Consider the following 57,671-nt stretch of genomic DNA (forward strand, 5'->3'; position numbering starts at 1 on the left):
TCGCCGACATCATCGCCATCGATGAGGATCGGGCGACCGGCATAGCGGTTGGCCTCCGCCACCAGGTCTCGCAGCGCGATCGATCGATACTCGACCCAGCCGCTCGGCCAGTCTTTCCGGTCGATGCTGCTATCGGAGACGGTTTCCGGGCCATAGTCCGTGGCGGAATATCGAACCGGCGCGCCGGTCAGAAGTGGTTTCGTCGTGACCGTGAAGACGGCCGGTTGCAGATTGGACCGGATATCGGCGGTTCCCGACAACAGCCGCACCTGGATCACCCGTTGCGGGGAGGAACTGACGTCGAAGACGGCCTGATTGGCGCGGATCGCGCCGGCACCGGCCTCGACGACGAATGGCCTGGGATCGGTCGCCACCGCGAAGCGGGCATTGCCCTTGCGCAGTTTTACCCGGCGCTCGACCTCGGACATTGCCACCTCGACGCGACTGTCCGAATCCAGCGTGACATCGGAACCGTCCGACAGGCGGTATGTATGGATCTCCCCATGACGGGTTGCCAAAGGCGTGCCCGCCATGACTTTCGTGCCGGGTGGTCCAATACCGACCAAATCTGGTCGCAGCGCGACCCCGGCTATTGCGGCTGCCGCGGCAACGGCAGCGGCGAGTGCCCACCTGTTTGGCGCCGCGCGCCGCCAGCGCGGCATGTGGCGAGAATTCCTGACAATCCCGGCGTTGGCGAAATTCCGCTCGACCCGCCGATACGCTTCGGCATGGGCCGGAGACGCGGCAATCCATGCGTCGAACTCATGTTTAAGCGACGCATCATCCTGGCGGCGCAATCGGATGAACCACGAGATCGCCTGTTCCTCGATCGCATCGCGAGCGCCGAAATCACCATATTCATTGTCGTTCATCGGGAGCTGTCCACCGCGCGCGCGATGTGGGCGAGTGCCTTCATCATATGATATTCCACGGTCGCGACACTGATCCCCAGTTGCTCATGGATCTCGCGATAGCTCAATTCGTCGATGCGGTGCATCAGGAACACGCGCCGTGTCTTCTCGGGCAGCGTGTCGACCGCCTTCTCATAAACCCCGTGCAGATCCTCGGCCTCCAATCCCCATTCCTGCTGTGGTGCGGTCGGAATGTCGCGATGCTGATCGATCGGGAACAGCATGACATTGTTCTTCTCGCGCCAGCGCGCGCGGTCGATCAGCAAGTTACGCGCGATCCGACGCAGAAAGCCCGCGGGATTGGCGAGGCTCGCCACCTGTGGGCTTCCGGCCGCTCGTGCGAACACTTCCTGCACCAGGTCCTGCGCCTGATCGTGCCCGGCGCGCCGGCCGAGATAGGCCATCAGGTCGCGCCGTTCGGTCCGATAGGCATCTTCGAGCGTCGGCGCCGGGAGCGGATCTGCCTCGAGCAGAATGACCGGCGAGGGGCTATTGTGACAGCCGGACGAGACCGACAGCGGTGGTCGGCCAAGCGGGAAAGGCGGGTTCGAAGAGGACGACACGCATCAACCTCGCGCGGCATCGCAATCGCACTGGCAAGCCAGCCCGACGCGTTTTCCAGCGCTACGCCGCCGTCAGGCTGCCTGACGGCTTGCCCTTGTCCGGTACGGCCGCCTGTCCCTCATGGACCGGCGCTCATAATGCCTGGCGGATCATTCCGATCGCGCGGCTGCCAGATAATCACCGCGCAGGTCGAATCATGGCCGTAACGGCAAGCGATGACAAGGGGAGGGCGGATCCTGAGGTGCTGATTTGAAGCATTCGACCGCCAGCGGCGCTACTCGACGGTGACGGTCGGCAGTCGACCCACTTCCCGACGATTATGAACCAATGCGCGATGCTCAGAAGCGGACACTCGCAAAAAAGACACCTGATGGGTGTGCCGCCCTCCGTTGCGTTCGATTGGAGGAACAAGATTTTAACTCCGCCATTTTACGCCGCTAGTCATGATGCGCCTTCTCGCCATAGTCGAAGGTCTCTTCCTGTTCGCAGCGGCGGCCACATACGGCTCGGGTTCGCTCGGGATAGGGTTTATTCTTATGCTCGGTGCATATCATTGGACAACTTTTGCACTCATCGGCGTCTTCGCCGCTGCCGCCGTGGCTTGCATTGTGATTGCAGTTCAACTCCTGATTAAACCGCATCAAAACTTGATGATCGCCGGTCTGCTTTTTCTGATGCCAGCTGTTATAATCAGTTCGAAATTGGTGAAAATCTGATAGATTTCAGGTTCCCATCGATCTCAAATTAGCATCTTTCCAACAGGATTTTTCTACGCGGTGAAGTGATCGCTATCGCCTAGGCGGTCCTGTGAGGATCCGGCCCCTTTCCCACCAGATTTCACTATCCATGCGAGCTTTTGTATTTCTCGAAAATCAACATTCGTTCTTGGATCGGCACGAGATCTATCAAGATCGCCGCTGCTCCGACACTATTTCACCGGAGACCCGGCGGCCCCATCCTGGTTATTCTGATCCTTGTTCACGCTGGCGAGCCAGCCAGCGAGGGTATTCTTCTGTCCTTCGAAGTCGCGATAGCTTCTGCTATCCAGGCTTTTCGTGCAGGTTTCTCCCTTTGGGAAATACTGGCAGGCGAACGGCATCCCCAGCACGAGACCGAGTGGTCGAACGTCGAACTTCGCCGCGATCGCGCGAGGATTGTCGAGTTCAGAGGCATGGATGCACATCAAACTGAAAAGCGTAGCCGCCGCCAACAGTACGCCGTTGCGCGTCAGTCCCGTGAAGTTCTCTCGCGCCTGAGCTTGCACGCGGGAGATCGCCCGTGTCGGCGGCAACCGGCGCAGCAACGCCGCGGCCTCCGCTTGTTCCAGCGTTGCAGAACGCGCCACGCGACCGAATCCCCGCGAGGCGGATGGAGCATTGAACACCATCGATCCCGTCGTGCGCGCAAGTGCTGTGACGCGCTGGACGACCGTCGGGTGGGTCGCATTGCTTCCCTCGGTATCACCGGCGATCATCATCGCATCGTCTTCAGTCCGGGCACCCTCGACGTGATAGTCATGCTCGACCTTGACCAATGCCGCCGCGAGCGCGGCCGGATTCTTGGTGAGCTGGACAGCCTCCGCATCGGCGATGAATTCGCGCGATGACGCGATGAGTAATCGCGAGACCTGCCCTACTCGCAGCGCCAGATGGCCGACGAACGTCGCGGCGAGAGCGAGTGGCAGGATCGCCGGCACGGCGATCGCCATGAGCGCATGGACGACGGTGAGCTTGAGCGGGTTGTTTTGATGAAGCCGCGTCAGCGCCGACATGAAGATGTTGGCCGCCGCCATCAGTCGGATATCGCCGTTCTTGATATGGCTGAGCTCGTGCGCGAGGACGGCGGAAAGCTCGTCGTCGTCGAGGCTGTCGATCAGGCCTCGCGTCACCACGACTACGGCTTTCTTGCGCCCGATGCCGCAAGCGAAGGCATTCAGAGCCGGAGACGCGATCACCCCTACATAGGGGATGGGCAATCCCAGCATCATGATCAGCGGCTCGATCAGCCGGCATAAGCGCGGCTCCTCGCTGTCGTCGATAAATTCGAAGCCAATGGCGCGCTTTACGGTCTCGATATGCCAGAACATCTGGCAAGCGAACCAGATGACCGACGCCAGCGCGACCAGGAGCATGTAGCGCGTCGCATAGCCAGTCCAGTCGAGGAATGGCGCATGTTCCGGGTCGACGAGAGCCAAAGGCAGGAACAGCGCGAGTGCCGCGATCGGCTGGATCGCGAGAAGGAAGCCGACGAACAATGTCGTCGACCGACCATCGTTGCTCCGGATCCAGCCATAAAGCCCTGTCGGCTCGCTCACGCGAATTGCCCTGGCATCAGATCAGAAAGCGATCGCGACGGGCTTGTCGACCGTAGTTCGTTCGACGCCCAGGCCAAAGGCTTGGCGGCCGCTCATGCTGCGCCTCTGCGCGACAAAACTGCCGGGGAACTGGCGCATCACGGTATTATATTCCTCGATCGCCAGATTGTAGAACCGCCGAGCCGCCGTAATCCGGTTTTCGCAGTCCACAAGCTGCTGACGGAGCTGCGTGAATTCCGGGAGCGCGCGCAGGTCTGGATACTTCTCGACTGCGGACAAGAGCGTGCTGATCTGCGCGGTGAGATTGCCTTCTGCTTCCAGGCGCACGGCCGGCGCTACCATGCCGAGCGCCTGGGCCCGTGCGGTCGTGATGCCGAGGATGATCTCCTGCTCGTGCTTGGCGACGCCCTTCGTTACCTCCACCAGACCGGGGATCAAATTATGGCGATGCTTCAGATGGACGTCGACGTCCGCCAGAGCGGTGTCACACCGCTGATCCAGAGCGATCAGCGTGTTGCCCGTCCTCGTATACACCCGGAAGATGATATAGGCCGCGAGACCGATCACGACGAATGTGCCGCCTAGCACCCACCAAAGCATATCCATATTTGGTTTCCTCCCTTTGATATGGGAGGACCGATAAGGCGCGTTGCTTTATAAAACTTTGACGGGAAGACGCTTAACGGTTTTACGTCATTTTAAGTCTCGCCGACGAAACCGATCCCAAGTCGATTTGTGCAAGCATCGTGTTCGAACCGGTTTTCCAGCGGATGCGGCACCGCGATCCGACAGGGAGAGTGCCAATGATCCGCAAGCCGACAGAGAAAGACTTCCGCGAGGGAGCTGCCGTCACCGCCCTTCGCGAGACCAGAAAGGTTGCCATCGAGGGCAGCAAGGGGATCGGTCAGGGCGCAAGGAAGGTCCTCCACACCTACCTGATGATCATCTTCGGGTTTGGTCTTCTGATGTCACTGCTCCCCTATCTCGCGGGCAACCGTTGGATGTGGGTCCTGGGACTGATCGCCTTGGTCGCTGTCGGATGGAACCGGCGGGCTCGTGGTCCCGAGAAGCGAGAAAGCCTGCTTCACGACCGCAAACCCCAACCAGCCCAGCCATTGCGGGGTGTGGGCTTGCAATCAGGCACCTATGAATGCTCCATCGAGGCTCTTGGGCGGCATGCAGCGACGCTCGCGATCCCGGCATTGCTCATGTTCGTGTTCGCAAACGCCTTCGGCGGTCTCCACGTCCCCGTGACGGTCATCGGCATCATCCTCTTCGCGCAAGCCGTGCTGCTTGTCGCGCGGATCTTCGGCGACCGGACCGTGGTTCGTTTCGATGCGGAGGCGGTCGTCGTTCAAGGCCTCCTAGGCGAAAGCCGGATGCTCTGGAACGATGCCGACGACATTTACGTCCACACGAGTTCGATGTTCGATCTCAAGGTGCGCTTCGCGGCGGGGACGCGGCAAAACGTCGTGATTGAGGCGACGCGGAACAGCATGGGTGGTCCGACGCGTCTGCTCGTCCCCATCGGACTGCTCGGACTCGACGAGGAAGAACTCACGGCGCTCATCACCAAGCTGGTCAGTTGTCGAGCCGCCGGCGGGGTCACCGTGCCTTCATGGCGGCAACAGGCGGCGCCTGCCCCATCGCCAATTCTGCCCAAGGTCACGCCGGGGGGAGATCCACGCGACGGATTCGATCCGGACGCGATAATCGCCCGTCACCTGGCCGAACGAGAACAGATCGTTGCAGTGACCCGTCCCGACTTGCAGTCCGACCAATCGCCGCGCAAAGGGTTCGGACGCAAGGTCTCACGATAGGGGAACTTGCTACCGGGAATCACGTCCCGTGAAATTTTTGGAATCGCGCTAACGCCCATCGGATGCCGAGCGTTTCAGGACGAGGCGCAGTACGGCCCAGACCCCCGCGCGCCTTGCGGATCTGGCAGCTATTGTCATCGATCTCCCGAAACCTGCCCGACCGCACCCCACCAGCTATCGCCATTTGCTCCGTTGGTTGTCCCCCAGTACGTGGAGGGTCAGGATCGTTAAATCGTCGCGAGGATGAGTCGTCACCTTGTTGAAAACCACCTCAATTTGAAGGCGCATTCAAACGGGATCGGGCTGTTTCCGCATCCCAGCCGAAGCCTACGGTCCCTTCTCCGCGACCGCCTGCTCGAGCGCGGCAAGGCGCTCGGTGCAGATCGCAAGGACGATCCCGCCCAGCATTTCCACGCGGCTGGTGAGCCACTCGAGTTGCTCGGTCGTGATTTGATAGTGCCGGAAATAGCGGGCTTTCACATAGGCTTCCTGCAACTTTCCGAACAGCAGCTCGTCCGCCTTTGTTTCCCTCGGCCACGCCTCTACGAGACGCCGATCAAGGGTCTCGGCCCGGCCGCGTAGCGCCTCAATGTTGTGAACGTGCGGCGTATAGAAGGTCACCGTCAGCAAGACGCAGTGATACAGGCGTTCGGCAGTCTGGTGCAGGTCGAAGGCGGCGTCTCGCAGATATTCTTTATCGAGATAAAATTTTGCGCCTTCGAAGCGCTTCATTGCCGAAGGAAACCACACGTCGAAATACTCCCGTGCCATGTCGAACGCCTGCTGGGGCGTCTTGGGCTTGGGGGTATGCAGTTCGCTATCGTCAATCTGATAAAGCGCGATCCCGTCCTGCCGCACGTCCATGAAGAAATAGCGGCCATGCGCGAGGCCGTCATTCACCTCCTGGAGTGTGTGAACGATGAAATTGACCGGCGTGCGCAGGCTGTGTGTGATCGTCAGCTCGCGGATCAGCCGGTCCTGCAGCTTCAGCCAGTAATCGACGCGGGACGTGAGCCTCTTGTCGTTTACGATGATCAGGATGTCGAAATCGGATTGATAGCCTTGGCGGCTCGTCGGCTCGTCGCGGAACTCGCCCCGCGCATAGCTCCCGTACAGGATGATCTTCTCAATCCGCCCACGCTTCTTCCACTGGTGCTTGGCCAGCGCCAGCGCGTCCTCGAACTCCTCGAAGATCATCCGAACGACGCGTTCGAGCTCGCGCTGTTTGTCAGCCGACAGATGGTCAAGGTCAGTTCGCATCGGGAACAGCCTAGCAACCCTTGTCGGTCGATGCATCCGCCAATGAGGACCCGCATCACTTTCCAACGAAGCGCTTGAACCGTTCTTTCGCGTCCGCTTCCTGGACGGCAATGCTCGCATTGCCGCACTCGTCACCACCTGCCGAGCCACTTCTGCACGCGGCGTCCACCCGCCGCGCCTCATCGATATGAGCCTCGAAAAATTGCGTGCTGCGCGAAGCCGGCTTGGCGCATCCAGCAAGACCTGCGGCGCAGATAAGCCCGATCCACAGAACGGATTTCATTTCTTCTCTCCCAAATGCGGGTCCACCGCAGCCGATGCCGGTCGACCCGGCGTCAAATGATCTGGCCGCCACGTGACGCCGCGATAAGCTGATCGACTGCCGATCGGCGGCGATCATGATGATAATCGATGGCCGCGCGCAAGCCGGGACTATCCGCCTCATCCATCATTCGCTCGATTGCACCGACATCCTTGTCCGCCTCGGCAAGCACCGCCGCCTCGTGGTGGCGAAAACGCCCCAGCCTCGCGGCGGCATTCTCGATCGCCCAGTCAAGCTCCTCGTCCCTCGCCCGGGCAACCAGCGAGGCGAACAGGTGGGCACTGCGCTCCGGCAGATCACCGCCTGTGAGCTGAAATTCGTCCGGACGCCCGGCCCGTTCACGGCCGAGCGCCATCGTCACGATCGCATGGTGCCAGTCGAGCAATCCGCGCAGGCCGGCTTCGTCCAGCCTCGGCACATGGAAGCCATCACCCGGCTGGGAGACGATCAGCCGTTCCCCGGTCAGGCGGTTAAGGCTGTCGCGAACGGGTGTGATGCTCACGCCCAGATCAGCCGCCAGGCGCGCGGCTTCGAGCCGCTGCCCGGCGGGCCATGCCCCCATCAGGAGACGGCGGCGCAGCGTGTCATAGGTGGGCTCCAGCACATGGGCGGGGCTCATCCGGATTGCTCCGCGACGACATCGGCGTAGTCCGCCAGCATTGCTTCCTGATCCGGGCGCAACGCATCGACGGCACCGATATGCTGGGGGACGTCGTCCCGGAGCAGCAGCGACGGGCACTGGCCTTCATAATTGCCGAGATTGGGGCGATGCTGTCGATACCCCGCCAGCCCCGCGATCTCCGGCGGGAACGATCGTGCGATGTCGGGCGGATAGGCCAGCCATTGATTCTCATAGGGTTTGAGCCATCCGAGACAATAGCCGACGACGATGCCACGTCGTGCGAGCGGCGTTTCATTGGCGCCGGCACCATGCGCTGTGGACCCGAGGAAGCAGATGGCCGACCCCGGCCCGCATTCGGCCGCGACCGGCGCCCCCAGATCGTCCTTCGCCATCCCGTCTCGACCATGGCTGCCGGGGTAGATCTGCGTCGCGCCATTCTCGCGCGAGAATGGTGTGAGCGGCCAGATGACATTGATCAGATACTCGTGGTCGCCCTTTGCGCCCTGCCACATATCATGATCGCGATGAGGAAATTGCCGGACCTCGCCGGGATGGATCTCGATTGCCTGGGCGACATTGAGCTGAAGGCAGTCGCACGCGTCTCCGAGCAATTGCTCGGCCAGCGCGATGATCGTCGGGTTCGCGATCAAGGCCGCCGCATGGGGCGACCGGCGCAGCAGGCTCGCAAAGCGCTTCGTTCGCGCGCCGTAAAAGCGGCCCTGGCAGAAGGGCGTTGCGGCGAAATCCGGCTCCAGATCCCGTTCAAGTTCCCGGATCGTATCGCCGGGTACCAGATCCGGGATGATGCAATATCCTTCCTCCCTCAATGCTTCAGCCCACGACCGCGTCGCGCTAGCGCCAGTCTCTCGGCCGGTCATTGCATCGCGCCTTCGGTGGCGAAGAGCGTGAGGGTCGCCGGCTCATAGATGCCGGTTTGGCGAAGCCGATCCGGCGTATCGTCACCGATCACGATGTGCAGGGCAATCAGCCACTGGCCGCCATGCAATAGAGGCTTTCCGAGTGGTTCGCAGTCCCATCCGAACTGTTGGATCTGCTCGAACCAGCCAATATCGGCGACGCCGGTATAGTCCGTGATGTCATTGCGGAGCGCGTGGTCGGTGAGTGCGGAGACCAGCTGATTGCGAGCGATGCGTCGCTCCCCGGCACGCTGATGCCGGTCGAGGCAGAAACGCGTGATCTCTCGAATGGTTGGGCCACTCGGCACCGCATTGGCGCAGAGATAGGGATAGATGCCGCCCAGGAGGTGCTCGCGATCGGTGTGCAATAGCCGGGCCGATGCGCGATGCGCCCCATCGGGCGACGTCAGGATAAGATAATCGGCCCAAGGGTCGTCGAACTGATCAACTTCGAACTCGCCGGCCAGTACCGGCAGGTCCCAGCCTAGCAGATCGACGAACACCTCCTTCCGGGCCTTGAACATGGCGCGGATCGCCGTCGCCTCGCTCAGCGCATCATGCTCGCGGGTCGCTAAGAGCATCTGATTTCTCCCGTTGGAAACGACGGGAGAAAATCACGAACACGCGAGCTGTACCCCTACCAAGAAATGGGGAGGGGGTGACGCCTTCAGCCGCCGCCCTGAGTGTACCACCATCGGAAAATGTCGGAGAAACTGATCAACCCGTCAAAAAGCGCGCACACGACCAGCGAAGCGCGCTTACGCGTATTATAGCGCTCGCGCGCCTCCTTGAGGTGCTGGATCACCGTGCCGTGGCTGATGCCCAGGATCCGCGATATCTCCCAATCGGTCTTGCCGCGTGCGGCCCACAGGATGCAATCACGCTGGCGGTCGGTTGGTCGTCGCCAGCGTGGGACGAAACCGTGACGAGCGAGGCGCCAGGTTGCCGCCAGAGCCGCCGCACCCACCAATTCCGCGACATCCAGCATGGCAACGGGCAGCCGGCCATCGGGACCGAGCGCGAACGTGCAGGTGCCGGAGGCCTGACCCGGCAAATGTCTGGGGATCGTGTAGCCGTCGACCAGGCCATGATGTTGGCCGGTCCTGAATGTCCTGACTTCGCTGCTCGTCAGGGGGATGATGTCGGACACGTTCGACCAGGGGAAGCCATGCATCCGCTGATCGCCGGCACGGCGGATCGGATCCGTTTTACCAAGGTCGAATGCGACATAGGTTTCGGCCCAGGCGGATGGATAGTCGTGGAAAAGGAGGCTCGTACCCTCCTCGGGCCCGTGGGCGAAGTCCAGGTTCAAGGCGAAATGGTCGAAGCCAAGCTCGCGCGCGCCCCGCGCCAGCATCTCTCGAATATCGTCTACCGCCCGTGAATCGGCCAGCGCGCGGATGATAGGTTCAGCTACAGCAAGACGCATACTCCATCGTTCGGCGGCGAGGGCCGTCCCAATCCGCTGGTCTCGCCAGCCGCCTTCCGTATCGAGGGCTACCGGCGGCGATTCTCACGGCGCTCCGGTAGCCAGCTTGTCGCCGGCTCGATACTGCATCTGAACGCCGCAGCCTGCCGACGGTCGACACAGTGTCGACGCTTATGGGGAAGCATGCCTCCCTGATTTGCTTTTTCCGTTCAACGCTCTCTGAGGGTGCAGCACTTTCCCCGGAACGGTTCTTTCGCATCTCAAGCGTGCGCCCGGGGCGGCGGGGCGGCGGGGCGAGCCTGGCTGAAGCCGGTTGAGCAAATGAGGTGGGCTTGAGCATCATGATATGTGTCATGGGGTCCATGGCTGGTTCAGGGCTTGCCGGTCGCAGGATCAGCCGACGCCCGCGGCAAAGACCGCGAAAGCCTGGGCGTGTCCCTCGCTCCACTTGAGATCGGCGCGATGCGTGGCGTTCGACCGGTGGTCGGCGGCTGTTTGCGCAAACGTACCTTGGCCGATGGCTTTCCGGCTCTGTCCAGGCCCGCGAGTAGCGCCTCCCAGGGCACGCTGTTTCGGTTCTCCACGCGCCGCAGATTCTTCGCCGGATCGTGCAGCTGCACACCGCTCATGATGGCGCGGATCTCGAGCATCCCGGCCTCGCGCAAAACGGTGGCCTGGGCGATGTAGCGGTCACGGTCGGACGCCAGCAGCGACACCTGCGCGTCGCGAAGTTGCTGTTGTGCATAGAGGACGTCGAAGGTCGAACGGTCGCCGATCCGATATTCGTTCACCATTCCGTCGAGCTGGGTTTCCGCGAAGCGGAGCTGTTCCTCCTGGAGACTGGAGACGCGGTCGGCCGTCACCATCTGATTCCAGGCGTTTGCGACGGCGCGGTCCACCTCGCGGCGAGTTGCTTCGATCCTGACGCGTGCCGAGCCGTTGCGGGCCTGGGCTTCGCGGACACGCGAGGCAACGAGTCCCCCCGCGCTCAGCGGTATCGAAAGGACGAGGCTGCCCGTATAGCTTTGGTCCTGGTCACGCAGCCTATAGGGCACCGCGTCCCCATTTAGGGCGGCACTGCCGCGCAGGGTGACGGTCGGGCTCCCTTGTGCCCTGGCCGCAGCGATATCGGCGCGTGATTGCTCCTCGGTGAAGACCGCCCGGCCAAGCTCCGGGTTCTGGCGTTCGGCCAGCGCAAAGGCATCTTCGACACGGCGCGGCAGATTGGGCAGGGCAGGCACCTCGGCCAATTCGCCCGGTTCACGGCCGACCAAGACTGCATAGTCCGTTCGTGCAGCCTCCAGTGCCTGCTCGGCCGTGACAATCTGCTGTTTGGCAATCGCCAGCTGCGCCCGGGCTTGCGACACGTCGGTCAAGGTGAGATCGCCGACATCGTAGCGATCCTGGATCTCCTGGGTGATCTTCGTCAGCTCATCCGTGCTCGCACGCCAGATACGCAACGATTGTTCGTACCGGCGGACATCCACATAGGCGGTGATCACGGCGAGCACGAGGTCGCCTTCCGCGCCGCGCAATTGTTCGCGGCTCGATCTGATCGCGGCAATCGCGGAGTCGCGGGCGGCTGTTGCTCGCCCGCCGGTATAGAGCGGCTGCGATACCGTGAACTCGGCCCGGTTCGTATCCCGGTTCGACGATTCCGGACTAAACGGATTCGAACGCCGTGATGCGCGACCTTCTATCGAGCGCTCAGAGGTGCCGGTGACGTCGATCTCTGCGCTTGGCCGCAGTTGCGACTTCGCCTGGGGCAAGCCTTCGTCGGCAGCATCCAGGTCGTATCGGCTGCCCTCGATCGTCGGATTCGTGCGATAGGCTTCGGCGATCGCCTCGGCGAGCGTTTGACTATGAGCTGGCGCCGCGACCGCGAGCGCAATGGCCGAAGCGAGGAATGCCGTAGATCCGATCCGCATCGGTTATAACCGGAAGATATCGTTGGAGCTGCATCCAAGACGGGTTGCTGCCTCGCGCATGGCGGCAAATCCTCTCAGATGGAAATGCCGGGTGCGCGCCCTGTCGCCGGGACGGATAGCCACGAGGCTTGCGCGTTGAACCTCGTCGACCGGGATCCATATCCAGCCGCCCGTCACGTCATCGAGGTCAGGGCTGTCGATCTTCACGCCTGCGGCGATCAGTGCGGCGCTGCGATCCTGCCAACGAACCGGCGCCCCGCCGTCTACACGATACCATGCGGCCAGCGTGTCGTGACGATGACCGACGAAGAAGCCAACAGCGCCGGGCTGGTAGCGCATATGATGATTGGTCGAGGAGAGCCGGCAAGCGATCTGGCCCGTGAAACGGTCATCCCTAATTACAAGCCGCCACCCATCCTGGCTGAACGCACGCTTGGCGAACGCCGGCGACGGCGCAAGCGTTGCCGCCGCAACCAGGATGAAGCCGAACGGGATCCCTGCAATCTTCACCTCGTGCCTTTCCTCCGATGTTCCTGACGCTTGCCGATCCGTCGTCAGCGTTCCCGCCCTGCCTCATCCAGTGCCTGGGTCACTGGCGAGAGCAGATATTTGATGATCCGGCGTTCGCCTGTCTTGATCTCGGCCTGGACGGCGAGGCCCGGTCCGATCGGTTGATCGCGGCCAGCGATGCGCAGCGTCTTCTGGTCGAGCCGGATCCGTGCCGCATAGACCAGCGACGGCTGCGGGGCTCGTTGCGGCGGCTGGCCTGGCGCGGGTTGCTGCGAGTTTTGCTCGATCGCATCCCTGCTCACGCTCTCGACCCGACCCTGGATCAAGCCGAAGTCGGTGAAAGGGAACGCCTCAAGCTTGATCCGGACCGGCTCGCCCTCATGGACAAAGCCGATATCCTTGTTCGCGATCATCACGTCGACCGCGACTTCGCTGTCGTCGGGTACGATCACCATCAGCGGTTGGGCCGGCTGCACGACGCCGCCGACTGTTGCGATCGCAAGCTGCTGCACGGTGCCGTCGACGGGCGCACGCAACTGCTGAAAGATTCGGCGCTGTCCTGCCTTACGGAGATCCTGTGCGGCCAGCGCGGATTTGTCGCTCGCGTCGCTGAGTGCGGTGACCGCGTCCTTGCCGAAGGTTTCGCGCAGCTTCTGTATCTGCGCATCGATATTGGCGATCGCCGCGCGCGCTTTGGCGGCATTGGCCTGCTGGACGTCGATATCCTTGACGTGTTCGATGCGCGACTGCTGATATTCCGCGAGCTTCAGCCTGGAATAATAGCCCTTGGCGAGAAGTTGCTCCCGGGCATGGATCTGCTCGTCGATGAGCGGCAAGGTTTCCTGGAGCTTCGAAACCTCGGCGAGCGCGCCGGCCAGGTTTGCGGCTTCCTCGGCGCGGTTCTGCACGAGGCCTGCGCGCTCCGCTTCATATTGAGCGATCGCGGTTCGCACGAAACGGTCCTGGGTTCGCACCACGTCCGCCGGCGTGCCGGGCGGGGCCCGGAACGTGTCGGACCCGTCGGTGAGATGGGCCAGCAGCGCATCGTTGCGCGCAGCGATGATGTCGGCCGACAGCCTGGCGCGACTTGCCTGCGCCTCATCGGCGCGAACCAGCGTCGGGTCGAGCTCGACCAGCAACTGGCCCTTGCGGACGTGCTGCCCATTGCGGACATAGATCGCACGGACCGAGCCGATCTCGAGTGGCTGGATGACCTTGACGTTGCTCGCCGGCACGACCTTGCCGCTTGCCACCGCGACGACATCGACCTTGCCGATACAGGCCCACACGATCGCGATCGTGAACAGGCTGCACAGCATCCAGAGCAGCACGCGCATGCCCGGGCTTGCGGGCTTCTCGATGATCTCGAGCGCGGCCGGCAGGAATTCATGATCGGATCGCGGCCTGACCTGCTTGTCCGCCTCGTTCTGCCGGGACCAGGATTCCCTCAGGATCGACCAATGGCGTGCGAGCGTCGGGAAGCGCCGGCCGATGGCCTCGCCGATCATGCGGCGATTCCCATCTGCTTGGCGTACAGCTGGGCATAGCGACCGCCTGTCCGGAGCAGTTCGTCATGATTGCCCTGTTCGGTGATCTCGCCGGCCTCGACGGTCACGATGCGGTTGCACTGGCGAACCGCGGACAAGCGGTGGGCGATGATGATCACCGTGCGGCCGGTGGCGATCTTGCGCAGATTCTCCTGGATGATCTCCTCGCTCTCGGCATCGAGCGCGGAGGTCGCTTCGTCGAGGATCAGGATGCGCGGATCGCCGACCAGCGCGCGGGCGATTGCCATGCGTTGGCGCTGACCGCCCGACAGGTTGTTGCCGCGCTCGTCGATGATCGTGTCATAGCCATGAGGAAGGGCGAGAATGAAATCATGCGCACCCGCGAGCGTGGCGGCGGCCATGACCCGTTCCATCGGCAGCGTGGGGTCGCTGAGCGCGATATTCTCCCGCACCGATCGGTTGAAGAGTATGTTCTCCTGGAGCACCACGCCGATCTGGCGCCGGAGCCAGGCCGGATCGACAAGCGAGAGGTCGACGCCGTCGACCAGCACTCGTCCTTGTTCGGGGATGTAGAGGCGCTGGACCAGCTTGGTGAGGGTCGATTTGCCGGAGCCGGACGGCCCGACGATCCCCAGCATCTCGCCGGCGGCGATGTCGAGGCTGATCCCGCGCAGCGCCTCGGGCGCGTCGGGACGATAGCGGAAGCGGACCTTGTCGAACTGGACGCGGCCCTTGATCGGTGGAAGCGCCGCGCGGTTCGGGTTGTGTTCGGGTTCGGTCGGCGTGTTGAGCACGTCGCCCAGCCGATCGACCGAGATCCGGACCTGCTGGAAATCCTGCCACAGCTGGGAAAGGCGAAGGATCGGGGCGGAGACGCGGCCCGACAGCATGTTGAAGGCAACCAGCGAACCGACGCTCAAATCTCCGGCGATCACCGCCTTTGCCCCGAAATATAGGATCGCGACCGTGGTCAGCTTCGAGACCATCTGAATAAGGTGGTTGCCCCATGTCGCGAGCGTCGCGACCTGGAAGCCGGTACCGGTATAGCCCGCGAACTGGCGTTCCCATTTGTCGCGCATCTGTGGCTCGACCGCCATCGCCTTCAGGGTACCGATGCCGGTAACCGTCTCGACCAGGAACGCCTGGTTCTCCGCGCCGCGCTTGAACTTTTCGTCGAGCCGCCGGCGCAGGATGGGGGTGATCACGACCGAGATGACGACATAGACCGGAATGGATAGCACCACGATCAGCGTCAGCAGCGGGCTATAGAGGAGCATCACGGCGAAGAACACGATCGTGAAGAACAGGTCGAGCACCACCGTGACCGAGTTCGAGGTCAGGAATTCGCGGATGCGGTCAAGCTCGCGCACGCGTGCGACGCTGTCGCCCACGCGACGTGCCTCGAAATAACTGAGCGGCAGGTTGAGCAGATGACGGAACATCTGCGCGGAGAGTTCAGCGTCGACCCGGTTGGTTGTGTGGGCGAACAGCCAGTTGCGCAGGCCCGAGAGCATCGTCTCCCAGGTCAGCACGACGGCGAGACCGATTGCCAGCACGTCGAGCGTCGTCATTGACTGGTGGACCAGCACCTTGTCGATGACCAGCTGGAAGAAGATCGGGCTGACGAGCCCCATGACCTGAAGAAAGAACGAGGCCACCAAAACGTCGCGCAAGGGGCGGCGATACCTGACGAGCGCCGGGATGAACCAGCTGATGTCGAAGGCGCGAGAGACGCCGGCGATCTTCTCGCGCGAGGTGAGCAGCAGGACTTCCCCGCTCAGCCGGTCGCGGGCCTCAGCCTGGCTCCAGATGTCCGGCCGCTCGGCGCCTGGCCGTTGGACAAGGAACCGTGGTTCATCGCCTTCGGTATCTGCCTTGAGCAGGATGATCGAGCTGCCGTCCGCGCAGGCGGCGATCGCCGGCAAGGGGAGCTTGACCAGGTCGCCTGTCGTTGCGAGCCGGGTCTTGGCTACGAGGCCGAGTTTCCTGGCCGTGCGTGTGAGGTCGGCATAGGTATAGGGCGCATCACCCTTGCCACGGTCGTGTGCGATCTGCTGCGGCTCGGCGGAGACACCGAGGAACTTCGCCAGCAGGATGAAGCAGACGAGCGCGGTATCGAACGACGGCTGAACCGGGACGGGATCGCCCTTATCCTGTTCAGCTTCAATGGTGATCGTCATGGAGCGCCAGCACGGAAAGCGATGAGGAGAACCGGGAGCGCCGGCATTCGGATCGAACGGCCGGCGCCCGGGGAGGGGGTAGGGCGCCGGCCGGCCGGGCGGCGCGCTAGCCTGCGCGAGACAAGGCTAGCGCGCCGTCGGCTTAGTTGACCGTCTCTTCCTCGCGCCTTGCTTCCGCGACCTTTTTGGGCGCCATGCGGGCGAGCGTCTCGGAGTCGACCAGTCTGGTGATGATCGGATGGAGCCTCAAATCGCCATCCTTCACGACCTGCCGGAAATTGGCGATCACACTTGTCGTTGCCTTGGGGTTGGGTGCGATCACATCAAGGAGCCAGTTGATGCTCCCCGAATTCCATTCCTCAGCCTTCAGGCGGATCGGGAAGACGCCGGCCTTGATCTGGTCGCGGATCGTCGCATCGACCGACTCCGATACGCTGGCCCAGATCGCGACGCCGGCGACATCGGCAAGCACATTTTGCGCCGCATCGGATGGATAAGCGATCGCGATGCGATCGGCGATCAGCGGCTCGAGCACCAGATGCTGGAGATCGTCGAGCGACTGCCGCCGGTAGCGCGGCAGCATCATCATCGCCATCACGACCTTGCCGAAACTCTCGCGGACATGGGAGCGCATCGTCGCGATCTTCTTCGCAACCTCGGGATCGAGCTGGGGATTGGCGGGCGACTCGACGCCATTGGCGCCGCCGTTGAGCATCGGCGATTCCTCCGATTTGGATGAAGTTACTTTCGCACTCGTTTCTTTCGACACCACACTACCCCCTAAATCATAACAATAACAGCAGACAAATCTGAAATTGCCATCAGACCGCCCGTGGGACCGCAGGATAAATAGCAATTTAACTTAAGTGTCACAGCTCGCCGAGCACTCTGTGCGTCATTCGATTCTCCCTAGAGTGTTGCTGGTTTCAAAGGGAAATCAAGCGCAATCTCAATATAAAGCCAAATTGGCATCAATATACTGGCTTGCGGCAGTCGGCGCTCGTGATAGCGTGTGCGATTGAGGGGGCTCGGAATGACGGCACTAAGAGATCGCTGCGGCACGCTTTTCACGCAACAACGTTTGCAACACCGAGGGTCGGCTCGTAGCCATGCGTCATCTAATCGTGGACTCATCCCTTTGCGGCGCAAAGTCTCCCGTGGGTTCACGGCTTGATGTCACGGCGCAGACTGTTAGGCGCGGCGACCCGAGGAAGTACTGCGCTGCTGGTGAGCGGCGGCGTCGCTGCCGTGCTCGGCGGATGTTCACTTTTACCCGCCTCGTATCGTTTCCGTATGAGGGTCGACGCAAATGCGTCCACGGGCTCTGTGTCAGGATCCACTGTATGTGAGGTCACTGCATTCAAGGTCGCGCGTGTCCTTTCAGAAGAGCGGGCAGGCGGCGGAGGCCTGCGCGGCGAGGCATTGGTGCTGGATTTGCCAGGGCGCCGAGTGTTCGTCCTGTTAACTATTAGTGGCGAAGGCTTCGACCTAGAACCCGCTGTAACCAGAGCACTGTCTGGCGGGAAGCGGCCGGCCAACGTGGACGAATATGTCGCGGCAGTGCGCTCGTTAGGCAGTTGGTTTGGCAGCGCCAAAGCTGACCTACCGCGTGTCGATTGGCCACTTATGGTCGCTTTTCGAGATGCCCGCGACGCGAGAAGCATGGAGCGAGTCAATCCTGCAGAGATTGGCGTACGGCGGATTTCGCTCGAAACGACCAACGATGCGATCACGACCGGCATCGACGAAAAACTGCCGTGGCTCCAGGCGGCTGAGAAGTTTCGGTACAACGGAACACCCGCCGGAGAGCTTTATCCGCTTCCGGCGTGGGACTTCAGGAGTGGCACGAAATGAGCAACGACAATCAGAACGCGGAAGCGGCGATGACATGATGGCGCGTCGGGAAGCGTTTTGGGCCTTGGTCGGTGGGTTGACGATGCTCACCGGCTGCGGCCCGCTGTCCCCGCCGCAGTATCGCTTTCGCATGACGGTAGAGGTCGCGACGCCGCAGGGGATGAAAACGGGTTCATCAGTATATCAGGTTTGGGCTTACACCAATACCGCCAAGGTGCTGCCCGAGGAACATGCGCGCGACTGGGGCGTCAAGGGCGAGGCGGTGGTGATCGATTTGCCGACGGGCCCTGTGTTCGCGCTGATGAAGACCGGGGATCCGCTCCGGAGTGATCTGGCGCAGATGTCCATGGCGGCGCTCGATCCGCAGTTCAAGAATGACATCGTTGAAAGCGCGGGCCGGATTGCAGGGCGCTGGACTAAGGCGCGGGCCGACGTGCGCCGTGAGGATTGGCCGGTAATGGTACGTTTTCGGGACATTAACGATCCAAGGAGCGTCGAAAGAATCGATCCTGTGGCAATTGGGGTGAAACGCGTTGTGGTCGAGACCACGAGCGACCCGGTGACCATCGGGATCGAGAAGCGGCTTGATTGGCTCAAGGGTATTGATGGCTCGCTTACGCGCCGATTGTCGGCGCCAGATCCAACTAATCCTCCTTTTAGTGCTCAAATAAACACTCAATTTTTTTCTACGGAGATCAGTCATGCCCAACGATCCAAAGACTGACTTGATCTATGCCATTATGGCGATGGACGCCTATAATCGCGGCTATGGGGCAGGCATCAAAGGTCTTGGGGAAATTGGGTCGCTCGGAAACTGGGATATCTTAACGACTTCAACGGATGAGTTCGGCCAAAGGGCGCTCAACGCCGGTTTCTATGCGGTCGCTTACCGGAACGCGGTCACGGGTGAGACAATAATCTCGTATCGTGGGACAGATGCGAACATCGTTAATCCGCTTGGCGATGAAGGTAGTGATATCCTTAACGGCTACGGACTTGCGGTCGGCGACATCAATGCGCCGCAGGCGATACTGGCCGCACAATTTTACGATTCGGTCGTACAGGCTGCGGGAGGCGGAACAGTCACGACGACTGGGCACTCGCTTGGTGGTGGGTTAGCCGGTTACGTAGCTGCTGTCGCCGGCGGTCGCTCCGTGCTCTTCGATAATATGCCGTTCGGTATTGCCGCAATGCTGAAGGCTCAGCAATTGGGTATTACCGCACAGATCGGCAAGGCTAGCAGCTATTCTGTAGAGGGCGAATTTCTCTCCGATGCGCGGTCGGGGGATCTTCAAAAAGCGATTGGAAGCGATCTCAGTCTTTTGCCATTCAATGATGCTTGGCAACAACTCGGTAACGATATCGGCGACCTGACACGACAGTTTGAGCAGCCAATTAGCAAATATCCGGCATTTGACCCGGGGGACGATGCGCTTGGCATGTTTCAACGTCACTCCATGGATCTTCTCGTCGCACTGCTGTGGGCAAAAGCCGAGAACGAAACCGATTGGCAAGGTGCCTCGGAGGGGCTGTGGACCGCATTCTTTGATGCGCACATCTCCAACACACTTTCGAGTGCACAGGATATTAGCGGTCGTAGCGATGCGAACGCAGTTCTGCGCGATGCTATTGCGTATTCGGCGATTGGCCCATCATCGCAGTCAGATGCCAAACCCTTCGGCGACACCGCAATTTGGTCGATGTTCAACGACGCTGGCGAGTTGGGTAGGATTTTATCCGATCCCCATTCCAGTTTTTTCGAGAATACGGTTACGTTTCGGAGCAACGGGTTCTTCTCGGATCCGACGAAGATTGATGTCAAGCAATGGCTTGCCGACATCTCTGTCCAATATGCCGGCGCGCTGGCCCTCAATGATGTGGAGCAGGTGGAAGGAGGGAGGGTTTCGACTCCGTCCGGTGCCGTCGACGTGCGCCAGGGGGTACTTGCTCTCAGTGAGAACGACAGCATCCTTTCAATCGATCTGTCGAGCGTGCTCTGGAAGGATGCGCTGAAGGGAAAGGATCCACTGGAGGCAAGTGCGGTTGATCCCATCGACGCTGGCAAGTTTCGGGAGTTGTACTTCAAGCAGGGGGTGGGTGACACTCTCGATGGAATTCTCAACCGCCTCGGAGTGTCGACTCCTGACGAATTAGCAAAGAAATTCTGGAAGGCCACCGATGGTCATGTGATTGATCGGTTCACGGTTTTGACCACGGACCAGCAGGGTGGCGATTTCACGATCGCGCCTCGCAGCTATGACGCGCCCGTAGTCTTGGGCGACCAGGCGCACGTCGACATGTTCGTGGCCTCGACGGGCGATGATCACATTACCGGAACATCCGGACACGATATCATCATCGGCAATGGCGGATCGGACGACATCGACGCCGGCGCGGGCAATGACATCATCCTCGCGAGTGGCGGCATTGGATCCTCGGTTCGTGGTGGCATTGGTCGCGATTTCATCGTCAACACTTCAATCCGCGGCGAAATCTGGGGTGACACTGAAAGCGGCTACTATGAAAAACTGCTATTCGATGCTGACGGGAATCCGTTGCTCAATGCCGACGGGAGCCAACAAACCGCGCTCGCCAAGGTTGAAGATAGCGAGGCGAATTCGGATCTCTTCTGGTTTGCACCCGACGTTACGATCAAGGATGCCCAGGTTCACGATCGCCTCGTCTTTCAGGGTATTGCCCTGACGGGCGGTGATCGCAACCCCGCTTATAGCTTTGCTTTGGGTGGTGCTATCTCGTCCGTGGCAAGTGGGTCGCTCAATGCGTTCGGCTTTGGAAATGCTTTGGCAGGGGCTATTGGCGGTGCCGCAGCGGCGGCGGGAATATTCTTCGATAAGCTGTTACCCTTTATCGTCTACCAGTTCACACCCACCGGGGTCGACGAAGACGGAAATCAGGTTGGTACGCTCAAGATCGGGAACATCTTCACCGGTCTCGACAGATTGATCAACGGAACCCCTTCCGGAGGCGCATCGAACCCTGATCTACAAGGGGTTATGGTCGTCGAAAACTTCAAGATGGAGAAGAGCTTCTGGGGTTATGAGCAGGCCGCACTTGCCGAGAATGGCACACTTGGGATGTCGTTCAAGGAAGTAAACCCGCTGGACCTTGCTCTGGCGGTAACGGGGCCGCTTCTTCGTGCGAGCCTATTGACCGCTGGCCAAGCTATTGTTCTGCAATCTCTGCTTCAAATTGACTATATAGTTGGTTTCACAAGTGCCCTCGCCAGCAGAGCCAAAACCGCTCGCTGGTTTGAAGATGGCGATCCGCTCATCATCGATCTTGACGGCGATGGCATCGAGACGACGAGCCTGGATGGATCGAAGGTCTACTTTGACGTCGACGGAGATGGGTTCGCCGAGCGCACTGGTTGGCTGAAGAGCGATGATGGCTTCCTGGTTCTCGACGCGAATGGCAACGGTCGGATCGACAGCATCGCAGAAATGTTCGGCGGTGTCGGCGCATCTGGATTTGCCGAGCTCGCATCCTACGACACCGATGGCGACGGTCGGATCACTGTCGCCGACGCTGTTTGGGGAAGCTTGCAAGTTTGGCGGGATCTGAATGGTGATGGCATCACCGAAGATGGCGAACTCAAGTCACTGAATGATCTCGGCATCGTTTCCCTTGGCGTTACGAGTAATTCCCTTGATCTTACCACGCCGCAAGGCACCCGGCTGACCGGCTATGGCGACGTCACATTGTCAAACGGCAGCGTTCGGCGAATGTTCGACGCGGCCTTTGCCTCGAGCGATGTAGATACACGCTATGCTGGTGAGAGCGGCCAGGCCGCTTGGCAGTCGGACCAGACGATCGATGCCAAAGGTTTCGGCACGATCACCAACCTCTCAGTCGCGACGGCCAACGATATCAGCCTAGCCAAGCTGGTGGCAGATACGGCCGCGGGCATGACCAGCACCAATCTGAAGGACTTGGTCGGCCAGGCCGGTGCAGTGCTCGGCGCGTGGGGCCAGGCGCTCGAACAGACGCGTGAGTTGATGCCCGTGCTAGTGGCCGTCGATGCGCAGGGGAAGGCGACTCTCGTGGACCGCGGTGTCTACGTCGAGGACGCTCAAGGTGGCTATTGGACGCTCGCCTCGGGTGCGCCGGTGCTCGATGCACAGGGGCACGCGATCACGCGGGCAACGTTGCAGGACGTGTTGGCCCAAGGTGCTGGCTGGCACCTCGAACAGACCTGGTCGCCCTCCGATCGCGCCTCCGCGCTTCAGTTCCGGGACGATGCGCCCTATCTGGTCAAGATCGTGGACGGCCGTGCGGTCGTGCTCGATTATGGCATCAAGCAATCCGACGGCAGCTGGAAGCTCGCCTCCGATCCGAACACCAGCTACGCCTCCAAGAACGATATCCTCGCGCTCGGCCACCCCACCGGCACGGAGTGGCGCAGCGAGGAGATCGGCTTCAACCCCTATGCGAACCTGCCTGTCGACCGGATCGGCGTCCGCATCACCGACGGCGTGGTGGTGGATTATACCGTCCAAGTCACCGACCAGGATGGCACCTTCTATGTCTGGGCACGCAATCTCGACCGCGCGCTCCAGCTCGAATGGAAGACCGGCGACAGCCGCGAGTTCAACCTGCGCAACTACGCGGTCGATTTCGACCACCTGGATGAAGTCGGATCGACCGACGATTCCGCCTATCGCGTCGAGATCATGACCCCTGGCGAATTCCAGTTCGCGACGTCGCTCGGGGGCATCGACTTCCGGCCGGAGATCCTCTCGGCGACGCTCGATAACACGACTGGTCATATCGACTATGCCGTCAATCAGACGGGCAGCGCCAATCTCTCTACCGATCCTAACAATTATATTTCGGGCATCAGTGCGGTCATCGACCTGCTCCAGCCGGTCATGCAGCAATATATCACGGCAAGTAGGCGCTTCGCGGTACGCCTAGCGCTTCAGGGTGGCCTAAAGGGCTTCGCGCAGGGCATCACCTATGACGTCGCGTCCGACAGCTATCGCCCGACGACCAATCGCGAACTCGCACCGCTCTTCGAAGCCATCTTCGCCAGCGCGCCGACATCGAACACCAACGATGCGGTCCTCGACTATCTGACTAACTGGAACGAAATTCTCTCGCAGATCTACCCTGATTACCATCCCTCGGGCGACGGCAATGTGCTTGGCGGCGCGCTTACCGTCGACCAAGCCTTCATCTTCCAGATGCTGTTGCCGGCGTTCGAGAATATCGGCGTCGACCTCGACATCCAGGGCGTAGCCCATGCGCTCTCGATCGACGAGACCAGGATCATCACCCACGGCGCCGGTGATACCACCGTCAACGGTACAGGTGGCACAGACTTCTTCTACATGACGGGCGGCGACCAGACGCTTCAGGGTGGGTTCGGGGCGGACTATTATTTCGTCGGCAAGAATTCCGGCAACGATGTCATCTACGACCAGGACGCCGGCGATGCGGATGAGCTACGCTTTACCGACGTGATGTCGACCGATGTTACGGCCCGGCGCGATGGCCAGGACCTGATCCTGACGTTCGGCAATCGCACTATCCGCGTGCGTGACCAGTTCCTGGGCGAACTCAACGATTATCTCACCAACGGCACACAGCTGGATAGCGGAGTCAACGCGATCGTCTTCGCTGATGGCGTGGTCTGGGATCGCACGCGTCTCGCTGTTGAGGTTGTCGACAAAGCTAGAGCCGCGGGAGCCTACGACGATCCCATCATCGGTTCAGGCACGGGGGACGTGCTCTGGGGTGGTAAGGGTAATGATTATCTGTCCGGCGGCGCTGGCGGCGACTTCTACATCTACGAACGCGGCGATGGCCAGGATGTCATTGATGATGAGGGCACGTTCTCGTTCGGACCGGTCAAGGCGGGCATCGATTTCCTGCAATTCAAGGGCGATATCACGGCAGACGACCTCCGCCTGATCCGCGATGGCGCAAGCGAAAATCTCAAGATCGTTATCCTCGACAAGGACGGCAATCCGACCTCGGACACGATCGAGATCGTCGGCCAGTTCGGCGGCGTGCGGCTCAATCTCGGGATTTTCTCGGATGCGCTGGGCGGCAATGCCGGGCTCGATTATGTCGCGCCCAATCTCATCGAACGCTTTGTATTCGATGATGGCACGAGCCTCGACTTCACCCAGATCGTCGAGCAGGTGCTCGCCAATGCCAAGACCGATGGCAACGACGCCATCTATGGCATGCTCAACGACAACACCCTCGATGGCGGCAAGGGCGACGACTACCTGACCGGTCTCCAGGGCTTCGACACCTACATCTATGGCAAGGATTACGGCCAGGATGTGATCGAGGATAACGATCTCTCCTCGTCACTTTTCGGTCCCAAGGACGACCTGCTCAAATTCACTGACGACCTGCGCTGGACCGATTTCGACTTCCTGCGCGCCGGCGCGTCCGACACGCTGACCCTGCAGGTGAAGGGCACCACCGACCAGGTGATTCTCAAGGATTTCCTCGAGGAAATCTTCCTCGTCGGCTATGTGAACCTCATTGAGAACATTCAGTTCGCCGACGGCACGCAATGGTCGTACCTGCAACTGCTCCAGCACTATGTCGACATCGCCAAGACCGCCGGCGACGATCATATCTATGGCTTCGAGGGCATCCGCGATGCGATCGACGGCGGTGCCGGCAACGACATCCTCGAAGGCCTGAGCGGCGACGATCGCTACGTCTTCTCGCGCGGCTATGGCCATGACACGATCATCGACACGTCCGGCGACGAAAGCGTCCAGATGCTGGGCCTGTCGTCGAGCGACGTCACCTTCACCCGCACCGCGCTAGACCTTATCATCACGATCAAGGATACCGGCGAGCAGCTGGTGCTGCAGAACCAGTATGTGCGCGACGACGGCCAGCATGACGCCGTCGAATATTTCGAGTTCACCGACCGCACGATCAGCTTCACCGACGTCAACCCGGAGGACCTCGACCTTGTCGGGACCAATGGCGACGACACGATCACCGGGTCCGACTTCGGCGAGCTGCTCGATGGCCGCGGCGGCAACGATACGCTGATCGGCGGCGATGGCGGCGATCGCTACAAGTTCGACATCGGCTATGGCGACGATGTCATCGTCGACCATCGCAAGCGCGCTTATTGGCCGGATCGGCCTGGCGCCAACGTGCCCGTCGATGATGTCGTCGAGTTCGGTCCCGGCATCACCCGCGACAACATCGTCTTCACCAAGAGCGGCAACGATCTCGTCATCACGGTGTTGAGTGAGCAGGGCATCGCCTTCCCGGATAGCTTGCGGATCCGCAACCAGTTCCTGAGCGTCGAGGATGCGGTCGAGAAGTTCAAATTCTACGACGGCAGCGTCATTACGCTGCGCGATATCGAACAGCTCCTCCAGATCGAGGGCGGGAACAGCGCCGATAACATCATCACCGGCATTCTCGACCAACCCAATGTCCTGGATGGCCGCCAGGGCGACGACACGCTGATCGGCGGCAACAAGGCCGACACCTATGCCTTCAGCGCGGGCTACGATCTCGACCGGATCGAGGAGCGTCCCGATCAGGCCGGCGTCATCGACAAGGTCGTGTTCGGATCGTCGGTCGAGCGCGAGGATGTCCGCTTCCGCCGCAACGGCAACGATCTGATCGTCGATCTCGGCAACGGCACCGATGCGCTCACCATCGTGGGCGGTCTCGCCAACACGCGCATCGAGGAATTCCTTTTCGCCGACGGCTCGACGCTCAAGCTCGACGAAGCGACCAGCTTCACTGGCGACGATGGTGTCACCGTTTCGCTCGCCTCGGTCTATGATCGGCTGCTGACCGGCACGGCCGGCGACGATGATCTGGTCGGCTTCGATAATCGCGACGATACGATCGCCGGCGGCGCCGGTTCCGACGCGATGGCGGGCGGTCTCGGCAACGACACCTACAAGTTCGGGCTCGGCGACGGCAGCGACAGCGTCTACGACACCGGCGGCATCGACCAGATCGTCTTTGGTGACAATGTGACGCAGGATCGCGTCACCTTCGCGAACGTCGATGGCGACCTCATCATCACGCTCGCGACGGGAACCGACAAGCTCGTGATTCTCGGCGGCTACAAGAATACGCCGGTCGAAAATTTCGTGTTCGCCGACGGCATCAGTCTGTCGATCACCGACATCCGCACCAATCTTGCGACCTCAAGCGAGAATGGCGGTCAGGATATCCTCGACCTGCGCGATCTTGCCGCCAATATCGAGATCGGCGCCGGGCGCGGCAACGACCGTATGATCATGGCGAATGGGAGCACGCTGCTCATCAATCCCGGTGACGGCTTGGACCAGGTCGAAATGCCGGCTGGTGTCACCGATGCGATCGTCAGCTTTACCGGCGCCGGGGCGTCCGGCGCGAAAGTCCGCCTGTCGACGCTCAATAGCAACGACCTTATCATCACCTTCCCGGCCACCGGCGACCAACTGACCGTTGTCGGTGCTTTGGGGTCTGGGGCGACGCCGCGCTTCCAGTTCGCCGACGGCAGTATCTGGGACAAGGCCGCGCTCGTGCAGCATGCGGTGGACGACCAGGCGAGCGACAATGGCGATATCATCCTCGGCAGTTCGCTGGCCGACATCATCACCGGCGGCCGCGGCGACGACCAGCTGCGCGGTGGCGCGGGTGACGACACCTATGTGTTCACGATCGGCGACGGCCGTGACGTCATCGATGACGCGAGCGGCAACGACACGCTCAGGGTCGTCGGCTACCGCCCGGACGAGATCAAGGTCGCGCGCACCGCGCCCGATCGCCAGGAACTGGTCCTCCTGCTCGGTGACGAGGGCGATCAGGTCGTGCTGCGCTACGATAATGGTTCGGGCGTGGACTCCGTCCTTTTCGGTGACGGCACGCGCCTGTCGCGCGATGCGCTGTTCGCGCTTGCCGATGCGTCTGGCCACGATGGCGACGATCGCGTGGTCGGAACTGGCAGCGGCGAGACGCTTGGCGGAGGACGCGGCGACGATGTGCTGATCGGCAATGGTGGTGCGGACGTCTTCCTGTTCAATCGCGGCGACGGAATCGATCGCATTGAGCCCGGCAGCAATGTCGACGGACTTGCCACCTTGCGCTTCGGCGATGGGATCGCCCTTGAGGACGTGGTCGCGAAGCGCGATGCGGACGGCAATCTCGTTCTCTCGATTGCAGGCACGCTCGACCGCGTGGTGCTGGTCGACCCGGCAGGTGACCTTGATCCCATCGTCGGGACCATCCAGTTCGCCGATGGACGCACGAAGACCTTCTCGGCCTATGCGCTGGAGGCGCTCGCGACCGATGGCGACGATCACATCGTCGTTCCCTCCTCCAAGGCAGCGAACGGCAGTTGGGTCGGTGCCGAGATTTATGGCGGGCTTGGGAACGATCATATCGAGGGCGGCCGCGGTGCGGATGTCATCACCGGTGGCAAAGGCGACGATCTCCTCGAAGGCGGGGAAGGTGTCGACACCTATTGGTTCGAGCGTGGCGATGGACAGGATGTTGTGTCCGATCGCGGAGCCGGTAGTGACGGCGCCGACCGGTTGCGGTTTGGCGCGGGGATCACGTCTGCCGAGATCCATGTAGCGGCCTCGGGCGCCGATCTTGTCCTGACGCTTGGCTCGACGGGCGACCGTGTGACGCTGAAGGATATGCTGGCGTCCAATCCCGGCGGGCAGGATCTGGGCATCGAGCAGGTTGTTTTCGCCGATGGTACGACCTGGTCACTCGCTGATCTTCTCGCACGTGCCGGCGTGGGCAGCGACGGCGATGACCGTCTCGACCTGAGCGCGGTCGGCGACACGCCGCTGACCATCATCGGCGGGCGCGGCGATGATTATCTCGCCGGGAGTTCGGGCGACGATGTCTACCGCTTCAACGCGGGCGATGGCCGCGACACGATCGCAGAGGTCAACAACGGAGCCTCCAACGACACGATCGAGCTCGGCGCGGGCCTTGGCCGTAGCGATCTGGTTGTCGTTCAGTCGGGGAACGATCTGATCCTGCGTTTCTTCGGTCGCGATGATCGGATCACCATCCTCGACGGCGCGCGCGCCGATCGTTCGCCGATCGAGCAGATCCGGTTCGCCGACACGACGCTGCTGAGCGCGGCCGACCTGCGGGCGGCAATGGTGAGCGCGACCGCTGCGGAAGCGTTGCTCAGCCCGTCGACCGGCACCGATCCCTTTGCAGCGCCGATCTTCACCGGCGGGGATTTCGGGGATAGCGGCGGCTCCACCGGAACGGGCGGAGGCACTGGAGGGTCCGGTGGGACCGGGGGCGGCGGCGGCACTGGTGGGGAGACCGGCGGCGGCACGTCGACCAATCCGCCGTTCCCGATCACCGGTATCGATTGGACCGGCACCGAAGGCGAAGACGTCGAATATGGCACCGACGGTAATGACCGCCTCGATGGCGGTGCGAGCAATGATACCTTGTATGGCGGGCTCGGTGACGATGTTCTGATCGGCGGCACCGGCGACGACATTCTTGACGGTCAATGGGGGAAAGCCGTTGTCGACGGGGGCGACGGCAACGACCAGATCATCATCGGCAATATCGCCTATTACAGTTCGATCCTCTTTGAAGGCGTTACGGCAACCGGAGGCAGCGGGCAGGACACCTACGTCATTCGGCCGCCCTATGATGTGGGCGCCAACCCGTTCGGGCTGCCCACGCAATATGACGCGGCGGCAACCAGCGTTGTCACCGACTTCCAGGCCGGCGCCGGCGGCGACCTCATCCAGTTCCAGAATATCGACGAGTGGCTGAACGAGACCCAGCGGGTCCAGATCGACTTTCCGATCGATCAGGTGTTCGCGATCCAGGATGGCGCTGACGTGGTCATCCGCTTCTATTATGACGATGGGCGCACGCTCGATCTGCTCCGCCTGACCAACGTCGACGGAGCGGACCTCACCACCGGCAATCTGCCGCAATTCGCCGGGCGCGAAGAGCTGGTCTCGGTCGTCTATAATCTGACGGGCACCAGCGGTGACGATATCCTGACCGGCGGCGGGCTTGCCGACCGCCTCGATGGCGGCGCCGGCAACGACCAGCTGTCAGGCGGTTCGGGCGGACGCGACGTGCTGATCGGTGGCGACGGGAACGACATCCTCACGCCTAGCCAGACGGGTTCGAACACGCTCGACGGTGGCGCAGGCGATGACGAGTTCATCCTGTCGAACACCACCGGCGATAACGTCGTCACCGGCGGTGCCGGAAGCGATACGATCCGCGTCGCGGTTGGAAGCGGCAGCTATCCCTTCAACAGCGTGACGGACTTCCAGGCTGGTGCCGGCGGCGACCGCATCGCGGTCGACCTCGCGCCCGGTGTCTCGGGCGCGCTTCAGCTGGTCCAGCAAGGCGCCGATACGCTCATTGTCTTCGCCGGCAATGAAGGGCTCTTCGAGCTGTTGCGGCTCGACGGAGTCGATGCGACCAGCCTCACGGCCGACAATTTCTCGGGCGTCGATTTCGGGCCGGCCGTTCCGCTGAACCTGACCGGCACCGACAGCGCCGACACGCTCACCGGCGGCTATGGCGATGACACGCTGATCGGCGGTTGGGGCGCGGACGTCCTCGATGGCGGCTTCGGAAATGATCACCTGGTGGGCGACGCGGCAACCGGGGAGCCGCCGTCCGCAGACGGTCCGAACCCGCTGATCGCGTATTTCGGTTCGGTCTCCAACGCCCTCGTGAATGGGCTGGGCGGCGATGCCGGCTTTGGCGAATTGGCCCAGGATGTTGCGGACGATCTCAACACCGATTTTGACATTCCTGCCGATTTCATGGGCGGGCAGATCGTCATCGACGGCGTGGCGGTCAGTTCGCTCACGGTCAATTCCAACGGCGTGCTCACGCTGGGCTCGCTGCAACTGGGCGTCTGGCCTCACGATGTCGACGAAAATGGCGGGCCGCTGACGCCGAGCGACGGCGGCAACAGCACGGGTGCCAACCGCGTCTGGCTGGACTTTGATGCCGCGACGGGCACGATCACCGTTACGTGGGACGACGTCGGCGCATACCCGCAGGGAACCGACCCCAACGCCTTCCAGATCCAGCTCAAGGCGCTGGGCGATGGCGATTTCGACGTGCTCTATCGCTATGAGCAGATCGACTGGAGTAATCCGTATGTGGCGAACGGCCCGTTCATTTCGACGGGCTTGGGCCAAATCTACCTGCCTTTCCCGACAGGCGGGGATACCGAGTTTGACACCGCCGACGGCAATCTCGGCGTCGCCGGCGTCTGGGGCGCGCAAATCCGCGGAGGCGTCGTCAATACCGGTGTACCAAGCGAGGACGATGTCCTGCTCGGCGGCGATGGCGACGATCTGCTCGAAGGCGGGCTTGGCGCGGATATTCTTTCCGGCGGCGCGGGCAACGATGTCCTGCGAGGCGGCGACGGTAACGACACCCTGTTCGATTCGGAAGGAGCGAACGATTTCGACGGCGGTGCCGGGGATGACCTGCTCTCGGGATTCTCGGTCAATGGCGCGGTTGATCAGCTGACGGGCGGTGAAGGCCGGGACACGTTCAGCCTGGTCGCCGACCAAGGCGGGGCGGTCCCTTCCGCGTTCAATGCGGCGATCGACGTCATCACCGATTTCACCGCAGGCGATGATGGCGACATCATCGACGCACCGTTCAACAGCGGCAACGGCAACCCCTTCCCGGGCAACACGGCTTTCCTCGTCTATGTCGAGCAGGACGGCGCGGATACGCTCGTCTCGATCGACCAGAATGACGGCAACGGCCGTTTTGCCGTTCTTCGCCTGACCGGCGTGGATGCCACGACGCTCACCCAAGCCAATTTCGGTGGTGCGAGTTTCGAGCTCATCGCGCCGCGCAATATCGCCGGCACGGACGGCATGGACCTTCTGACGGGCGGCGTCGCCGGCGATACGATCAATGGCGGCTACGGTGCCGACACGATCCGGGGCGGCGATGGCAGTGACCTGCTGATCGGCGATGACGGGGTCGCCAACCCGTCACCCATCGATCTCGCATCCTATTTCGGGTCCGTTACGAGCGCCCTCATTTCCGGCCTCGGCGGCACCGCGGGTTTTGGCGAGGCGGCGCTTGTGCCGTCGAGCCCCTATCAGAACGTCTATGTCGGCATCCCATCGGACTTCAACGGTGGTTCCTTCAAGGTCGGCAATAACTTCGTCGGCGGCCTGAACATCGACAGCTATGGCACCGTAACCATCGGCGACATGCGCCTTGAGGTCTGGCCGAACTATGCCGTCGATACCAGCGGCGGCGCGTTGACGCCGACGCCCGGAGGCAACAGCCAGGGCAGCAACCGCGTCTGGTACGATTTCGACCCCGCGACCAACACGATCACCGTGACCTGGGACGATGTCGGCAATGCGTCATCCAGGTCGACGCCGAGTGCCTTCCAGCTTCAGATCAAGCTGGTCGGCGAGAATGAGTTCGATGTCCTCTACCGCTATGAAGACCTGAACTGGTCCTCTTCTTACAGCGTTCCGCGGGTCTCGTTCGGGAACGATCTCGCCGCCGCCCTACCGATCGCTGACGGCACGCTTTCCCAGATCGATACGCTTGACGGCAATACCGGCACTGCCGGCGTCTGGGGCGCGCTCATTCGCAACGGATCGATCATCGGCGTCTCGACGAGCGAAGACGACACGATCTATGGCGATGCCGGCAACGACGAGCTGCGCGGCGGTCTCGGCAATGACATGCTGGATGGCGGGGCCGGCGATGACCTGCTCCTTGGCGGTGATGGCGATGACAATCTCCGCGACGACCAGGGCGCCAACATCCTCGACGGCGGAGCCGGCAACGATACCTTCTCGGGCTTCACCCTCAACGGCGAGAAGGATCAGCTCACCGGTGGCAGCGGCCAGGACAGCTACGTGCTGGTCGACAATGGCGGAGGCGGCGGACCGGTCGGCGTCGCAAGCATCGAGGGCGTGGCAGCCTTCTCGGCAAGCTTCACCGCGCAGGATCTCGCCGATGTTGACGTGATCACGGATTTCGAAGCCGGTGCAGATGGCGATGTTCTCGACGTGCCATATTCGGGCGGCGAGGTCGGGATCAGCTACCCGGTCTATGTCCAGCGTGATGGGGCGGACACGATCGTCTTCATCGATCGCGAGGATGGCAACGGCATCGTACCCGCTGTGCGCCTTGTGGGCATCGACCCCGCAGACCTGACGCGAGCCAATTTCAACGGCGCGCCATTCCAGTCGCTCGATCCGCTCAATCTCACCGGAACCGAGGGCGTGGACGTTCTCTACGGCGGAGGCGGCGACGACGTCATCAATGGCGGCTATGGCGCGGACACGCTCTACGGCCAGAATGGTGACGACACGCTGATTGGCGACAACGGCACACCCAATCCCTCGCCAATCGATCTCGCGGCCTATTTCGGTCCGCTGTCGAACGCGCTGGTCTCGGGGCTTGGCGGCGACGCCGGCTTCGGCGAAGCAGCGTTCCCGGCCTCGGCGCCCTATCAAAGCGTCGACGTCGACATTCCGTCCGATTTCAACGGCGGCAGCCTGATGATCGGGGGAGAGGCCGTCAGCCAGATCCATATCGACAGCTATGGCCCCTTGAGCATCGGTTCGCTCGGGCTGCAGATCTGGCCCTATTATGCGGTCGATACGAGCGGCGGTCCTCTGACCCCGACGCCGGGCGGCAACAGCCAGGGCAGCAACCGCATCTGGTACGATTTCGACGCGACGACTAACACGATCACCGTCACCTGGGACGACGTCGGCAGCTATTACGGGCATTCGACGCCAAGCGCCTTCCAGGCGCAGATCAAGGTTCTCGGCGACGATGATTTCGACGTCATCTATCGCTACGAGGACCTGAACTGGCCGGGCGGAATCTATTCTCCGCCAGCCCTTTCGATCAACGGGCTGTCGGTCAGCCTACCCATCGATCCGTCGCTCGCGACACAACTCGACAACCTGAACGGCAACGCCGGCGCTCCGGGTGTCTGGGCAGCGCAAATACGCAACGGTTCGATCATCGGGGTTTCGCAGTCCGAAGCCGACATCCTCTGGGGTGGTGCAGGCGACGACATTCTTCAGGGCGGACTTGGCAATGACACGCTCGATGGCGGCGACGGCGACGATACGCTGGTCGGCGGTGTCGGGGACGACGTCCTGCGCGACAGCGTGGGTGCCAACAGCTTTGACGGTGGTGCCGGCAACGACACGCTGAGCGGCTTCTCCGGAAATGGCTATGTCGATCGCCTGAAGGGCGGCGATGGCCAAGACACCTTCATCGTCAATGACAATTATTACGCGCCCGATGGCTCTGGCGGGCGCGCTGTCGACGTCATCGAGGACTTCACCGCAGGCGCGGGCGGCGACAAGCTCCAGATCAACTACGCCTTCGGGGGCCTGGCTTATGCCAGGGACGGGGCCGACACGCTCATCTACGCAGACTATAACGACGGAAAGGGCAAGGTGCCCATCCTGCGCCTCCAGGGCGTCGATCCCGACACGCTGGTCGCCGCCAATTTCAGTGGCCAGACCCTCTATCGCCTCGATCCGATGATCGTCAGCGGCACGGCCGGCGACGACATCATCCAGGGCGGTTACGCGAACGATGAGCTGAGCGGCGGGCCGGGCGCAGATACCATTCATGGCTATAAGGGCGACGATCATCTGGTCGGCGATGACGGCAGCGCTGGAGAAGCGTCACCCGACCTTGCTGCTTATTTCGGCCCGATCGACCGGAGCCTCATCAACACGCTCGGCGGTGCGCGCGGCTTCGGCGACGTGGCGCTTGGGCGTGCCGACGATACCGGGACGTCGATCGCGCTGCCCTCGACTTTCCACGGCGGATCGGTTGTGGTTGGCGGCGCGGCCGTCACAAGCGTCGGCATCGACAATAACGGTTATGTCGAGATCGGCGGGCTGCACCTTGGCATTTACCGCCACGACGCAGATACGCGCGCGGGCGAGCTGAATCCGAGCCCAGGCGGAAACAGCGCCGGGTCGAATGAGGTCTGGTACGACTTTGACGACGCCACCAACACGATCACGATCACTTGGGACGATATCGGCCGCTTCAGCAGCGGCACGGCGCCGAACGCTTTCCAGCTCCAGGTCCATATCCTCGGCGACGATCAGTTCGACATCGTCTATCGCTACGAGCAGTTGGTCTGGAGCGGGGCCTATCCTGATCAGTTGCCGAGCATCGTTATCGGCGGTCAGCGTTTCGATATTCCGGCGCCGAACAACGACCCCACGCTGCTCGACAGCGAGGCGGGCAATATCGGCTCTTCGGGTGTCTGGGTCGCCCAGGTTCGCGGTGGCGCCATCACTGGCGGGCCGCTCGCCATCGACGACCGCCTCTACGGCGAAGAAGGCAATGACCTGCTGGACGGCGGATCGGGCAATGACATTCTCGATGGTGGTGTCGGCAACGACACGCTTCGGGGTGGGGCCGGCCACGATCAGCTGACCGGTGGCGCCGGTGCCGACATTCTCGATGGCGGAGCGGGCAACGACCGCTTCTTCGGCGTGGCCGACGATGCCAGCGTGGATCAGTTCACCGGCGGCTTGGGCCGCGACGAATATAGCGGCATCAACCTTGCCACGATCGGCACCATCGCGGTCGAGGATGTCATCACCGACTTCGAAGCCGGGGCGTCCGGCGACATCATCCACATCGCGGGTGTCGCGGCTGGCAGCAATCCGTTTACCGACAATGTGCTGTTCGTCCGCCGGTCCGGCAACGATACTGTCCTTGTCTATCGTGGCGCGGATGGCCATGAGCAGTCCATTGTCCGGCTTCAGGGCGTGGATCCGGCCAGCCTCGTTCCCGCTAATTTCGACGGCTATATCTTCCCGCAGGTATTCCCCGTCGTCATCGACGACGGGGATGGCGACTCGGTCCTGACAGGATCGGGCCAGAACGACCTCATCGACGGCAACGGCGGCAACGACACGATATTCGGCTATGCCGGTAATGATCGTCTCGCGGGCGGTACCGGCGCGGACATCCTGGACGGCGGCGAGGGTAATGACTGGCTGTCGGGTGAGCAGGGCGACGACCGGCTGACCGGGGGACTGGGCGACGACGTGATCGCCGGCGGCTCGGGCAGCGACCGCATCTTCGGCGGCGCCGAGGGCGTGGATCTTGTCGGCAACGATGTGATTTCGGGTGGCCAGGGCGATGACGAGATTCATGGCGGCCTTGGCAACGATACCTATTATTTCGACCGGGGCGATGGCCGCGATACGCTCGTCGACGCGGGCGGCACTGACCGGATCGTGTTCGGCGCGGGGATCGCTGCGACCGACGTGTCGGTGGTGCAGGTCGGTGGCGACATCGAGCTGCGCATCGCTGGCGACGGTGACCGGATTCGTCTGGTCGGCGCGCTTGGTGGCGACGACACCAGCATCGAGACCATCGAGTTTGCCGACGGGACGACCTGGGACTGGCAAGCCACGGTTGCGCGATCGATGGCAGCTACGGACGGCGACGACGCCCTGCGCGTCGCCGACAGCGTCGCGGGCCTGTCGGCCAACCTGATCGTCAATGGCAGTTTCGAGCAATTCGATCCGGCATCCGGCTCGGACCAGGGCGGCTGGTGGAACGTTGCGTCCATTCCGGGCTGGCGCGAAACCCAGGGGGCGCTCTTCGAGATCGTCTATTCGAACGATCAGGTCCAGCCGTCTGAAGGCAGCAACTGGCTCGACCTCGACGGACAAGGCTATAACAAACACATCGCCCAGACGATCGGCGGTCTGACGGCCGGTGAGCAGCTGTTGCTGCGCTTTGACTATGCCAACCGGACGACGCCGGAGTCCGGCTCGTTCGATGTGATCTGGAACGGTGCGGTCATCGCCTCGATCAACGACGGCACCCTGGCCATGCGCACGGCGGGGCTTCTGGTCACGGCGATTGCCGGGGACAATGTCCTCCAGTTCGTCTCGACCGGCATCACCGACACGACCGGTGCGTCGCTTGATAACGTCCGCCTGCAGGCGGTCCAGCCGGGCGGTGCTGGCGGTGCACTCTCCGGTGGTGCCGGCAATGATCGCCTGACCGGCAATTACGCCGACGACACGCTGACCGGCGGTACCGGTGACGATCTGCTGGCCGGTGGTCTTGGTAACGACATTTACGTTTTCGCCCCGGGCGACGGTCAGGACAGCATCGATGACCGGGACGGGCTCAACCGGATCCAGTTCGCGAGCGGCATCGCCGCTGACGACGTCCATCTGATCCGCAGTGGCGACCATGTCGCGCTCGAGATTATCGGCACCGGCGACCGGGTCGACCTCGGCCAGTTGCAGGCCGCTGGCGTGCCCTTCGAAGTATCGTTCGCCGATGGCACGCTGTGGAGCGCGGCGACGTTGACCAGTCTCGCGCTCGCGCCCACGAATGGCGACGACCTGATCTATGGCACTGCGGGCAACGATACGCTGCAAGGCGGGGCAGGCGACGATCATCTGATAGGCCGCGGCGGCAATGACATCCTCGACGGGGGCGCCGGTGTCGATCGTCTCGAGGGTGGCGCAGGCAATACGACCTATCGTTTCGCGGCGGGCAGCGGCCAGGACGTGATCGCCGACGCCGGTGGCGCCAGCGATGTGCTGGAGCTCGGCGATGGTCTCACGCCTGATACGGTTCAGGTTCGCCAGAGCACTGACGGAACCCGGTTCACCCTGATCGCCGGCGACGATCGCATTGCGATCGAGGATGCTTTCGGAGCCGGGCGGATCGAGCAGATCCGGTTCGCCGACGGCACTGTCTGGACGACGGCCGATCTGCTCGCGCGCGCCGCGAGCTTCGACAATGACGTGCTGCACGGCGACGATAGCGCCAATATCCTGGCCGGCGGTCTCGGCGACGACACGCTGGTCGGTGGCGGGGGTAACGACATCTATCGCTTCGCGCGGGGTGATGGCCGCGACACGATCCGGGACGGCTCGAATAGCAATGGCGACCGGCTCGAGATCGCCGGCTATGCTGCGGCCGACCTCAGCTTCCGGCGCCGGGGCGTCGGCAGCAACGATATCGTGATCCGTTTTGCCGGCAGCGATGACGAGATCGTCGTCATCGACGCGCTGTCCGGCGATCCGGGCGTAGAATCCATCGTGCTGACTGACAGCGGCACGACGCTCGGGGTCGCCGACATCACCGCGTGGCTGCTCGCCAATGCCGCGACCGATGGCGACGACAATATCGACGGAACGCCGGGCTCGGATACGCTCGGCGGCGGCAAGGGCGACGATCTGGTTGCCGGTGAAGGCGCCAACGACGTCTATCTGTACGCCCGCGGCGATGGTGACGATCGTATCGATGCCCTGACTGGCGGCCAGGACCTGGTCCGCCTGGTCGATCTTAACGTCAGCGATATCGCGACGGCCGTGCGAGCCGGTGCCGAAAGCAATGACCTCGTCGTGACCTTCAAGTCGAGCGGTGATCGCCTGTTGCTCCGCGATGCGCTCAGTGCCGCGAACAGCGGGGGCACGACGCTTGCCCTCCAGTTCGCCGACGGCACGCTCTGGGACCGCGATGCCATGCGCGCCCGCGCGCTCCAGGACATCGTGACGTCGGGCAACGATGCCATCTACGGGTTCGAGGGCGCCGACAGCCTGCACTCGGGCGCAGGTGACGATCTGATGTCGGGCGGTGCCGGCAACGACAGCTACAGTTTCGCGCGCGGCGATGGCCACGACACCGTCCTCGACGCGGCGACCGGTACCAATACCGACGTCGTGACCTTTACCGGTCTCAATTCGTCCGATGTTGTGGTGGAGCGCTTGTTCCGCGGCAGCGACACGATCGTGTTCCGCTTCGCCTCGTCGCCCGATGACAGCCTGACAGTGGTCGATGCGCTGGCGACCGACGGCCGTGGCGCGGAGCAGTTCGTGTTCGCCGATGGCGTGACCTGGACGCGCGATTCGATCCTGACGGTGCTCGACAACCGGGCGCCCGTCGCCAATCCCGATGGCTATTATTCGGTGACTACCGGGCAGCCGCTCGTCATCCGCAAGTCCGACCTGCTGCGCAACGACCTCGACGCGGACGGTGATCCCATCTCGATCGTCGCGGTCGACGGCGGCGAACACGGCACCGCCTCCCTCGACGCCAATGGCGATGTCGTCTTCACCGCGACGGGCGGTTACGCCGGCCCGGCAACGTTGCGCTACACGCTTTCGGACGGTCGCAACGGCTTCGCTTCGACCGATGTCGAGATTCGCGTGCGCCCGGTCGCCACCGCGATCGACGATACCGGCTTCACCGTCGCGGAAGACGACGCGCTGACGATCCGCGTCGAACGCCTGCTGTCCAACGATCTCGATGGCGATCGCATGATCGTGGGCCAAGTCTATGGCGCGGTCGGGGGCGTAGCGGCGCTTTCGTCCGACGGCAGCATCAGCTTCACGCCAACCGCCAATTTCAATGGCCGGGCGTCTTTTACCTATGTCGCCAACACGCCGGAGGGCGGCCGCGCCGAGGCGAAGGTTTATATCGACGTCACGCCCGTCAATGACGCGCCGGTCGCCGCAAACGATGCTGGCTTCGTGACCGCGGAAGGTTCGGTCCTCACGATCGATCCGGCCGCCTTGCTCGCGAACGACACCGACATCGACGGCGACCGGCTGAGTATCCAGTCGCTGATCTCAAGCGCCAACACGAGCGTTTCCTTCGACTCCGACGGGCAGATTCAGGTCCGTCCGCAGGACTATTTCTTCGGCGACGCCTGGTTCGATTATGTCGTTGCCGACCCGTCCGGAGCGACCTCGACGGCGCGCGTCCATATCACCGTCACGCCGGTCAATGATCCGCCCGAGGCGCATGACGACCGCTTCGAGACCAATGCAGCCGGCGACCCGATCCTCGAAGACAATCCGATCGTCATCTCGGCCGAGCAGCTGCTGGCCAACGATATCGAGCGCGATGGCGATCCGATGCGCCTGGTGGGGGTCGGCCAGAGCTTTGGCGGCAGCGCACGCCTGCTGGAGAACGGCACGGTCCTGTTCGAGCCGGCGGCCGACTTCAACGGCGACGCCTGGTTCGACTATCAGATCACCGATGACCAGGGCGGGTTCAGCTGGGCGCGGGCGACCATCGCCTACACGCCGGTCAATGACCGCCCGGTCGCCAATGACGATAGCTATACCAGCGACCAGCTCTACGTCTTGCGTGGGCAGGAGGATACGCCGCTCACGATCCCGATCTCCGAGCTGCTCAAGAACGACTATGACCCGGAAGGCTATGCAGTCCATTTCGAACAGGCAGGCGAGGCCGTCCATGGCAGCCTGACGATCGAGAACGGCAATATCGTCTTCACGCCGGACGCCGATTTCTGGGGCGACACGACCTTCGCCTATACGGTGACCGATCCCGACGGTGCAGTCGATGGCGCGATCGTCACACTCCACTTCGACAATGTTGCGGACGGTCCGCCCGTTGCGACCGACGACACCGTCTATGTCGACGAGGACGTGCCAACGGTCATTCCGATCTCAGCCCTGCTCGGCAACGATTATGACATCGATCGCAATCCGCTGACCTTCCTCGACTGGGCAACCCAACACGGCTTCAACGGCACGCTTGAGCTGAACGAGAATGGTGACCTGCTGTTCACGCCCAATCGAGACGCGACGGCATCGAGCGGTTTTGACTATCGCATCACCGATGGCGTCGATGGCGAGGCGAGTGCGCACGTCAACATCGTCATCCGGCCGTCCAACGACGATCCGACCGTGGTCGATGACAGCGGTTTCACCACGCCGTTCGACATTCCGATGGTCATCCGGATCGGCGACCTTCTCCGGAACGACTTCGACATCGAGCAGATCGACCATGACGGCGACGGTTTGCCCGACGTCGATCTCGATCAGCCCGACCGCCCACGTCCGACCTTTGTCGGGGTCGATGGTGTCTGGGATCCTGTCGCCCTTGCCCAGGGACAGCGCGTATCGATCGGCACAGCGCGCTTCGTCACCGTGAACGGTGAACAGTTCCTCGTGGTCGACTATGCGCCGGGCTTCACCGGGGACGTGACGATCGAATACCGTATCGCCGACACGGATGGCGCGCAGGATACCGGATTCGCCACCGCTCATGTCGACAGCAGCTATTCGGGCACGATCAACGGCAGCATCCTCACCGATTATGTGGAGGGTGGCGCACTTGCCGATATCATCCGTACCGGCGCCGGCATCGACCGTATCGTGGCGCTGGGCGGCAACGACCGCGTCGAAGCGGGCGCGGGCGATGACCTGATCGACGCCGGGGATGGCGACGATGTCATCGACGGCGGCGACGGGGCCGATAGCATCAATGGCGGAGCAGGTTTCGATACCGTCATCTTCACTGGCGCGACCGTCGGGATCCGCGCCGACCTCGAATCGCGCGTCGGTCAGGCCGGCCCCGCCCAGGGCGATGTCTACACCTCGATCGAAGCGCTGGTCGGTACGGAGTTTGGCGATATCCTCGCCGGCAATGCCGTCGCCAACCGTCTTGAAGGCGGCGACGGCAGCGACCAGCTGACCGGTCGCGCGGGCGACGACACGCTGATCGGCGGCGCCGGCAATGACACGCTCGACGGCGGCGCGGGAGCGGATATCCTTGATGGCGGCGACGGGATCGATACCGTCACCTATTTCTCGGTCGACGGGACGAGTCCGTCCGGCGTCAATGTCTCGCTCGCTGCCGGTACTGCCTCAGGCGGCGATGCAGCAGGCGATGTGCTGACCGGCATCGAGAACCTTATCGGCACCGACTTCGCCGACACCCTGACGGGAGATGCAGGCGCCAACGTCCTCAACGGTGGGCGTGGCGACGATATCATCGATGGCGGCGCGGGCGATGACACGCTGATCGGCGGTCGCGGGGCTGATACGCTGATCGGTGGAGATGGCATCGATATCGCCGATTACAGCCTGTCAGACACGGGCGTCACCATTGACCTCGCCGATGGCTCGGCCGGAAGCGGCGATGCCCAGGGCGACGTGCTCGCCGGCATCGAGATCGTCCAGGGCTCTTTCCATGACGATGTGATCCGCGGCGACGAGGCCGACAACCGCCTGCGCGGTGGGCTGGGCGCTGACGTCATCGACGGGCGCGGCGGCTTCGACATCGCCGATTATTCGACTGCCGACGAGGCGGTAACGGTCAATCTCGGTACGGGCCTCGGCTCGGCCGGCGAGGCGGCCGGCGACCAGCTCATATCGATCGAGCAAGTCACCGGATCGATCTTTGCCGACACGCTGATCGGCGGCGCTGGCGACGATTGGTTCGATGGCGGCCGAGGTAACGACGCGCTGCAGGGCGGGGCGGGATCGGACACCTACCTGTTCGGTTTCGACCGTGACGACGATACCATCACCGAGAATGGCGACGCGGCGGATACCGATCGTGTCGTCATGCTGTCGGGCACGCTGCCCAAGGACGTCTCGCTGATCCGGCAAGGCGACGATCTCGTCATCGAGCTCGAGAATGATGGCGGCTTCATCACCGACCGGACAACGGTCACGAACCATTTCCTCGGCACTGCAACCGGCATCGAGGAGATCGTGTTCGGCAATGGCGTGACTTGGGACCGCACGCGCATCGAGCAGCTGGTCCAGGCCGGCCGCCTCAATGCGGCGGACGACATCTACTTGTTCGGCCAGGAAGACGTGCCTGCGGTCATCGATCCGGCGACGCTGATCGCCAACGATTATTCGGAAGGCTATACGGGGACGCTCACCCTCGTCTCGGTTGGGAACGCCCAGCACGGCACGGTGTCGCTCGGCCAGGATGGCAAGATCACGTTCCTCGGTGCGCCCAACTTCAACGGCGATGCCTTCTTCGACTATACGGTTCGCGATGATTTCGGCCGGGAGTCGACGGCGCGCGTCGAGGTCGACTTGGCAGCCGTCAACGACGCGCCGACAGCAGTCGACGATGCGCTGATCACCGGCACCGAGGACACGATCCTCAGGATCCGGCTCGATACCCTGCTGGCGAACGACTTCGACGTCGATGGTGAGCTTGAGGGGCTGCACATCATCGGCGCTCAACCCCTCCAGGACGAGAACGGTAACGATCTCTATCCCTATTTCGACCGTCAGAACTATCAGGGCGCTGCCACCAACGTGACCTGGAAGGTTGACGGCGAGTATCTCGAATTGAAGCCCGCGCCGGACTATTTCGGCTTCGCGGGCTTCGAATATATCCTGGCCGATGCCTCGGGCGCGACCTCGACCGCCAAGGTCGAGCTTTACATCAACCCGGTGAACGACGCGCCGCGCCTCGCCGACCAGAAGCAGACCGTCCGCCTGGAGACGACCACCACCGTCAGCGTCGCCGACCTGATGGCGCACGTCTACGATATCGAGGGCGATGGTTTCTCCTTTGTCGGCTTGCATTACGCCGCCAACGGCAAGGCGACCGACAATGGCAATGCGATCTGGGATGCCGCGACCCAGACGGTCGCCTATACACCCGACGCGCTCGGCAACGCCACGATCAGCTTCGACGTGATCGATGCGCGGGGCGCTGCCGCCACGCTCAGCTATCAGATCCGCGTCCGGCCGCTCAACGATCCGCCGGTGGCCAACAACGACTATGGCCTGCGCACTCTTGAGGACACCGTGATCGTCATCGATCCGGCGACCTTGCTTGCCAATGACAGCGACGAGAATGGCGATACGCTGACGCTGACCGGCGTCGCTCGCTTCGCCGATAACGGCAAGGTCCGCATCCGCGAGGATGGGATGATCGAATTCTCCCCGCGTGCCGACTATAACGGCAATGCGGGCTTCAGCTACACGATCAGTGACGGGCATGGCGGCACCGCGACCGCCTATGTCTCGATCACCGTCATGCCGCGCAACGACGGGCCCGTGTTGCGTGACGACCTGGTCTCGGGGACCGAGGATCAGCCGCTGTTCGTGATCCCGGCCGAGGCGTTCGGCAACGATTACGATCTTCAGGGCGATGTCCTGTTCTTCCACGACGCGACCGTGCTCGGCGTCCTCGACAAGCGCTATCTGTCGAGCGGCTATACGGTCGAAGCCAAGGCGGCGGACAACGAGCCGCTGCCCGACTGGCTGACCTTCGACCCTGAGACGATGCGCTTCAGCGGCACGCCGCCGGTCGGTACGACGTCGATCGAGGTCGCGCTGTTCCTGCACGATCCGTCCAATGGCGCGACCTATGCGCACCATCTGACGCTGAGCGGCGGTCAGATCGCCTCCGGCGTCTCCGTCTCGAACGATGTGTTGTCGGGTTATATTGTTCGCCAGCCGATCGACGTGTCCTACGAGTTCGGCGACAAGCCCTTCGCGGAGGGCACCAGCGTCACCGCGACACTCGGCGATGGCTCGGCGCTTCCTGCGTGGTTGGCCTTCGACGAGGCCTCCCGGCGTTTCGTCGGTACGCCTCCCGCCGGAACGACTGCGCCGGTCGATGTCGCGCTGTCCTTCAGCTGGGTGAATCCCTCCAATCCGGCGGCGGGTGCCGTCACCTGGACCGATCATGCCGTGGTCGAACCCGCCCAATTGGCTGCGACTGGACACCAAGCCTATGACAGCGACGTCGCGCTCTTCGACATCGCGCACGGAGCCTTCTCGGCAAGCGTTCAGGGCGGGCGGCCATTGCCGGACTGGCTCCGGTTTGACGCGGCGACCCGCAGCTTCTCGTTGACCGGCTTCGAGCCCGATGCCGACGCGCAGCCCTTCCGCCTGCAGGTTACCTTCACGCCGGATGCCGAGAGCCTGCCGGCGGACGACGTTGACGTGGCCAAGAGGGGCTTCACGCTCGAATTCCTGATCGACCCCTCGAAGCCGCTTGATCCGGCGATCAACGCTCTGCTCGCCGGGGATTCCTATTTCGCCGCCCAGGGCCTCTTCGCGCTCGATCTCGGCGCGGCCGGTGGAATCAACGCAGCGCGCGAAAGCCAGGCGCCGCTCCCATCCTGGCTGCATTTCGATCCCGAGACGCTAAGCTTCACGGGCACGCCGCCGGCATCCTTTGTGGGCGTTGTGCCGGTGAGGCTCGACGTTACCGGCAATGGTTCGTCGCTTCCCACCATGTCGGTCATCACCGAAGTGGCGGTCGACTCGACCTATCACCTGACGAGCGGTGCCGGCGTGTCGGTTTCGACCGGGGCCGAACGGCTCGATGTCAGCGTGCCCGTCGACTTCAACGGTGCGGTCGCCATCCAGTACAACGCCAATGACGAGAAGGGCGGGATCTCGAGCGATCCCGCGACGATCGTCTACAATGTCGGTGCCGCTGCCGACCGGCCGGTTGCCGGTGCAGACGCCTTCGAACTGCGCGAATCGGAGACGGTCAGCTTCCGCGTCATCGATCTCCTTGCCAACGACCGCGACAGCGATGGCGACCGGATGCGGATCACCGCGCTCGGGTCGACACTCAACGGCAGCCTGTCGATCGCGCTGGCGACCGTCACGATTGATGCCCCTGCAGGGCTTGCCGCTGAGGGTGCCACCTGGTCGGCGACTCTCGCCAATGGCGATCCGCTTCCCGAATGGATGACGATCGACAGCGCGACTGGCCGGGTTACCGCGACCGTGCCGCTGGCCATTCGGCAGGCTCTCGACATCGTCTGGACCCGCACCCTGGGCGGGGCCAGCCAGGCCGCGTCGGCCAGCCAATATTTCGACGGCAACCAGGCCGTGGTCACCTATGACCCGAACACAGCCTTCTCGGGCGCCGACGGCTTCACCTATACGGTGACCGATGACGCGCAGGGCGACACGACCGGAGCGGTGACGCTGAACGTCAAGTCCCGCTTCGACGCGCCCAACGCCGCCACCGATCATTTCACCACGCTCGAAGCCACGCCACTCGTCATCAGGCCTGAAGACCTACTGGCCAATGACAGCGACGTGGACGGCGATCCGATCCGCTTCCTGGGGGTGCTCAATCCCGTCAACGGTACGGTCACGTTCGACGGCACCAACATAATCTTCACGCCTAACGCGGATTGGGACGGCGTCGCTGGGTTCGACTATAGCGTCACCGACGATGCGGACGGCACCAGCGTCGGCCATGCCGAGATCGCGGTCCAGTCGACCAATCAGGCGCCGATCGCGGTTGCCGACGTCTTCTCCGCGACCGAGGATACGCCGTTCGAGTTCACCGCTGCCGATCTCCTCGCCAATGACAGCGATCCGGAAGGGCGGGCGCTCCATTTCGTGTCGCTGTCGCCCACCGCGAATGGCGGCAAGATCATCACGCTGCCGAACGGCCGCTACCAGTTCGTACCCAACGAGAACATCAACGGACCGGTGTCGTTCAACTATGCGGTCTCGGACGGCCGCAAGACGAGCACGGGCACCTTCACCTTCGACATCGCCCCGGTTAACGATGCTCCGATCGCCAATCCGGATGGCATTTTCCTGGGCGACCAGGACCAGCCGCTGGTCATCGACTTCGCGACATTGCTTGCCAACGATCGCGACGTCGAAGGCGACGCCTTCCAGATCGTCGATGTCTTCGACGGCGATAACGGCACGGTGACGCGCGTCGGCGATACCGCCGTGTTCCAGGGCTATGCCGGCTATTATGGCGACGCCGGCTTCTATTACCGAACGACCGACGAGCATGGCGCGACCAGCACCGGTTATGTCTCGCTCATCATCAAGCCCGAGTTCGACCTGCCCATCGCGGTCTCCGACCAGGGCTTCGAGATGCTCGAGGACGGCTATATCGACATCGATCCCGCCGTTCTCATGGCGAACGACTATATCCCTGAGGGCACGACGCCCATCTTCCTGGGCCTGACCGGCGGAGGGGTGACCGACCTCGGCAACGGCCTGTGGCGCTTCACGCCCGACAAGGACTTCTTCGGCACCGCGACGCTGAGCTACGCGATCACCAACGAGAGCGGCTTTGCGATCCCGACCACGGTCACGATCAACGTGCTCCCGGTCGAGGACAACCCGGTGGCGGTCGGCGACGCGCTCTCGACGGTCGAGGATACGCCCCTCACCATCTTCATTTCCTCGCTGCTCGCCAATGATTACGACGTCGATCGCCAGGCGATCACGCTCAGCCGCATCGTCGGCACGAACCTGGTCTCGGTGGTCGACAACGGGATCGGCCAGCTCGTCATCACGCCGGACACCGATGCCAACGGGGATGGCTGGTTCGACTATGAGATCACCGACTCGACCGGACGGACGTCGGTCGCGCGGGTTGCTGTCTCGATCTCGCCGGTCAATGATGCGCCCACGATCGCGGTGGTGCCGGTGCTCCAGGGCATCGAAGACCAGCCGTTCAGCGCGACGCTCAACCCCAATCTCATCGCCGATGTGGATGGCGATGCGCTGTCGATCGAGTTGCGCGTTGTCGGCGGCAGCGCGCTGCCCGACTGGCTGCATTTCGACCGCCAGACCCGTAATGTGTCGGGTCAGCCGCCGGCGAATTTCAACGGCAGCGTGACGCTCGAACTGGTGGCGGCCGATCAGGCGACCGAGACTGTCCGCCAGGTCGTCGTCTCGATCGCGCCCGTCAACGACGCGCCCGCGCTTGTCCAGCCACTCGCCGACTTCGCGGCGCAAGAGGACGCGCCGTTCAGCTTCGCCCTGCCCACCAGCGCCTTCGCCGATGTGGATGGCGATGCGCTGAGCTACAGCGTCACGCTGGATGACGGCAGCCCGTTGCCGACCTGGGTCCAGTTCGACGGCGCGATGTTCTCGGGTCAGGCGCCTGCGGATTATAATGGTACGCTGACCCTCAAGGTGACGGCGTCGGACGGTGCGCTCAGCGCCAGCGATCTCGTCAATCTCGTGATCGCCCCGGTCAACGATGCCCCGGTTGTCGCGGCGCCGATCGCGGACAGGACTGCGCAGGAGGACACCCTTTTCCAGTTCACCGTGCCCGCCGACACCTTCTCCGACGTGGATACGGGCGATGTGCTCACCCTCTCGGCGCGTCTCGCCAATGGTGATTCGCTGCCGGCCTGGCTCACCTTTGACGCCCAGAGCGGCTCCTTCTCGGGAACACCGGCCAATGGCGATGTCGGCGCGCTTGCGCTGGTCGTCATCGCCACGGATCAGGCAGGCGCGAGCGCGACCGCCGCGTTCACGCTCAATGTCGACAATGTGAACGATGCGCCGACAGTCGCGGGCTCGGTTTCCGATCAGATGACGCTGGAGGATGCGGCGTTCAGCCTGCAGCTCCCCGCCGGCCTGTTCAACGACATGGATGCAGGCGACGTGCTCGCCATTGCGGTGACGCTTGAAACGGGCGCTGCGCTCCCGGCCTGGCTCCATTATGATGCGGCGACCCGGACCTTGTCTGGTACGCCGGCCAATGGGGATGTCGGCGCCCTTGCGCTCAAGGTCATCGCGACCGACCTCGTAGGCGCCAGCGTATCGACCGGCTTCACCCTGACCGTCAAGAATGTGAACGACGCACCGACCGTCGATCTCGGCATGACCTCGGTGACTGTGCCGGAAGATACGGCGATCGACTTCGCCTTGCCCGCGACGGTGTTCAGCGATCCCGATGGTGATGCGCTGGTGTTGACCGCCAAGCTAGCCGATGGTTCGGACCTGCCGGCCTGGCTGGCGTTCGATGGCAACCGCTTCACCGGCACCACGCCCGCGAACTTCAACGGCAGCCTGGCGATCAACCTGACCGCCAGTGACGGTCTGGCCAGCGTGTCGACTGGCTTCGCGCTGGTCATCGCGCCGGTCAATGACGCGCCGGTCGTGGCCGCGCCGCTGGGTGACGCGACCGCCACGATCGGCTCGCCGATTGCGATCGCGGTGCCGCAGGGGACCTTCGCCGATGTCGATGGCGATCCGCTATCGCTTAGTGCCACCCTCGACGATGGCACGGCGCTTCCGGCCTGGTTGAGCTTTGCGAATGGTGTGCTCACCGGCACCGCGCCGGCCGGCAGTGCTGGAAGCTACGCTATCCGCATCACCGCCAATGACGGGCAGGCCACGGTGTCCGACAGCTTCCAGCTCACTGTCGGCGGCGGCGGCGGGTCTAACCCGCCCGTCGTGTCGACGCCGCTGGCCGATGTCTCGGTCTACCGCAATGCGGCGATCGACATCGCCATTCCCGCCGGCACCTTCACCGACGCCGATGGCGACGCACTCAGCCTGAGTGCGACCCTTGCCGACGGCTCGGCGTTGCCGTCCTGGCTGGCACTGGTCGATGGCCATCTGGTGGGGAATGTGCCGCCTGCTGCGCTGGGCATCCTCGATATCCGGATCCTGGCAAGCGATGGCACGGCGGTTGCCAGTGATATTTTCAAGCTCTCTATCGGCATCCAGACGGGGCCGATGCTGACGGCGGCTGATTGGGATCAGATCGGTGACGGCAACGACCGGGTGGTGGGCCGTGGTGCCGCCAACACCGGAATCGACAGCTTTGGCGGCGATGACTGGCTGACGGCCGATAACTGGAACGTGCATCTCTCCGGTGGCGACGGGAACGACGTCCTCGAACTGCTCAGCGACGACGATGTCGGCGCGGGCGGCGCGGGCGCCGATTATTTCATCTTCGACGGCTTCTCGGTGATGCGTACTGCCCCATGGGAAACCCAGTGGGGCACCGTCGAGGACTTCGAGGAGGGCACCGACAAGATCGGCATCGTCAACGGCACTGCCGGGGTTCACAACTTTGCCGACCTGCAGCCCTTCATGATGCAGAACGGCAGTGATGTGGTCATCAACCTTCCCGGGCTCCAGCAGATCACCATCCAGAATGTGACACTGGGATCGCTCAACGCCGACGACTTCTGGTTCGGCGCCTGGGCAACCGACGGCGGTTTCGGCCCGGCGCCGGCGGCCGGCAGCGTTCCCTGGCCGACGACGACAGTGACCCTGCCGCTGAACAGCGGCGCGATCGGTGATGCCAGCGAGCGGATCCTCGGCAATGGTCTGGCCAACACCTATGTGAATGCCCGCGATGGCAACGACTGGATTACCACGGACAATTGGGGTGTGTCGGTCTTTGGCGGCCGCGGCAACGACATCATCGAACTGGCCGGGCCGGAAAATTATGCCGAGGGTGGACCGGGCTACGACTATTTCGTCTTCGATGCCTTCAAGCTCGAATATGACGAGACCACGGTCGATTGGGCGCATCTCGGCGATTATCAGGACGGCGTCGACAAGATCGTCTTCCTGAACGGGACAGGGGGCCTCACCAGCTTCGCCGGCCTCGCGCCGTATATGAGCCAGGTGGGCGACGATGTCGTGATCGCGCTGGCCGGCCTGCCGGCGATCACGATCGAAACGACCAAGCTCACGGACCTCGATGCGAGCGACTTCCTGTTCGTGAACCAGCCCGCGGCGCTCGTTGCCGGCATGAACGGGCAGGCGATGCGAATGGGCTCGACGGTCGGTCTCGAGACGGTGTCGTCGGGCGGTTATTCGAACGTTTCGATCACCGGAACGAATATGAGCAATTCGCTCGATTTCACGGGCGTAACGCTCACCGGGATCGCCGCGATCAACGGCCTTGACGGCGACGACACCATTATCGGCTCGGCGGGTGCCGACACCATTCAGGGCGGCGTTGGCAACGACGCGCTGAACGGTGGCACAGGCAACGACATCCTGGTCGGTGGCGCTGGTGACGATCAGCTGGCTGGCGGCATCGGCGACGACCTCTTCAAGGTGACCGGAACCGGCGAAGGCTATGATGCGATCGATGGCGGCGCGGGCACCGACACGATCGCGGCCCAGGCCAACAACACCGCGATCGGCCTGACCTCACTCACCGGCGTCGAGACGATCAGCGCGGGCAGCTTCACGGGCGTCTATGTTCGCGGCTCGGCTGGCAATGATACGCTCGACTTCACCGGCACCAGCTTGACGGGGATCGCCCGGATCGACGGCGGCACCGGCAATGACGCCATCATCGGTTCGGCTGGCAATGACATCATCCTGGGCTCGGCTGGCGACGATACGCTCTCAGGCGCCGCTGGCGATGACGTGTTCCAGTTCACCGGATCGGCCGCCGGTAACGATATGATCGACGGCGGCACTGGGAATGACAGCATCACGGCGTTGGCCAACAACACCGTGATCCGTCTTGCGGGCTTCTCGAGCATCGAGACCATCTCGGGCGGGAGCTTCACCGGCGTCACGATCGCGGGCAGCGACAATGCCGACACGCTCGATTTCAGCGCTGTCGCGCTGAATGCCATCACCAAGATCAGCGGTAATGGCGGGGACGACGTGATTATCGGCAACGCCGCCGCGAACGTCATTTCCGGCGGTGACGGTAATGACACGCTGAATGGCGGGGCCGGCAACGACACCTTGACCGGGGACGCCGGCGATGATGTCCTGATCGGCGGTGCAGGCAATGACATGCTGAATGGCGGGGCCGGCACGGATTGGGTCGACTATTCGGCTTACACGAGCAACCTCAGCGTCAGCCTGGCGGTGACCACCGCGCAGACCGTCACCGGAAGCGAGAGCGACACGATCTCGAATGTCGAGAATGTGCGCGGCGGCAGCGGCGGTGATACCCTGACCGGATCCAGCGTGGCCAATGTCCTTGATGGTGGTGCCGGAAACGACACCCTGAACGGCGGGGCTGGCAATGACACGTTGATCGGTGGCCTGGGCAACGATGGCCTCAATGGCGGCGACGGCAACGACAATCTCGACGGTGGCGATGGCGACGACGTGCTCAACGGCGAAGCTGGAAACGACACCATCTACGGTGGAACCGGAAACGATCAGCTCAACGGAGCTGCCGGCCTGGATACGCTCTACGGTGGAGACGGCGACGATATCCTCACCGGCGGCGATAGCGCGGATACGCTGTCGGGCGGCGCAGGCGTCGATCAAATCTATGGAGGCATCGGCGACGACATTATCGACGGTGGTGACGGCAACGACACGATCACCGGTGATGCGGGTGCGGACCAGATCACCGGCGGAGCCGGGAACGACAATATCTATGGCGGTGACGGCAACGACATCATCTATGGCGATGACGGCAGCGACACGCTGACCGGCGATGGCGGCGACGACTTTATCGCGCCCGGCACAGGAAACGACATGGTCTATGCTGGCGTCGGCACGGACACTGTCTCTTATGCCACCGCGACCACGGCATGGACGATCAACCTCGCAGCCAATTCGGCGACTTCTGGCACGGAAGCCGACGGCATCTATGATTTCGAGAATGCCGAAGGCGGGTCCGCCAATGATGTGATTACCGGAAGTGCTGTTGCCAATGCCCTGAACGGCGGTGCCGGCAATGACCGGATCACCGGTGGAGCCGGTAACGATACCATCATCGGAGGGGCGGGGACGGACACCGCGGTATTCGCGGGGCTCTCGTCCACCTATTCGATCGCGACCGTCGCTGGGAACGTTCAGATCGTCGACAATGCGCCATCCCAGGATGGCAATGACGGCACCGATACGCTGATCGGAGTCGAGGTCGCCGAGTTCAAGAATGGTGTCCAGATCGGGCTTTCGGCACCGGTGCTCCTCGACCTTGACGGGAACGGTGTCCAAACGGTCTCCATCGGCGCGAGCCAGGCGCGATTTGATTTCAATGGCGACGGCGTCGCAGAACGGACCAGCTGGTTCGGTGCCGGCGACGGTATGCTGTTCCTCGACCGCGACGGAAACGGCACGGTCAGCAACGCGGCGGAGTTCTCGTTCACCGGCGACCTTGCCGGCGCGCGCTCGGATCTCGAAGGCCTGCGTGCGTTCGACAGCAACGGCGATGGCATCCTCTCGTCAGCCGATGCGCGCTTCGGCGAGTTCCGTATCTGGGCAGACAATGGAGACGGTGTCGCTGCGGCGGACGAGATCCTGTCGCTCCAGCAGGCCGGTATCGCCGCGATCTCGCTTTCGGCCAAGAGCCTTACAGGCAACTGGGCGTTGGGCGATGTTGCAGTGGTCGCGGATGGCTCCTTCATCCGGACGGATGGGACGTCGTCCGCCCTTTCGGATGCGGTCCTTTCCTACGACATATCGGGCGGCACGCTGACCCAGCTCCGGCCGCGCCTGCCTATGATCAGGGACTTCTGGCATGGGCCGCTACAGGTGCGGTTCCCCGAGGATGGGGAGGTACGGGAAGGCGGGCCGCAGTCCTACGCTCGACTTCCTGGCGACACGCGCGAGCTTATTCGTTCCGCCCTCGACTCCACCGGATCGATTGCCGATGCGCTCAAGCCGGTCCCCAATCCGATCGAGAAGGCCAATATTGGCTCCGAAGCCGGGGACACGCAGGTGGAGCAGGACAATGTGATCGCGCTTCCGCTTGATCACACCCTGGCGCTGATGCGCCAGCACATGGCGGCGTTCGGCGCGGAACCGATCGACGCACTCGATCTGCGCAGGCGCGACGGTGAACAGCCTTGGCCAATGCTGGCGCATGGGTAATCTGGGCTGCTCGGGAGAGGGATTGTCGGGACGTTTTTTCCCTCCCCGAGCAGCAGGGCGGCGCCAGCAATTTGCGAGTTCCGCATCAGGCTATTGAATTTGCTGACGAATTATCGAGCTAAAATGGCTTAATCTACGATAGCGCACCCCCTATATTGGCGGTGCGCCATGTCCATCGATCTGCTCACCAAAAGAGAGAAAGAGTGCCTCCGATTGCTCCTTGTACCTATGCGGGCCAAGGAGATCGCGGATACGACGGGTCTGTCGGTCCACACCGTGAACGAGCATCTGAAGTCTGCACGACGCAAGCTCGGCACGAGCGACAGCCTGAGCGCGGCTCAGATGCTCAGGAATGCCGAGGACACCCCCAAAAAATCGGATACCAACGAATCGGTATGGCGGGGCGAGGTGGTTCAGCCCGAAACAAGCCCTGCCGAAGCCACAGCATTTGAGGCGGCTTTGACGACTGGATCGATCAGCCTTCCCGTCGCAACGCGAGGAAGACCCTGGAACGATCTGAGCTTGGGGTGGCGCTTGTTGTGGCCGCTTCTCGTCCTTGGCCTCGTGGCCATCGGCGGAGGCGCGATCGTAGCTGGCGCGTCTGAACTCTCCCAGCTTGTCGTCAAGCTCTCGCACTGACTTCGGCCCGTCATGCAAGGGCGGCCGTCTGGCCGCGGGGGGTCGTTCATTATGTCGTTCATGGAAAAGCGTCGCACGCAGATTACCCGTCACGAGATCGCGGGTGAGATAGTTTGTCAGCTTAGAGCTTTCGAAACCGATCTCGACCGCGCATTGGCGAGTGGGTCGCGTCTCGTTGGCCTGCTACCCGATGCACGCGCGCGGGCCAATGTTTCGGGTGTCGTCGGTCAGGACGCGATAAGTCATTTTGTCGCGTCGATCGCGTTCATCTCCCAAGCCATGGAGAAGGCGGCCGGCGGTCACTTGCGCCTTGACGCGACACGACGGGATCTGCGCATTCCCGAGATCGCGGGCGGCGACAAAATTCCGCTGCCGACCATCGCCAGCACGAGCGATCGCACCGTCGAGAATATGCCGGATGCAATTGCCGGTTGACGGAGGGCGCTCCCATGAAGATCGCCAATGCCAATGCTCAGGATTCTCATCTTCGACTTGCTCTATGTCGGCTGCTGCCTGTTCGCGCTCATCCGCGGCGGCGCACCCGAGCGGCTCGGCGCACTTATCCTGATCGCGGATTTCGAACTCAGCCTTCTTGTTGTCGAGCCGATGAGCGGCCGATTCAGCGGAGTCGAGTGGTCGGTTTTCTTCGTCGATCTCTTCGCATTCTTCGCCGTCTATCTGCTCAGCATCCTGTCCGCACGTTACTGGCCAATCTGGGTGGCAGCCGTGCAAGGGGCAGTTACAATGTCACATCTGACCGGGCTGCGCTCCGATATCGTGCCTTGGGCTTATGGGAGCATGGTTGCGATCTGGTCGTATCTCCTGCTGATTATGCTTGCCGTCGCCACCTGGCGCCATCGACGACGTTTGAAGCGCTACCGAATGGATCCGGCGTGGTCCTGGCAACTTCCCTCTTGGTATTTGAACGGAGGTCGCGTCGATGACCACATCCGTTTCATCAATCGAGCCGTCGGCCGTCCGGGCGAATAACACCGCTCAACGACCGCACCCTCCGAGGGAAGGCACGGAGACCGACCATGCCGCTGTGGCGAGGGCACTCTATCTCGATCGCAGGGAGCGGACCCGGCTCTTCGACAATGCGCTCTTTGGCGAGCCGGCCTGGGATATCCTGCTGGACTTGAGGGGCCGCTATGAAGGTGAGGACATGCCATCCAGCTTGTCGATATGCGCGGGCGCGGACTCACCATCATCGACCGGGCTGCGGTATATACGTGCTTTGGAAAAAGCGGGATTGGTCGAACGCTTGAACGATCCCGGGGATGGCCGTCGGCGTGTCGCCCGCCTTTCGGAAAAGGGCGTGCAACTGATAGATCGCTACATCGATCAAATTCTGAATCGCCGCTCAAAGCAGGGCAGCGATCGGGCACGTACATGATTTATTTGGGCTGTAGCGCTGTTCGCCGCTAGCGCCTTCTTGAGATGTGTGCTCCAGTCCCGCTCATTCGTCTTATTCTACCTTCCAATCGTGCCGTTGGCAGATGACGACGACGACTGATCGCGACGCCTCGTGCCCCTTTTTCCGAAATCACCGTAACGGCAATTGCTTCGCCAAGACCTGGCGCGACTGATTGTCACGCCAGGTAAGCGCCGGCCTTCAGTCGAAGCCAATTAGGCGACCAGTCTCAATGCTGGCTTCTGCCGCTGCCCGGTGCACACCGGATCAGCCTGCGGTGGCGGTCCCGCCAACAGCGCCGCAATGTGGTTGCCCCAGTCGCGCAGCGCTTCCTCTTTTTCGGTTTTCCAATTGTGGCGCTGGTAGATTCCCGCGACCCCTGCGCGCGATCCGCTGACATGGTTGAGCACCGCCTCTGTCACCTCGAACCGAACACCTAGACGTTGAAACCCCGTCGCGACCGTTCGCCGAAGATCGTGAAGACGCCATGCCGGCACCGCGTTGCCGCCATCTTTCGCGAGCAGTCGATCGATCTTCAATTTGCTCTTGTGATACCCCGTGTACCGGGCGCCGGTCGACGTCGCGAAAATGCGGCCTTGCCGCGGCCATTTTTCGCCGCCCGCAAGATCGTCCAGAACACCGATGGCCAGGTCGTTGAGGGGAACCCGGTTGGGCTCGCGGTTCTTCGTGCGCACTCCCGGAAGGCTCCATAGCCTGCCGAGCCGATCGACCTCGGCCCACGACATATTGTTCACTTCTTCCTTCCGCTGCCCGGTCAGCATCAGCAAGCGTATGATCGGCCCGAAGCATGGGTGGGTCTCGGGGGCGTGCAGCCAGATACGCCGAAGCTCGTCGTCCTGAAGCCAGCGATCTCGCGGTTGGACTGCCGGCGGCGTCTCCATGCCCTCTAGCGGACTGCGGTCGATATCGCCGCGACTCACCGCCCAGCGGAATAAGCGTCGCATCACACCGAAGACATTTCGGCGATTGCCGACTTGTTCGTCGGGCATGCGATCCAGGACGGCCACGATATCGGCCCGCGTGATCTTGGTTAGAGCCTTGTCACGTAAGACCGGCTTTACGTGCAGCCGCAGACATTGATCGGCCAGCTTTCGCCAGCCCTCGCCCTTGCAGGACTTCGCAAACCGATCGGCGAAATTTGAGAAGGCGAGATCGACAGCTTCGCGGCGTTGCTGCTTTGCCGCTTCACCGGGATCGATACCTTGTGCGACGAGGATGGACAGGCGTTCGGCTTCCATCCGCGCGGTCGTCGGCGCCCAAGGCGAGCCGTGCATGCCGATCGTGTAGCGTCGCGTCTTCGCCTCTGCGCCACCCATCCGATATTGCAGGATGTAGTTTGCTCTGCCCGTGGGAAGAATCTTGACACCGAAGCCTTTGAGAGAGTCGTCCCAAAAGAAGTCTGCTTTACCGGCCGACATCAGCGCATCGACCGTCCGCTTGGTGATTTTTCCAGTCGCCATGACCATACCTTTCCTCTGCTCTCAGCAATCAGCCAGCAATCATCGTGGCGGAAACCGAGGGTTACGTTAGGAAGTGTATGTCGAGGTAAGTTATTGATCTAGGATGACAATTATACGCCAGGGTTGGCGGCTGTACGCCTAAAAATAAAATACCTCGTTTTTCGACCGCGCGTACCTCGTTTTTGCCCCTCCGATTCGCCGGATGGGCGCGAACGGCTACGAACGGCCGAGGTCGGACCGGTCTGCTAAGTATTGGATTTCAGGAGAGAAAAGTCGATTCTAGTGGTCCGATGCGGACCGCTGGGAACAGGCAGGTGGCGGAGCGGGAGGGATTCGAACCCACCCCTGGCATCGCTTTCAAATTCCACTGTTTTCTGCTACCTATCCCTTGGAAAATCAAGGGTTTTAGGTCGCTCGAAGCAGTTTGGCAGATCGCTCCAGTTCGCTGCGTTCCGCCCCATTCCGCGACTCAAACCCGGACGCAAACCCGGACGGAAGGCCGGACGCGGAGAACCCGGACGGGAACCCGGACGGAAGGACGGGTTCGACGGACGAAGGAGGATTCGAATGTCTCGCGCAATGCACAAGCTGAGCGCCCGTCGCGTGGAGACGATCAAGGCGGCAGGCTGGCACGGTGACGGGGGCGGGCTTTGGCTGCGCATTGACAACAGCGGCTCCCGGAAATGGGTGTTCGCCTGGGAGCGATCCAAACGCCGCCGAGAGATGGGGCTGGGTGCCGCCTCCGATATAACGCTTGCGACGGCACGCGAACTCGCTGCCGAGGCTCGTGCCTTATTGGCGCAGGGTCTTGATCCAATCGAAGAGCGACGTGCGAAAGAGGCTGAGCAGGAAGCTCCTGCCGCCACTGACGATGCCGCGGACGAAATCCCCAGCGTCCCGACCTTCGGCCAGTTCGCCGATACGTACATCGATGCCCACGAGGACGGCTGGAAGAATCCCAAGCATCGGCAGCAGTGGCGCAACACGATCAAGACGCATGCCAAGTCGCTTCTGAACATGCCTGTCGACACGATCACGTCGGATGACGTGGTTGCCGTCCTTCGTCCCATCTGGCGCAAGGTTCCCGAGACGGCCGGTCGCCTTCGAGGCCGGATCGAGAACATCCTGGATGCGGCAAAGGCGTCCAAGCATATCGTCAGCCCTTGGGAGAACCCTGCGCGGTGGCGTGGTAATCTGATACATCTCCTGCCCCGCCCGCCCAAGAAATCCCAGGTCAAGCATCACGCGGCGATGCCATTTGATGGCTTGCCTGATTTCTTCGGCAAACTGCGGCAGCGCCCCGCAACGGCTGCGCGGGCGCTCGAACTGACGATATTATGCGCCACCCGCACCAACGAAACGCTGCAGATGACGTGGTCGGAGGTCGACCTTGAACAGGCCGTGTGGACGGTGCCGGGCGAGCGGATGAAGATGGGGATAGAGCATCGCGTGCCGTTGCCCAGCCACGCCGTCGAACTCATCGAGGCACAGGCTCGAACGTCAAACCAGGCACCGGATACATATGTCTTCCCAGGCGAAAAGCCGGGCAGGCCCTTGTCGCAGATGGCGATGACGATGGTGTTGCGTAGGATGAAGCTCGGGCATTTCACAGTTCACGGCATGCGAAGCTGCTTTCGCGATTACAT

At 62.6% G+C, this 57,671-nt stretch carries 27 protein-coding genes (2 of these 27 running past the window's edge); 10 read left to right on the forward strand and 17 right to left on the reverse strand.

The window, feature by feature from the left end; all coding sequences use genetic code 11:
* Positions 1–872: the 5' portion of a FecR domain-containing protein gene (locus ACEK02_RS08305; RefSeq protein ID WP_209516579.1), read on the reverse strand. Its footprint begins 121 nt before the window's first position; the window shows 872 of its 993 coding nt (coding positions 1–872); its start codon is at positions 870–872; its stop codon lies off the left edge, out of view.
* On the reverse strand, positions 869–1,474 hold the full coding sequence (locus tag ACEK02_RS08310) for an RNA polymerase sigma factor (protein ID WP_209516576.1): 606 nt from the start codon (positions 1,472–1,474) through the stop codon (positions 869–871). The genes ACEK02_RS08305 and ACEK02_RS08310 overlap by 4 nt, the downstream gene beginning before the upstream one ends.
* A 444-nt stretch (positions 1,475–1,918) precedes the next feature.
* Between ACEK02_RS08310 and ACEK02_RS08315 the strand changes: the two genes are divergently transcribed.
* Positions 1,919–2,191 carry a hypothetical protein gene (locus ACEK02_RS08315; protein ID WP_209516574.1) on the forward strand — a complete coding sequence of 91 codons (273 nt, stop codon included), beginning with the start codon at positions 1,919–1,921 and terminating at the stop codon, positions 2,189–2,191.
* 212 nt (positions 2,192–2,403) lie between these two features.
* Here ACEK02_RS08315 and ACEK02_RS08320 read toward each other — a convergent pair whose 3' ends face one another.
* Both ACEK02_RS08320 and ACEK02_RS08325 read right to left on the reverse strand, forming a co-directional pair.
* Positions 2,404–3,789: a M48 family metalloprotease gene (locus ACEK02_RS08320; RefSeq protein ID WP_209516572.1), complete on the reverse strand. Its 1,386-nt coding sequence runs from the start codon at positions 3,787–3,789 to the stop codon at positions 2,404–2,406.
* Positions 3,790–3,810: 21 nt separating this feature from the next.
* Positions 3,811–4,395: a LemA family protein gene (locus ACEK02_RS08325; protein WP_209516569.1), complete on the reverse strand. Its 585-nt coding sequence runs from the start codon at positions 4,393–4,395 to the stop codon at positions 3,811–3,813.
* A gap of 197 nt (positions 4,396–4,592) precedes the next feature.
* On the opposite strand from ACEK02_RS08325, the gene ACEK02_RS08330 reads away from it, so the two are divergent.
* Positions 4,593–5,609, forward strand: coding sequence for a hypothetical protein (locus ACEK02_RS08330; protein ID WP_371421264.1), 1,017 nt, complete (start codon positions 4,593–4,595; stop codon positions 5,607–5,609).
* A gap of 327 nt (positions 5,610–5,936) precedes the next feature.
* Here ACEK02_RS08330 and ACEK02_RS08335 read toward each other — a convergent pair whose 3' ends face one another.
* The 11 genes from ACEK02_RS08335 to ACEK02_RS08385 all read right to left on the reverse strand — a co-directional run bounded on the left by ACEK02_RS08335 (position 5,937) and on the right by ACEK02_RS08385 (position 17,000).
* Positions 5,937–6,806: a HEPN domain-containing protein gene (locus ACEK02_RS08335; RefSeq protein ID WP_371421265.1), complete on the reverse strand. Its 870-nt coding sequence runs from the start codon at positions 6,804–6,806 to the stop codon at positions 5,937–5,939.
* 118 nt (positions 6,807–6,924) lie between these two features.
* Positions 6,925–7,152: an EexN family lipoprotein gene (locus tag ACEK02_RS08340; RefSeq protein WP_371421266.1), complete on the reverse strand. Its 228-nt coding sequence runs from the start codon at positions 7,150–7,152 to the stop codon at positions 6,925–6,927.
* Positions 7,153–7,204: 52 nt separating this feature from the next.
* On the reverse strand, positions 7,205–7,795 hold the full coding sequence (locus tag ACEK02_RS08345; protein WP_371421267.1) for a GntR family transcriptional regulator: 591 nt from the start codon (positions 7,793–7,795) through the stop codon (positions 7,205–7,207).
* 11 nt (positions 7,796–7,806) lie between these two features.
* Entirely contained in the window at positions 7,807–8,640 is an 834-nt protein-coding gene (locus ACEK02_RS08350) for a phytanoyl-CoA dioxygenase family protein (protein WP_371421268.1), read from the reverse strand.
* A gap of 47 nt (positions 8,641–8,687) precedes the next feature.
* The gene (locus ACEK02_RS08355; RefSeq protein ID WP_371421269.1) at positions 8,688–9,311 is read right to left on the reverse strand and encodes an acyl-homoserine-lactone synthase; all 624 of its coding nucleotides are present in this window, start codon (positions 9,309–9,311) and stop codon (positions 8,688–8,690) included.
* Between the two features lie 86 nt (positions 9,312–9,397).
* Positions 9,398–10,159: a LuxR family transcriptional regulator gene (locus ACEK02_RS08360; protein ID WP_371421270.1), complete on the reverse strand. Its 762-nt coding sequence runs from the start codon at positions 10,157–10,159 to the stop codon at positions 9,398–9,400.
* Positions 10,160–10,530: 371 nt separating this feature from the next.
* Positions 10,531–12,087 carry a TolC family outer membrane protein gene (locus tag ACEK02_RS08365; protein WP_371421271.1) on the reverse strand — a complete coding sequence of 519 codons (1,557 nt, stop codon included), beginning with the start codon at positions 12,085–12,087 and terminating at the stop codon, positions 10,531–10,533.
* Positions 12,088–12,090: 3 nt separating this feature from the next.
* Positions 12,091–12,597 carry a hypothetical protein gene (locus ACEK02_RS08370; protein ID WP_371421272.1) on the reverse strand — a complete coding sequence of 169 codons (507 nt, stop codon included), beginning with the start codon at positions 12,595–12,597 and terminating at the stop codon, positions 12,091–12,093.
* Positions 12,598–12,641: 44 nt separating this feature from the next.
* The gene (locus ACEK02_RS08375; RefSeq protein WP_371421273.1) at positions 12,642–14,105 is read right to left on the reverse strand and encodes an HlyD family type I secretion periplasmic adaptor subunit; all 1,464 of its coding nucleotides are present in this window, start codon (positions 14,103–14,105) and stop codon (positions 12,642–12,644) included.
* Positions 14,102–16,285: a type I secretion system permease/ATPase gene (locus ACEK02_RS08380; RefSeq protein ID WP_371421274.1), complete on the reverse strand. Its 2,184-nt coding sequence runs from the start codon at positions 16,283–16,285 to the stop codon at positions 14,102–14,104. Before ACEK02_RS08380 ends, ACEK02_RS08375 begins: the two co-directional genes overlap by 4 nt.
* 142 nt (positions 16,286–16,427) lie before the next feature.
* Entirely contained in the window at positions 16,428–17,000 is a 573-nt protein-coding gene (locus ACEK02_RS08385) for a toxin-activating lysine-acyltransferase (RefSeq protein ID WP_371421275.1), read from the reverse strand.
* A gap of 824 nt (positions 17,001–17,824) precedes the next feature.
* Here ACEK02_RS08385 and ACEK02_RS08390 point away from each other — a divergent pair.
* Together ACEK02_RS08390 and ACEK02_RS08395 are read left to right on the forward strand one after the other, a co-directional pair.
* The gene (locus tag ACEK02_RS08390; protein WP_371421276.1) at positions 17,825–18,139 is read left to right on the forward strand and encodes a hypothetical protein; all 315 of its coding nucleotides are present in this window, start codon (positions 17,825–17,827) and stop codon (positions 18,137–18,139) included.
* Entirely contained in the window at positions 18,126–18,863 is a 738-nt protein-coding gene (locus ACEK02_RS08395; protein ID WP_371421277.1) for a hypothetical protein, read from the forward strand. Before ACEK02_RS08390 ends, ACEK02_RS08395 begins: the two co-directional genes overlap by 14 nt.
* A 391-nt stretch (positions 18,864–19,254) precedes the next feature.
* Here the strand turns inward: ACEK02_RS08395 and ACEK02_RS08400 are convergent, their stop codons facing one another.
* The gene (locus ACEK02_RS08400; protein WP_371421278.1) at positions 19,255–19,587 is read right to left on the reverse strand and encodes a hypothetical protein; all 333 of its coding nucleotides are present in this window, start codon (positions 19,585–19,587) and stop codon (positions 19,255–19,257) included.
* A gap of 273 nt (positions 19,588–19,860) precedes the next feature.
* On the opposite strand from ACEK02_RS08400, the gene ACEK02_RS08405 reads away from it, so the two are divergent.
* The 5 genes from ACEK02_RS08405 to ACEK02_RS08425 all read left to right on the forward strand — a co-directional run bounded on the left by ACEK02_RS08405 (position 19,861) and on the right by ACEK02_RS08425 (position 54,526).
* Entirely contained in the window at positions 19,861–52,491 is a 32,631-nt protein-coding gene (locus ACEK02_RS08405; protein WP_371421279.1) for a tandem-95 repeat protein, read from the forward strand.
* A 168-nt stretch (positions 52,492–52,659) separates the two neighbouring features.
* On the forward strand, positions 52,660–53,130 hold the full coding sequence (locus ACEK02_RS08410; RefSeq protein ID WP_371421280.1) for a helix-turn-helix transcriptional regulator: 471 nt from the start codon (positions 52,660–52,662) through the stop codon (positions 53,128–53,130).
* A 51-nt stretch (positions 53,131–53,181) separates the two neighbouring features.
* The gene (locus ACEK02_RS08415) at positions 53,182–53,565 is read left to right on the forward strand and encodes a hypothetical protein (protein WP_371421281.1); all 384 of its coding nucleotides are present in this window, start codon (positions 53,182–53,184) and stop codon (positions 53,563–53,565) included.
* 27 nt (positions 53,566–53,592) lie between these two features.
* Positions 53,593–54,120, forward strand: a complete 528-nt coding sequence (locus tag ACEK02_RS08420; RefSeq protein ID WP_371421282.1) for a hypothetical protein — start codon at positions 53,593–53,595, stop codon at positions 54,118–54,120.
* Positions 54,071–54,526, forward strand: a complete 456-nt coding sequence (locus ACEK02_RS08425; protein ID WP_371421283.1) for a winged helix DNA-binding protein — start codon at positions 54,071–54,073, stop codon at positions 54,524–54,526. The genes ACEK02_RS08420 and ACEK02_RS08425 overlap by 50 nt, the downstream gene beginning before the upstream one ends.
* A gap of 233 nt (positions 54,527–54,759) precedes the next feature.
* On the opposite strand, the gene ACEK02_RS08430 is transcribed toward ACEK02_RS08425, so the two are convergent.
* Complete coding sequence (locus tag ACEK02_RS08430; protein WP_371421284.1) at positions 54,760–56,025, reverse strand: tyrosine-type recombinase/integrase; 1,266 nt, start codon at positions 56,023–56,025, stop codon at positions 54,760–54,762.
* Between the two features lie 567 nt (positions 56,026–56,592).
* Here ACEK02_RS08430 and ACEK02_RS08435 point away from each other — a divergent pair.
* Positions 56,593–57,671, forward strand: partial view of a tyrosine-type recombinase/integrase gene (locus ACEK02_RS08435; protein ID WP_371421285.1) — the 5' portion only. The gene runs 226 nt beyond the window's last position; only the first 1,079 of its 1,305 coding nucleotides appear in the window; its start codon is at positions 56,593–56,595; its stop codon lies off the right edge, out of view.

The sequence above is a fragment of the Tardiphaga sp. genome (genome assembly GCF_041424195.1).
GTDB lineage: Bacteria > Pseudomonadota > Alphaproteobacteria > Rhizobiales > Xanthobacteraceae > Tardiphaga.

What these genes read in the sequence shown, in the direction of transcription:
- ACEK02_RS08315 (WP_209516574.1), top strand. Translation starts at nt 1,919, where the DNA reads ATGATGCGCCTTCTCGCCATAGTCGAAGGTCTCTTCCTGTTCGCAGCG.
- ACEK02_RS08325 (WP_209516569.1), bottom strand. Translation starts at nt 4,395, where the DNA reads ATGGATATGCTTTGGTGGGTGCTAGGCGGCACATTCGTCGTGATCGGT.
- ACEK02_RS08330 (WP_371421264.1), top strand. Translation starts at nt 4,593, where the DNA reads ATGATCCGCAAGCCGACAGAGAAAGACTTCCGCGAGGGAGCTGCCGTC.
- ACEK02_RS08335 (WP_371421265.1), bottom strand. Translation starts at nt 6,806, where the DNA reads ATGATCTTCGAGGAGTTCGAGGACGCGCTGGCGCTGGCCAAGCACCAG.
- ACEK02_RS08340 (WP_371421266.1), bottom strand. Translation starts at nt 7,152, where the DNA reads ATGAAATCCGTTCTGTGGATCGGGCTTATCTGCGCCGCAGGTCTTGCT.
- ACEK02_RS08355 (WP_371421269.1), bottom strand. Translation starts at nt 9,311, where the DNA reads ATGCTCTTAGCGACCCGCGAGCATGATGCGCTGAGCGAGGCGACGGCG.
- ACEK02_RS08360 (WP_371421270.1), bottom strand. Translation starts at nt 10,159, where the DNA reads ATGCGTCTTGCTGTAGCTGAACCTATCATCCGCGCGCTGGCCGATTCA.
- ACEK02_RS08365 (WP_371421271.1), bottom strand. Translation starts at nt 12,087, where the DNA reads ATGCGGATCGGATCTACGGCATTCCTCGCTTCGGCCATTGCGCTCGCG.
- ACEK02_RS08375 (WP_371421273.1), bottom strand. Translation starts at nt 14,105, where the DNA reads ATGATCGGCGAGGCCATCGGCCGGCGCTTCCCGACGCTCGCACGCCAT.
- ACEK02_RS08380 (WP_371421274.1), bottom strand. Translation starts at nt 16,285, where the DNA reads ATGACGATCACCATTGAAGCTGAACAGGATAAGGGCGATCCCGTCCCG.
- ACEK02_RS08385 (WP_371421275.1), bottom strand. Translation starts at nt 17,000, where the DNA reads ATGCTCAACGGCGGCGCCAATGGCGTCGAGTCGCCCGCCAATCCCCAG.
- ACEK02_RS08410 (WP_371421280.1), top strand. Translation starts at nt 52,660, where the DNA reads ATGTCCATCGATCTGCTCACCAAAAGAGAGAAAGAGTGCCTCCGATTG.
- ACEK02_RS08415 (WP_371421281.1), top strand. Translation starts at nt 53,182, where the DNA reads ATGTCGTTCATGGAAAAGCGTCGCACGCAGATTACCCGTCACGAGATC.
- ACEK02_RS08420 (WP_371421282.1), top strand. Translation starts at nt 53,593, where the DNA reads ATGCCAATGCTCAGGATTCTCATCTTCGACTTGCTCTATGTCGGCTGC.
- ACEK02_RS08425 (WP_371421283.1), top strand. Translation starts at nt 54,071, where the DNA reads ATGACCACATCCGTTTCATCAATCGAGCCGTCGGCCGTCCGGGCGAAT.
- ACEK02_RS08430 (WP_371421284.1), bottom strand. Translation starts at nt 56,025, where the DNA reads ATGGCGACTGGAAAAATCACCAAGCGGACGGTCGATGCGCTGATGTCG.